This is a genomic window from Asticcacaulis sp. P2_C5, from assembly GCF_056404555.1.
This window is the reverse complement of the sequence record NZ_JBFUDU010000003.1, coordinates 403,387-461,057: the sequence shown is the minus strand read 5'-3', so window position 1 is coordinate 461,057 and position 57,671 is coordinate 403,387. Positions and strand designations below refer to the sequence as shown.

48 protein-coding genes and 1 tRNA gene (2 of these 49 only partly in view) are annotated in these 57,671 nt (G+C 60.6%); 27 read left to right on the top strand and 22 right to left on the bottom strand.

From position 1 onward, the window contains the following. Both AC1DXO_RS07975 and AC1DXO_RS07970 read left to right on the top strand, forming a co-directional pair. Positions 1 to 957 carry the 3' portion of a putative bifunctional diguanylate cyclase/phosphodiesterase gene (locus AC1DXO_RS07975; RefSeq protein ID WP_476977588.1) on the top strand. 1,140 nt of this gene lie to the left of the window's left edge, so 957 of the gene's 2,097 nt are visible here — the last part of the coding sequence; its start codon lies off the left edge, out of view; it ends in the stop codon at positions 955 to 957. 198 nt (positions 958 to 1,155) lie between these two features. After that, positions 1,156 to 3,867, top strand: a complete 2,712-nt coding sequence (locus AC1DXO_RS07970) for a glycoside hydrolase family 3 C-terminal domain-containing protein (RefSeq protein WP_476977587.1) — start codon at positions 1,156 to 1,158, stop codon at positions 3,865 to 3,867. A 265-nt stretch (positions 3,868 to 4,132) separates the two neighbouring features. Here the strand turns inward: AC1DXO_RS07970 and proS are convergent, their stop codons facing one another. The 3 genes from proS to AC1DXO_RS07955 all read right to left on the bottom strand — a co-directional run bounded on the left by proS (position 4,133) and on the right by AC1DXO_RS07955 (position 9,222). Then, positions 4,133 to 5,677, bottom strand: coding sequence for a proline--tRNA ligase (gene proS / locus AC1DXO_RS07965; protein ID WP_476977586.1), 1,545 nt, complete (start codon positions 5,675 to 5,677; stop codon positions 4,133 to 4,135). 120 nt (positions 5,678 to 5,797) lie between these two features. Then, positions 5,798 to 7,081, bottom strand: a complete 1,284-nt coding sequence (locus tag AC1DXO_RS07960; protein ID WP_476977585.1) for a hypothetical protein — start codon at positions 7,079 to 7,081, stop codon at positions 5,798 to 5,800. Between the two features lie 104 nt (positions 7,082 to 7,185). Beyond that, positions 7,186 to 9,222 carry an AsmA family protein gene (locus AC1DXO_RS07955; protein WP_476977584.1) on the bottom strand — a complete coding sequence of 679 codons (2,037 nt, stop codon included), beginning with the start codon at positions 9,220 to 9,222 and terminating at the stop codon, positions 7,186 to 7,188. A 286-nt stretch (positions 9,223 to 9,508) separates the two neighbouring features. Here AC1DXO_RS07955 and AC1DXO_RS07950 point away from each other — a divergent pair, with 286 nt between their 5' ends. The 6 genes from AC1DXO_RS07950 to AC1DXO_RS07925 all read left to right on the top strand — a co-directional run bounded on the left by AC1DXO_RS07950 (position 9,509) and on the right by AC1DXO_RS07925 (position 17,732). Then, positions 9,509 to 10,264, top strand: coding sequence for an ImuA family protein (locus tag AC1DXO_RS07950; protein WP_476977583.1), 756 nt, complete (start codon positions 9,509 to 9,511; stop codon positions 10,262 to 10,264). Then, positions 10,179 to 11,708 carry a DUF6504 family protein gene (locus AC1DXO_RS07945; protein WP_476977582.1) on the top strand — a complete coding sequence of 510 codons (1,530 nt, stop codon included), beginning with the start codon at positions 10,179 to 10,181 and terminating at the stop codon, positions 11,706 to 11,708. The genes AC1DXO_RS07950 and AC1DXO_RS07945 overlap by 86 nt, the downstream gene beginning before the upstream one ends. Further along, entirely contained in the window at positions 11,705 to 14,938 is a 3,234-nt protein-coding gene (locus AC1DXO_RS07940; protein WP_476977581.1) for an error-prone DNA polymerase, read from the top strand. The genes AC1DXO_RS07945 and AC1DXO_RS07940 overlap by 4 nt, the downstream gene beginning before the upstream one ends. Positions 14,939 to 15,182: 244 nt before the next feature. Then, positions 15,183 to 15,590 carry a helix-turn-helix domain-containing protein gene (locus AC1DXO_RS07935; RefSeq protein ID WP_476977580.1) on the top strand — a complete coding sequence of 136 codons (408 nt, stop codon included), beginning with the start codon at positions 15,183 to 15,185 and terminating at the stop codon, positions 15,588 to 15,590. A gap of 104 nt (positions 15,591 to 15,694) precedes the next feature. Continuing rightward, positions 15,695 to 15,895 (top strand): hypothetical protein, encoded by a 201-nt coding sequence (locus AC1DXO_RS07930; RefSeq protein ID WP_476977579.1) that lies wholly within the window; start codon positions 15,695 to 15,697, stop codon positions 15,893 to 15,895. A 142-nt stretch (positions 15,896 to 16,037) separates the two neighbouring features. Next, entirely contained in the window at positions 16,038 to 17,732 is a 1,695-nt protein-coding gene (locus AC1DXO_RS07925; RefSeq protein WP_476977578.1) for a hypothetical protein, read from the top strand. A 58-nt stretch (positions 17,733 to 17,790) separates the two neighbouring features. On the opposite strand, the gene AC1DXO_RS07920 is transcribed toward AC1DXO_RS07925, so the two are convergent. From AC1DXO_RS07920 to AC1DXO_RS07895, 6 genes are all read right to left on the bottom strand, one after another. After that, positions 17,791 to 18,837 (bottom strand): GSCFA domain-containing protein, encoded by a 1,047-nt coding sequence (locus tag AC1DXO_RS07920; RefSeq protein WP_476977577.1) that lies wholly within the window; start codon positions 18,835 to 18,837, stop codon positions 17,791 to 17,793. Then, positions 18,837 to 19,556 carry a hypothetical protein gene (locus tag AC1DXO_RS07915; RefSeq protein ID WP_476977576.1) on the bottom strand — a complete coding sequence of 240 codons (720 nt, stop codon included), beginning with the start codon at positions 19,554 to 19,556 and terminating at the stop codon, positions 18,837 to 18,839. Before AC1DXO_RS07915 ends, AC1DXO_RS07920 begins: the two co-directional genes overlap by 1 nt. A 170-nt stretch (positions 19,557 to 19,726) precedes the next feature. Then, positions 19,727 to 20,404, bottom strand: a complete 678-nt coding sequence (locus tag AC1DXO_RS07910) for a hypothetical protein (RefSeq protein WP_476977575.1) — start codon at positions 20,402 to 20,404, stop codon at positions 19,727 to 19,729. 13 nt (positions 20,405 to 20,417) lie between these two features. Then, positions 20,418 to 21,164 carry a hypothetical protein gene (locus tag AC1DXO_RS07905; protein WP_476977574.1) on the bottom strand — a complete coding sequence of 249 codons (747 nt, stop codon included), beginning with the start codon at positions 21,162 to 21,164 and terminating at the stop codon, positions 20,418 to 20,420. Positions 21,165 to 21,331: 167 nt separating this feature from the next. After that, positions 21,332 to 21,607: a DUF1294 domain-containing protein gene (locus AC1DXO_RS07900; protein WP_476977573.1), complete on the bottom strand. Its 276-nt coding sequence runs from the start codon at positions 21,605 to 21,607 to the stop codon at positions 21,332 to 21,334. 111 nt (positions 21,608 to 21,718) lie between these two features. Beyond that, positions 21,719 to 24,163 carry a glycoside hydrolase family 95 protein gene (locus tag AC1DXO_RS07895; protein WP_476977572.1) on the bottom strand — a complete coding sequence of 815 codons (2,445 nt, stop codon included), beginning with the start codon at positions 24,161 to 24,163 and terminating at the stop codon, positions 21,719 to 21,721. 223 nt (positions 24,164 to 24,386) lie between these two features. Between AC1DXO_RS07895 and AC1DXO_RS07890 the strand changes: the two genes are divergently transcribed. The 4 genes from AC1DXO_RS07890 to AC1DXO_RS07875 all read left to right on the top strand — a co-directional run bounded on the left by AC1DXO_RS07890 (position 24,387) and on the right by AC1DXO_RS07875 (position 29,643). Beyond that, positions 24,387 to 24,884: a TlpA disulfide reductase family protein gene (locus AC1DXO_RS07890; RefSeq protein ID WP_476977571.1), complete on the top strand. Its 498-nt coding sequence runs from the start codon at positions 24,387 to 24,389 to the stop codon at positions 24,882 to 24,884. Between the two features lie 216 nt (positions 24,885 to 25,100). Then, entirely contained in the window at positions 25,101 to 26,432 is a 1,332-nt protein-coding gene (locus AC1DXO_RS07885; RefSeq protein ID WP_476977570.1) for a hypothetical protein, read from the top strand. Between the two features lie 15 nt (positions 26,433 to 26,447). After that, the gene (locus tag AC1DXO_RS07880) at positions 26,448 to 27,560 is read left to right on the top strand and encodes a D-Ala-D-Ala carboxypeptidase family metallohydrolase (RefSeq protein ID WP_476977569.1); all 1,113 of its coding nucleotides are present in this window, start codon (positions 26,448 to 26,450) and stop codon (positions 27,558 to 27,560) included. Positions 27,561 to 27,654: 94 nt separating this feature from the next. Further along, complete coding sequence (locus AC1DXO_RS07875) at positions 27,655 to 29,643, top strand: ATP-binding protein (protein ID WP_476977568.1); 1,989 nt, start codon at positions 27,655 to 27,657, stop codon at positions 29,641 to 29,643. Between the two features lie 463 nt (positions 29,644 to 30,106). Here AC1DXO_RS07875 and AC1DXO_RS07870 read toward each other — a convergent pair whose 3' ends face one another. Continuing rightward, complete coding sequence (locus AC1DXO_RS07870; RefSeq protein WP_476977567.1) at positions 30,107 to 30,379, bottom strand: hypothetical protein; 273 nt, start codon at positions 30,377 to 30,379, stop codon at positions 30,107 to 30,109. Positions 30,380 to 30,452: 73 nt separating this feature from the next. Next, positions 30,453 to 31,229, bottom strand: coding sequence for a response regulator (locus tag AC1DXO_RS07865; protein WP_476977566.1), 777 nt, complete (start codon positions 31,227 to 31,229; stop codon positions 30,453 to 30,455). A 203-nt stretch (positions 31,230 to 31,432) separates the two neighbouring features. Here AC1DXO_RS07865 and AC1DXO_RS07860 point away from each other — a divergent pair, with 203 nt between their 5' ends. Then, positions 31,433 to 32,014, top strand: coding sequence for a class I SAM-dependent methyltransferase (locus AC1DXO_RS07860; RefSeq protein ID WP_476977565.1), 582 nt, complete (start codon positions 31,433 to 31,435; stop codon positions 32,012 to 32,014). Between the two features lie 56 nt (positions 32,015 to 32,070). Here the strand turns inward: AC1DXO_RS07860 and AC1DXO_RS07855 are convergent, their stop codons facing one another. The 7 genes from AC1DXO_RS07855 to kdpF all read right to left on the bottom strand — a co-directional run bounded on the left by AC1DXO_RS07855 (position 32,071) and on the right by kdpF (position 41,256). Then, positions 32,071 to 33,102 (bottom strand): hypothetical protein, encoded by a 1,032-nt coding sequence (locus AC1DXO_RS07855; RefSeq protein WP_476977564.1) that lies wholly within the window; start codon positions 33,100 to 33,102, stop codon positions 32,071 to 32,073. Between the two features lie 206 nt (positions 33,103 to 33,308). Further along, a complete protein-coding gene (locus tag AC1DXO_RS07850; protein ID WP_476977563.1) occupies positions 33,309 to 33,998 on the bottom strand; it encodes a response regulator in 690 nt (229 codons plus the stop codon). Then, positions 33,995 to 36,703, bottom strand: a complete 2,709-nt coding sequence (locus AC1DXO_RS07845; protein WP_476977562.1) for a DUF4118 domain-containing protein — start codon at positions 36,701 to 36,703, stop codon at positions 33,995 to 33,997. The genes AC1DXO_RS07850 and AC1DXO_RS07845 overlap by 4 nt, the downstream gene beginning before the upstream one ends. Beyond that, a complete protein-coding gene (kdpC, locus tag AC1DXO_RS07840; protein WP_476977561.1) occupies positions 36,700 to 37,287 on the bottom strand; it encodes a potassium-transporting ATPase subunit KdpC in 588 nt (195 codons plus the stop codon). Before kdpC ends, AC1DXO_RS07845 begins: the two co-directional genes overlap by 4 nt. 11 nt (positions 37,288 to 37,298) lie before the next feature. Continuing rightward, positions 37,299 to 39,392 (bottom strand): potassium-transporting ATPase subunit KdpB, encoded by a 2,094-nt coding sequence (kdpB, locus tag AC1DXO_RS07835; RefSeq protein WP_476977560.1) that lies wholly within the window; start codon positions 39,390 to 39,392, stop codon positions 37,299 to 37,301. A 7-nt stretch (positions 39,393 to 39,399) separates the two neighbouring features. Next, a complete protein-coding gene (gene kdpA, locus AC1DXO_RS07830) occupies positions 39,400 to 41,148 on the bottom strand; it encodes a potassium-transporting ATPase subunit KdpA (protein ID WP_476977559.1) in 1,749 nt (582 codons plus the stop codon). A gap of 15 nt (positions 41,149 to 41,163) precedes the next feature. Beyond that, positions 41,164 to 41,256, bottom strand: a complete 93-nt coding sequence (gene kdpF, locus AC1DXO_RS07825) for a K(+)-transporting ATPase subunit F (RefSeq protein WP_476977558.1) — start codon at positions 41,254 to 41,256, stop codon at positions 41,164 to 41,166. 394 nt (positions 41,257 to 41,650) lie between these two features. Here kdpF and AC1DXO_RS07820 point away from each other — a divergent pair, with 394 nt between their 5' ends. From AC1DXO_RS07820 to AC1DXO_RS07810, 3 genes are read left to right on the top strand one after another with little or no spacing between them, the layout of a single operon-like run. Continuing rightward, positions 41,651 to 42,871, top strand: a complete 1,221-nt coding sequence (locus AC1DXO_RS07820; protein ID WP_476977557.1) for a potassium-transporting ATPase subunit KdpA — start codon at positions 41,651 to 41,653, stop codon at positions 42,869 to 42,871. Next, positions 42,868 to 43,311 (top strand): potassium-transporting ATPase subunit C, encoded by a 444-nt coding sequence (locus AC1DXO_RS07815; RefSeq protein WP_476977556.1) that lies wholly within the window; start codon positions 42,868 to 42,870, stop codon positions 43,309 to 43,311. The genes AC1DXO_RS07820 and AC1DXO_RS07815 overlap by 4 nt, the downstream gene beginning before the upstream one ends. Continuing rightward, the gene (locus tag AC1DXO_RS07810) at positions 43,308 to 45,314 is read left to right on the top strand and encodes a potassium transporter Kup (RefSeq protein WP_476977555.1); all 2,007 of its coding nucleotides are present in this window, start codon (positions 43,308 to 43,310) and stop codon (positions 45,312 to 45,314) included. The genes AC1DXO_RS07815 and AC1DXO_RS07810 overlap by 4 nt, the downstream gene beginning before the upstream one ends. Positions 45,315 to 45,585: 271 nt before the next feature. Here the strand turns inward: AC1DXO_RS07810 and AC1DXO_RS07805 are convergent, their stop codons facing one another. Further along, positions 45,586 to 46,338, bottom strand: a complete 753-nt coding sequence (locus tag AC1DXO_RS07805; protein ID WP_476977554.1) for a hypothetical protein — start codon at positions 46,336 to 46,338, stop codon at positions 45,586 to 45,588. A gap of 542 nt (positions 46,339 to 46,880) precedes the next feature. Between AC1DXO_RS07805 and AC1DXO_RS07800 the strand changes: the two genes are divergently transcribed. Together AC1DXO_RS07800 and AC1DXO_RS07795 are read left to right on the top strand one after the other, a co-directional pair. Further along, on the top strand, positions 46,881 to 47,162 hold the full coding sequence (locus AC1DXO_RS07800; protein WP_476977553.1) for a hypothetical protein: 282 nt from the start codon (positions 46,881 to 46,883) through the stop codon (positions 47,160 to 47,162). 204 nt (positions 47,163 to 47,366) lie between these two features. After that, positions 47,367 to 47,900 (top strand): hypothetical protein, encoded by a 534-nt coding sequence (locus AC1DXO_RS07795; protein WP_476977552.1) that lies wholly within the window; start codon positions 47,367 to 47,369, stop codon positions 47,898 to 47,900. Between the two features lie 375 nt (positions 47,901 to 48,275). On the opposite strand, the gene AC1DXO_RS07790 is transcribed toward AC1DXO_RS07795, so the two are convergent. Continuing rightward, positions 48,276 to 48,352: transfer RNA gene (locus AC1DXO_RS07790), tRNA-Arg, on the bottom strand. A 159-nt stretch (positions 48,353 to 48,511) separates the two neighbouring features. Between AC1DXO_RS07790 and AC1DXO_RS07785 the strand changes: the two genes are divergently transcribed. The 5 genes from AC1DXO_RS07785 (at position 48,512) to AC1DXO_RS07765 (ending at position 52,251) form a co-directional block, all read left to right on the top strand. Further along, on the top strand, positions 48,512 to 50,266 hold the full coding sequence (locus AC1DXO_RS07785) for a gamma-glutamyltransferase family protein (protein WP_476977551.1): 1,755 nt from the start codon (positions 48,512 to 48,514) through the stop codon (positions 50,264 to 50,266). Continuing rightward, positions 50,263 to 50,967, top strand: a complete 705-nt coding sequence (locus AC1DXO_RS07780) for an NAD-dependent deacylase (protein WP_476977550.1) — start codon at positions 50,263 to 50,265, stop codon at positions 50,965 to 50,967. Before AC1DXO_RS07785 ends, AC1DXO_RS07780 begins: the two co-directional genes overlap by 4 nt. 219 nt (positions 50,968 to 51,186) lie before the next feature. After that, entirely contained in the window at positions 51,187 to 51,480 is a 294-nt protein-coding gene (locus AC1DXO_RS07775; RefSeq protein WP_476977549.1) for a helix-turn-helix domain-containing protein, read from the top strand. Positions 51,481 to 51,613: 133 nt separating this feature from the next. Then, entirely contained in the window at positions 51,614 to 51,901 is a 288-nt protein-coding gene (locus AC1DXO_RS07770) for a ribbon-helix-helix domain-containing protein (protein WP_476977548.1), read from the top strand. Beyond that, positions 51,901 to 52,251, top strand: a complete 351-nt coding sequence (locus tag AC1DXO_RS07765) for a type II toxin-antitoxin system RelE/ParE family toxin (protein ID WP_476977547.1) — start codon at positions 51,901 to 51,903, stop codon at positions 52,249 to 52,251. Before AC1DXO_RS07770 ends, AC1DXO_RS07765 begins: the two co-directional genes overlap by 1 nt. 46 nt (positions 52,252 to 52,297) lie before the next feature. On the opposite strand, the gene AC1DXO_RS07760 is transcribed toward AC1DXO_RS07765, so the two are convergent. After that, on the bottom strand, positions 52,298 to 53,842 hold the full coding sequence (locus tag AC1DXO_RS07760) for a tetratricopeptide repeat protein (protein WP_476977546.1): 1,545 nt from the start codon (positions 53,840 to 53,842) through the stop codon (positions 52,298 to 52,300). Between the two features lie 173 nt (positions 53,843 to 54,015). Between AC1DXO_RS07760 and AC1DXO_RS07755 the strand changes: the two genes are divergently transcribed. The 4 genes from AC1DXO_RS07755 to AC1DXO_RS07740 all read left to right on the top strand — a co-directional run bounded on the left by AC1DXO_RS07755 (position 54,016) and on the right by AC1DXO_RS07740 (position 57,333). After that, the gene (locus tag AC1DXO_RS07755; protein WP_476977545.1) at positions 54,016 to 54,426 is read left to right on the top strand and encodes a CopG family transcriptional regulator; all 411 of its coding nucleotides are present in this window, start codon (positions 54,016 to 54,018) and stop codon (positions 54,424 to 54,426) included. Positions 54,427 to 54,442: 16 nt separating this feature from the next. Continuing rightward, entirely contained in the window at positions 54,443 to 55,600 is a 1,158-nt protein-coding gene (locus AC1DXO_RS07750) for an extracellular catalytic domain type 1 short-chain-length polyhydroxyalkanoate depolymerase (RefSeq protein WP_476977544.1), read from the top strand. Between the two features lie 226 nt (positions 55,601 to 55,826). Next, entirely contained in the window at positions 55,827 to 56,372 is a 546-nt protein-coding gene (locus tag AC1DXO_RS07745) for a hemerythrin domain-containing protein (RefSeq protein ID WP_476977543.1), read from the top strand. Positions 56,373 to 56,385: 13 nt separating this feature from the next. Further along, positions 56,386 to 57,333 (top strand): magnesium transporter CorA family protein, encoded by a 948-nt coding sequence (locus AC1DXO_RS07740; protein ID WP_476977542.1) that lies wholly within the window; start codon positions 56,386 to 56,388, stop codon positions 57,331 to 57,333. Positions 57,334 to 57,336: 3 nt separating this feature from the next. On the opposite strand, the gene AC1DXO_RS07735 is transcribed toward AC1DXO_RS07740, so the two are convergent. After that, positions 57,337 to 57,671, bottom strand: partial view of a DUF1349 domain-containing protein gene (locus AC1DXO_RS07735; protein ID WP_476977541.1) — the 3' portion only. 289 nt of this gene lie beyond the right edge of the window; 335 of the gene's 624 nt are visible here — the last part of the coding sequence; its start codon lies off the right edge, out of view; the stop codon is at positions 57,337 to 57,339.

Genomic DNA, 57,671 nt, shown 5'->3' with positions numbered 1-57,671 from the left:
GACGGCCACATCGTGTCGATCGGCTGCAGCGCCGGTCTTGCGTTGCGCTCCCGGCACGGCAGCAGCGCCGATGCCCTGATGAAACGCGCGGACCTGGCCTTGTACGCCGCCAAGGCCACCGGCAAGGGCGATTACACCTGGTTTGAATTCGCCATGGAGGAAAAGGCGGATCGCCAGCGGATTCTGCGCCAGGAGCTCAGCACGGCGCTGGAGAAAAACGAACTCCATATCGACTACCAGCCGATCGTCAGTACAAGATCCGGCCAGATTGTCTGCTTCGAAGCCCTGCTCCGCTGGCGCCACCCGACGCGCGGCCTGATTTCTCCGGCCGATTTCATTCCGGTCGCGGAATCGTCGGGCCTGATCGAACCGATCGGGCGCTGGGTCCTGCAACAAGCGTGCAGTGACGCCGCCAAATGGCCGGCTGGTATCGGCGTGGCGGTCAACCTGTCGCCGCAGCAGTTTACCGGCTTCACCCTGGCGGCCGATGTCATCCGGGCTCTTGATGACTCAAGGCTTGCGCCAAATCGGCTGGAGTTAGAAATTACGGAATCGGTATTTCTGAATGACAGTCTGGAGAATGTGCGAATTCTCCATCAACTGAAGCAACTGGGCATCCGCATCGCGCTGGACGATTTCGGCACGGGCTATTCGAGCCTGGCCTATCTGCGCCGTTTTCCTTTCGACAAGCTCAAGATCGATCGTTCGTTCATTACCGACCTGACCTCGTCGCCGGAAAATCTGGCCATTGTGCGCGCGGTCATCGGCCTGGGTAAAAGCTTCCACGCCGTTGTCACCGCCGAAGGCGTCGAAACCGGGGCGGAATATGCCTGCCTGGCCGACGAGGGCTGCGATCAGGCGCAAGGCTATCTGTTGGGACGCCCCATGGCGGTAGAGGCCGTACATAATCTCCTGCATGCCCATGACACCTCGCGCCGTCAGGGAGCAAGCCTCTGAACACAGGCGCGTGGTGGCCTGACCAATCTGCCCGGCATTGTCTGATCTCTCTTGACGAAAAAGCGGTTTCGCTGATACCGCTGACATGACAGCGCTGCCAGACGCGCATCATTAGTGACGCCTCATGTTTATCCAAAAACGGGACCGCCCGTGCGGTGGCGCCACTTTTGGGCATGAGGCTTGGCCTGAGGAAATGCCATGAACCATCTCCCCGTCCGTTCTGGCCGTTGGCTGATGTCCGCGGCCCCTTTTGCCCTGATTGCCTCTCTGGTCGCCTCTGTCGCCATGCCCGCCCTGGCGCAAACATCGGACGCCTGCAAGGACGCACCCTGCGCTTTTCTCGATAAGAGCCTGACGCCGGAACAGCGCGCCCGTGACCTGGTCGGCCGCATGACCCTGGAAGAAAAAGCCGGCCAGATGCAGGACAATGCGCCGGCCATTCCGCGGTTGGGCCTGAAGCGCTACGGCTGGTGGAACGAGGTCCTGCACGGCCTGGCCCGCGCCGGTCACGCAACGGTTTATCCGCAAGCGATCGGACTGGCGGCGACATGGGACCCCGACCTGATGCACAGTATCGGCGACGCCATCTCGGTCGAAGGCCGTGCCAATCACAATGCGGCGCTGAAGCGAGATCCGACCGGCACCGACCGCTATTTCGGCGTCAACTACTGGTCGCCCAATATCAACATCTTCCGCGATCCGCGCTGGGGGCGCGGCCAGGAGACCTATGGCGAAGATCCGTACCTGACCGGCCGCATGGCGGTGGGCTTCATCACCGGCATCCAGGGTGATGATACCCACTATTACAAGGGCGTGGCCACCGCCAAGCACTATGTCGTCCATTCCGGGCCGGAATCGACGCGCCACTTCGTCAATATCGATCCCTCGCCGTTCGATGTCGAAGACACCTATACGCCGGCCTTCCGCGCCGCCATGGTCGACGCGAAGGCCTATTCCCTGATGTGCGCCTATAATGCGGTCAATCGCGCGCCCATGTGCGCCAGCCCGATGATGCAGCAGCAACTGCGCCAGGACTGGGGCTTCAACGGCTTTATCGTCTCGGATTGCGATGCCGTCGCCGACATCTATACCGGCCACAAGACAGAGCTCGACGCCGCCGCGGCTTCGGCCGTATCGGTCAGGGCCGGCACGGACCTCGATTGCGGCAAGGCCTATCAGGCCATTCCCGACGCGGTGAAACGCGGCCTGCTCAGCGAGGCCGAGGTCGACCGGTCGATGGAGCGGCTGATGGCAGCGCGCATCCGCATGGGACTGATCGACGGCGGCATCTATGACCAGATCCCGGAAAGCGCCATCCATTCGCCGGAGCACAAGGCCCTGGCGCTGCGGGCGGCGGAAGAATCGATCGTGCTGCTGAACAACAGCAAGTCGGTCTTGCCCCTGAACGGCCATGAGCGGATTGCGGTGATCGGGCCCAATGCCGCCCTGCTACAAAGCATCGAAGGCAACTATACCGGATCGCCGATCGACCCGTCCCTGCCGCTGGATGGACTGCGCGCGGTCTATGGCGACCGGCTCAGCTATGCCGCCGGCTCGGCTTTGGTCAACGGCATGCGCTCGCCGATCCCGACGACCTTTCTGCGCGTGACGGCCGACAGCAGCGAGGCCGGATTGAAGGGGGAGTATTATGACAATACGACCTTTGACGGCGCGCCGAAGATGACGCGCACCGACCCTCTGATCAATTTCGACTTCTACCGTTCGGCGCCCGAAGGCTTCAAGCCATTGGGCTTCAGCGTCCGCTGGACCGGCGTCATAACGCCGCCGGTGGCCGGCACCTATCAGATCGGCTTCCGCATGGCGCCGCGGTCCGGTCAGCCGGCGCTCAATATCAAGGTGTGGATCGACGACCAACTGGTGGTGACGCCGGAACTGGTCGGTTTCACGGCCACGCCGGCGCCGTGTCCGACTGACGCCTGCCCACCGCCTGGGCATCTGGTCGATTACAGCTTCAGCGACACCAAACCTCACAAGGTGCGCATAGATTACGTCCGCACGACCGATGATCGCGCCTCGTCGTTCGACTGGGTGGCGCCGGCTCAGGTCCTGATCGACGGCGCCGTGACAGCGGCGAAGGACAGCGATGTAGTGGTCGCCTTTGTCGGCCTGTCGCCCGACCTGGAAGGCGAGGAGATGAAGGTCGATGCTCCGGGTTTTTCGGGTGGCGATCGCACGGCCCTGGTCCTGCCTGAGGCCCAGCGCCGGATGCTGGAGGCGGTGAAGGCGACCGGCAAGAAGCTGGTCGTGGTCTATTTGACCGGCGGCGAGATCTCCGATCCGTGGGTCGAGGCCAATGCCGACGCCCTGGTCCAGGCCTGGTATCCCGGCGAGCGCGGCGGCGAGGCCATTGCCAATATCCTGACGGGCAAGACCGATCCCTCCGGCCGCCTGCCCTATACGATCTACCGCGATATCGCCCAGTTACCGGCCTTCGAAGATTACGGCATGAAAGGCCGAGCCTACCGCTACTTTAAGGGCGATGTGCTGCATCCGTTCGGCCAGGGGCTGAGCTATACGACCTTTGCCTATGACAAGCCGGTTCTGTCGGCCAAACGCATCAAGGCCGGGAACGGCGTCAAAGTCGCGGTAACTGTGCGCAATACAGGCGGACGCGACGGCGATGAAGTGGTGCAGCTGTATGTCAGGAAGCCCGGAGATACGGCCAATCCGGTCCTGGCCGGCTTCCGGCGCATCCATCTGAAGATGGGCGCATCGCAGACCGTGGAGATCGCGCTCGACGCCCGCGCCCTGTCGCAGGTCGATGTGAGCGGCAAACGCAAGGTCGTGGCCGGCGACTATATGGCATATCTCGGCGGCGGCCAGCCGGGCCATGCCGATACCGTGGCAGCCAAGCTTTCAGTCACCGGTGAGGCTGCGGTGGCGAAGTAAAGCAAGAAGCCCCACCACCACATCTCGTCAATAGCTTCGCTACGCTACGCATTTCCTCGTGCGGCCCCCCTCCCCAAATTTCTGCGAAATTCAGGGATGTATAAAAAAATTACTTATACATCCCTGAAAATTCAAAGAATTTTTGGGGAGGGGGACCGCCCAAGACAAGCGCAGGGTGGCGTGCCACCCGAAGCCTTGGCGAAGGGTGTGCCTGCCGGCGAGGCTGGTGGGGTGTCTTGCTTTCTTAAAGCCGTGCGTTCACCAGTTAGTAAGCCCTACCGACCAGGATTTCCTCGACCGCAGCGGCACCGGTGAAGATACAGCTACCGGTCGGCGCCGCCTGCCCCATCGGCACATTGCGCAGGGTCAGTTTCAATGTCTTCAGACGCTGGCCGACCTCTTCCAGCGCGTCGCCGGAAGGCTTGGCCCAGCCGACCTTGACCCAGCCCTTGAACTCGGCCGCCTCGTCGTCATCCTTGGCGGCACCGAAATAGGCGGCCAGGTCGTCGAAGCTCGTAATGTCCGAACGGATATTGTCGTCGAGGCGTGCCTTGGCCTCGGCAAACAGATTGGCCTGGATTTCCTCCAGCAGACCGCTGGCCGCGGCGACGAAAGCGTCGAACGCCAGGGCCTGGGACTGGACCTTGTCGCCATCGCGCAGGCGGTCGCGGCGCATGAAGGTGACATTGCCGTTCTCGACGTCGCGCGGTCCGATTTCGCAGATGACCGGGGCGCCGCGACGGACCCAGTTCCAGCGCTTTTCGGCCGACTTGATCGGCTTCTTGTCGACCAGGACGCGGATGGGCGCCCCGACAGCCGTCTGCGCCATCAGCGCCTTTGACAAGCGGTCGGCAAAGTCGAGCACGGCCGCGTCCTCGGGCTTGTCGCGCAACATCGGCACAATGACGATCTGGCGCGGCGCAATGGCGGGCGGCAGGCGCAGGCCGTCGTCATCGCCGTGGGTCATGATGACGCCGCCAATCATCCGCGTCGAAACACCCCAGCTGGTGGTATGGCAATAGGTCAGTGCCCCTTGCGCATCCTGGTAGCGGATGTTCTGCGCCTTGGCGAAGTGCTCACCCAGATAGTGCGAGGTGCCGGCCTGCAGCGCCTTGCCGTCCTGCATCATGGCCTCGATCGAATAGGTGGCGACCGCGCCGGGGAAGCGTTCGTTTTCCGGCTTTTCGCCGGCAATCACCGGCATGGCCAGGGTTTCCTCGGCGAAGCTGCGATAGACCTCCAGCATGGTCAGGGTCTCGTCGCGTGCCTCGGCCTCGTCGGCATGGGCCGTGTGACCTTCCTGCCAGAGGAATTCCGTCGTGCGCAGGAACAGGCGCGTGCGCATTTCCCAGCGCACCACATTGGCCCACTGGTTGATCAGCACGGGCAGGTCTCGATAGCTGTTGATCCAGCGCTGGAAGGCGTCGCCGATGATGGTTTCCGACGTCGGACGAACGATCAAAGGCTCTTCCAGCTTGGCGTCGGGATCGGGAACCAACTTGCCGTCGATATTCTTCAGGCGGTGATGGGTCACCACTGCCATTTCCTTGGCGAAGCCTTCGACGTGCTCGGCCTCCTTGGCGAGGAAGCTCAAGGGGATGAACAGCGGGAAATAGCAGTTTTCGTGGCCGGTGGCCTTGATGCGGCGATCCAGCTCGGCCTGGATCAGTTCCCAGATGCCGTAGCCCCACGGCCGGATGATCATGCAGCCGCGCACCGGGCTGATCTCGGCCAGGTCCGCGTCACGGACCACGGCCTGGTACCATTCCGAAAAATTGGCGGAGCGGGTGACATTAAGGGCGCGTTGCATTGGGGAAGACCTCTGGTGAATCTTCCCCCTGATAGAGATTTGACCTGTGCATGTCCAGTGCGCAGGAAAAACACCTTCCCGTGTATTTTTTCAGATCAAACGCCGTAGTACAGCTAATGCCTAATTGCGGTTATAGCCGCGTATGCCCGGGATCGCCAGCGGTGGCATCCTGTCGTCCGGCGTAACCTTGGGTATCGGATGCGTGATCTGGCTGACGGCACGCGCGCTGCCGACCGGAAGAAGGGTCACTACCTGACCCGATGGCGCCAGGCGTATGGACCAGATATCCTCAACGACGACGATGGGAAATCCGGTCTCGTTCCAGCCCTCCTTGACCTTGAAAGGCTTGCCCAGGCCGTTGGGTTCGGCCCCGGAATAGACAAAGAAGACGGGAGGGTTGACGAACAAGGTCCTCGTTCCGTCGGCCCCGACCAGATAGATCGGCAGTTGGTCGATCTTGGGCGTTTTGGGAACAGGCAGATCGAGACTGGCCACCGAACTGCTCAGCCGGACATTGACGGTCGCGCCCGAGCCCGGATCATTGACAATGAGCGGATAGGGATTGCCCGGCTTGGTGCTGAAGCCGTCGAAAGCCACCTTGTGCGGTCCCGCCTCATAGATGTCGAAGGCAATCAGATTGCCGTGGCTATACAGAGGCACGAGGGTCGACCATTGGAAACTGACGCCATAGATGGCGCCGCCCTTCATGCCGGTGACCAGGCTGTCGGTAATCGTCGGCGCCGTCGCAGCCGTCGGCACCTCGTCGGTCAGGATCATGTTGACGCCCGAAACATCATTCGGGATGTCGGCGACGCCGATATAGATCGGCCCCTGATCGCCATTATACGGATAGTTCATGCCCTGGATCTGCGACGCCTGGGTCTCGTACTGCCACAGCAATTCGCTCTGCGCTTTGCTAAGGCCCGGGAACTGAGCGGCCAGCATCTGACCGTCACGCCCTGCCACCTTCAGCCCGATCGGTGCATCCGCAAAAGCCGCGTGCAGGACCATGGTGGAGCTGGTGATCAGGCAACCATAGCCCTGGATCGCGCCGGTCAGGGCCTGTGATGTGATAAGATTGGGTTTGCCGTCCTTGTCAAAGCTGCCGTCATGGACCATGCCGTTGGCATCGGCCAGGGTGTCGACATAGGCCTTGAGGGGGGCGGTCAGCGCAGGATCACCCTGCCCCAGCAGCGGCATGTTCCGCACTTTGCAGGTGTTGGCCAGCAGGTCGCACGTCAGATTCCCGCTGATCTTTTGCGTGACCGGCTTGAAACCGGATTTTACGATGGGCGTATTCGTGACGGGCTTCAGGACCGGCGAGGTGCCGCTTACGGCAGGCATGGCGGATAAGGCAAGAGCGATCGCCAAAGTCGCGGCGGAGGCCAGGAAGGTCGTGCGCATTTTCATCCCCGTAATCTTGTTATCCGGGAATTATGCGCGCACGGGCTGCGGCTGGCCATAGGTTCATGAAAAATTACTGGAATTTTTCAGCTCAGGCGCTGTCCCTACTTGCGCCCGCCCGCCGTCGACGCGCCTTCGGCCCGGGCCTGCGACATCAGGTCGGCGCAGTTGGCGTTTTTCGCCGTGTCCAGATTGATAAAGGGCACGATGGTCTGGAACACGGCCGCCAGGCCGCCCTGAACGATGGCCGTTTTCGGATCTACACCGAAGGTCGGCGCCGTCAGATGTCCGCCGATGATGATCGGCGCCTGGATACGGATCAGACGGAATTTCTTGGGCTTGCCCTTGAAGACCAGTTTCATGCTCTCATCCTTCAGGTTGATGGAGCCCTTGCCATTGACCAGCACGACACCGGTATCGAAGACGATGGTTTGTGCCTGCATGACGCCGTCTTTTATGGCGAAGGTGGCCACCGCGCAACGCACCTCCGTCTCATGCTTGTCCTTGGTCAGCAGTTGGAACAGACCCTTGGTCGCGTCGATCCCCATCAGTTCGGCGAAGCTCTGGCGCATAGTGCCCCCGGGCATGACCACGGCCAATTCGCCATTGGCTGTGCCTGCCGCCTTGTGCACAGTATTGCCGCCGCCCGTCGCCCGGATCCGGGCGTTCAGCACGCCTTCGACCGGGGACGAGCCGCTGATCTTCGGGGCGAAATCCTGGACGCGCAGCCCGGTCAGGCGAAAATCGATGGTGTTGCGCTGGTTGTCGGTTCGCGCGTCGATCTGCGCCGTGCCCGTCAACTGTCCCTGCGGGAAGGTCAAGGCGATAGGATCTAATGTCAACAGGCCGTGGTCGAGAACGACGCCCAGGCTGACCTGGCGTAGCGGCACGCTGTTGGTGTTCACCGACAGGGCGCGATAATGCACCTTCGCGTCCATGCCCCGCACCCGCGCCACATCGAGCGGCGCATCCGGCATCAGACGACGGGCGCCACGCGTGGCCTGAGGATTGGCCGCCAGTTTGGGCGCCACTGGCGCATTGGCGTCGGTCGCCCCGAACAGCGATCCCAGGTCGCGGAAATTTAGCACGCGCGAGCTCAGGTCACCCGTCATATAGGGCCGGCCATTGCGGTTGGTATCGACCTTGAGCGCGCCCTCCAGGTCGCTGGCGCCGACACGACCGCGGATGCCCTTGATATCGTAGAGGCGCTCATTGCGCGTCACCTGGGCTGACAGACGATAGGCTGAGGTATTGGGGAAGGACAGACCCGTCAAATAGTAGAGGTCGGCCAGGTCGCTGCCGCTCACCGAAACATCGCCTGCCAACTGACCGAGGTTGAACGGGTGAAGTACCCGGCCCTTTGCCGTGATACGCGTATTGCCGGCGCGTACGGTCATGTCGAACGGATAGGGCACCGAAGACCTGACGTTCAGCAGCGGTCCGCCGGTGGCCTTCAGTTCGAAGATCTTGCCATTGAGTTGCCCATCGCCCGTCAGGGCAAAGGCCTGGCCGCCCTCTTGGGCCTTTTCATGGGCATTGACGATCCCCTTGAAAGTCATGTTGCGTTGCAGGCTGGTCAGGGTCAGGTGGCCATCCTGGATGATGAAGTTACGGATCAGGGGCAGCTTCGTCGGCTTGCCTTTTTCGACGCCATCGCTGAAATCCCAATTGGCCCGGCCTTCCTTGTCCTGGAACAGAAAAACAGTCGGCTTGTCGACAACCAGTTGCGGCAGGACAATGTGACCGTAGAACAGCGGCAGCAGTTCTGTGGATACGCTGATGCCGCCGATATCGGCCAGGGTTTGTTTGGGGGCCCAGTTGGGCTCGCCGATCTTCAGCCCGCCCACCGTGGCCGACGGGGTAAAGCTCAACAGATGGGCGCGCAGGTGACCGTCGATACGCACCGGACGGTGAATGCGGCTGGAGATAATGCGTGACAAGGTCGGACGGAACCAGTCCCAGTTGGTTTGGCCCAAAAACAGGATCAGCGCGACCACCAGCGCTATTACGCCGCCGATAATCCACAGGACATAGCGCGGCAGACCCATCAGTCGGGCCCACAGCCCGCGGGCCATATGGCGCAGCCATGTCCAGGTTGCCAGGGCAAGGGCGTGGGCTTTGGCGAGAATCTGGGCGAGCATTTGGCTCGCACGATCCTTCGCGGACGACGGCACAGGCTTTTGTCCGGGCACAGGTTTTGCGACCGCCGGATCAGGCCTGTGAGGATGCGCGCCCTTTATTCCGCCGCTTTTCATAGTACCGGCCTTTGCATGCAACAGGAGCCAGAGCCTAGGCAGGGCGGCATTAGAAATCGATACAGGAGGGGCGGCCTGCATATTGCTTCCCGGCCTGTCTTGACTCTTGATACGTTTAAGAACAAAACATGAACATTAATCCGAAGAAATCGGAACCGTTACCCGGTGCATCATGTCCACGTCCGTTTCATCCGTTGTCGAGTCGTTGCGCCAGGGCCTTAACCGGCTCGAGACTGGCCATGTTTGCCATGGCGCCCTGCCCTTCGGTCTGGACCTGATAGATTGTCGTCTGCCCGGTGGCGGCCTGGCGCTGGGTGCGCTGCATGAGATCGCCGGCCTCGAGGCCGACACCGTCAGCGGCGCGGCGGCCGCCCTGTTCGCCGCCGGCATTGCCGCACGCACCCAAGGTGCGGTCCTGTGGTGTCTCACACGTCCCGACCTGTTCGCGCCGGCCCTGGTCCAGGCCGGGCTTGATGCCGATCGCGTCATTTTTTTCGAGGCCGGGGACGAAAAATCCCTGATGGCCGCGTTCGAGGAAGGCCTGCGCCATGGCGGTGTCGGCGCCGTGATCGGCGAAATCAGCCAGCTTAACCTGACCCAGTCACGCCGCCTGCAACTGGCGGCCGAGACCACCGGCACGCTGGGCCTGGCGGTCCGACGCTGGCGCCGGCCCGAAGACGCCAAAACCTTCGGCCTGCCCAATGCCGCCGCCACGCGCTGGCGAGTCGGCCAGATGCCGTCTTCCGTCCTGCCGGTGCGCGGTGTCGGACGGGCGTGCTGGCGGCTGGAGCTTGTCCGCTGCCGTGGCGGAAACGCGGCGCAATTCGATGTGGAGGCTTGCGATGACCAGGGTCGTCTCGCTCTGCCTGCCCAACTGGTCTATCGACCGGTTGCGCAGGTCGATGGGCAGCGCCGCGCCGTCTTCTGACGCGCCGTTCGTCCTGAAAGGCTCCGATGGCCGCCGCCGCCGCGTCGTCACGGCCGCCAATGACGCCGCCCGATCCCAGGGGGTCATGGTTGGCATGCCGCTGACCAAGGCCCAGGCCCTGGTCGAGGACCTGATCATCTGCGACAGCGACCCTGTGACCGACGCAGACGGTCTCGACAGGCTGGCTGTATGGGCTCTGAAACGTTATGCGCCTGTCGCGGCCGCCGATCCACCGGACGGCCTGATCCTCGATACCAGCGGCGCCGACCATCTGCTGGGCGGAGAGCCTGCCATGTTGCGCGATATGGTCGCGCAATTGGTGGCCATGGGCGTGACAGCCCTGGTCGCTGTCGCTGACACCTGGGGCGCCGCCCACGCCGCCGCCAGATATGGCGGACGCCGCGGCCATATCGTCCCGCCCGGCCAATCCGCCAAAGCCTTGCTTGACCTGCCCGTGGCGGCGCTAAGATTGCCGGATGACATGGTACGCAGCCTGTGGAGTCTCGGCTTCGAGCGTATCGCGCAACTGGTGGCGCAGCCGCGCGCCCCCCTCACCCTGCGCTACGGCCCCGAACTGGGGCGCCGTCTCGACCAGGCTTTTGGCCGTTTGCCGGAACCGATCCCCTCCATCCACGTGCCCGAAATTCCGCAGGTGAAGCGCGTCTTCGCAGAGCCGATCGGCGCTCCGGAAACCCTGGCGCGCTATACGACACAGCTGATCCACAAGCTATGCGACCTGTTGGAGGTGCGAAGCCAGGGCGCGACACAGCTCGACCTGTTGTTTATCCGGGTCGACAACCATGTCGAAGCCGTGCGCGTACGCCTGGCCCAGCCGTCACGCGATGCCAAGCGTCTGGCCCGGCTGCTGTGCGACAAGATCGAAACCGTCAATCCCGGCTTCGGGATCGAAGTCATGCGACTGGCGGCGACCGGCTGTGAGCCGCTGGTCCTGAAGCAGATCGAAACCCTGGACGGCACGGGGACACAAGGCGATATTGCCGGCCTGATGGACATACTGGCCAATCGTTTCGGCGCCGAGCGGCTCTACCGCCTGGCGCCCATGGCCAGCGATGTGCCGGAACGCTCGGTGCGCAAGGTACCGCCCCTGTCATGCGAACCTGTAACAAGCCCGAATATGGTGGCCGGTCCGCGTCCCGCCCGGCTGTTTGCAAGGCCGGAAGCCATCACTACCATGGCCGAACTACCCGACCATGCGCCCGGCGTCTTCTGGTGGCGCGGCCACCGCCGCCGTGTCCTGCGGGCCGATGGCCCCGAACGCATCCGCGGCGAATGGTGGGTCCAGTCGCACGAAGCCTTCAAGGTGCGCGACTATTTCCAGGTCGAAACCGAGACTGGCGAACGCTTCTGGATCTATCGCAGCGGCGATGGCGAACACAAACATACCGGTCCCCAGTCGTGGTTCCTGCACGGCATCTTCGCATGACCAGTTATGTCGAACTGCCCACCTATATCGAACTACAATGCGCCTCCTACTTTTCCTTTTTGCGCGGGGTCAGCGCACCGGCTGAGCTGTTCGCCCAGGCGAAATCACTGGGCATGGACAGCCTGGCCATCACCGATCGCGGCAGCCTGGCCGGCATGGTCCAGGCCCATATGGCGGCCAAGGCGCACGGTATGCGCCTGATCGTCGGCAGCCGGCTGGACCTGACCGACGGCACGGCCCTGTTGGTCTACCCCACCGACCGCCCGGCCTATTCGCGCCTGTGCCGACTTCTGTCGGTCGGCAAACGCCGCGCCGGCAAGGGCAAGTGCAGCCTGACCTGGGAGGATATCGAACTGTATGGCGAAGGCCAGGTCTTCACCCTGCTGCCTGACCAGGTCGATGAGATCTGTGCCCGCAATCTGCGCCGGTTGTCCGGCTTGTTTGGCGACTTTACCTATCTGGCCCTCACCCTGCGCCGGCGGCCCGGCGACGCTCTGCGCCTTTACAACCTGGACCGGCTGGCGCGCGATGCCGGTGTGGCGACGGTGGCCACCAATGATGTCCTGTTTCACGATCCCCTGCGCGAGCTCCTGCAGGACGTGGTCACCTGTATCCGGCACAATTGCACGATCGACGAACTGGGCCAGCGCCGCGAACGCCACGCCGATCGCTATCTCAAATCGCCGGACGAAATGGCCCGGCTGTTCAGGGACTATCCCGATGCGGTCACACGTACGCGTGAGATCGCCGATCGCTGTCGCTTTTCCCTCGATGAACTACAATATCAGTACCCGGACGAACGCAACCATCCCGGCATTCCCGCCCAGGAAACCCTGGAAAGCTTTGTCCGCAGCGGCGCCAAGGTACGCTACCCGGCGGGCGTGCCGGACAAGGTGGCGGCACAGTTGCAGGTCGAACTGCGGCTGATCGAAAAGCTGAACTACGCGGCCTATTTTCTGACCGTGCATGATATCGTCGCCTTTGCCCGCTCGCAGGGCATATTGTGCCAGGGGCGCGGCTCGGCCGCCAACAGCGCCGTCTGCTACGTACTGGGCATTACCGCCGTCAATCCGGTAGATCATAACCTGCTGTTTGCGCGCTTTATCTCCGAAAACCGTAACGAACCGCCCGATATCGACGTCGATTTCGAGCACGAACGCCGCGAAATCGTCATGCAATGGGTGTTCGAAACCTATGGCCGCAACCACGCCGCCCTGTGCGCCACGGTCATTCGTTATCGTGCCAAGGGCGCGCTGCGCGACGTCGGCAAGGCGCTCGGCCTGCCGGAAGACCTGATCAAGACCCTGTCGCAGCAGATTCGTGGCTGGTCGACCGACGTCAATACGGACCATATGCAGGGCCTGAATCTGGACCTGACCCAGACACGTATCCGTCAGGCCATCGTCCTGGCCCAGCAACTGACCAATGTCCCCCGTCACCTGTCGCAGCATCCCGGCGGCTTTGTGCTGACGCGCGACCGACTCGATGAACTGGTGCCGATCGAACCCGCCGCCATGAAGGACCGCCAGGTCATCGAATGGGACAAGGACGATATCGAGGCGCTGAAATTCATGAAGGTCGACTGCCTGGCGCTCGGCATGCTGACCTGCATGAAGCGCGTGTTCAATTTCCTCAAAGCGCACAAACAACTCGATATCGAGTTGGCCGACATACCGGCGGATGACACGCCGACCTACGATATGATCTGCAAGGCCGACACGATTGGTGTGTTTCAGATCGAAAGCCGGGCGCAGATGTCGATGTTGCCGCGCCTCAAACCGCGCGTCTTTTACGACCTGGTCATCGAGGTCGCCATTGTCCGCCCCGGTCCTATCCAGGGCGACATGGTTCATCCATTTTTGCGCCGGCGCAATGGACTTGAAAAGCCTGACTTTCCCAACCCCGCGCTGGAGGAAATCCTCGGCCGAACCCACGGCGTCCCCCTGTTCCAGGAACATGCCATGCGCGTGGCCAGCGTCTGCGCCGGCTTCAGCGACGATGAAGCCGACCATGTCCGGCGCAGCCTCGCCACCTTCAAGCACACCGGTGGCGTGGCGGCCTTCAAGGACAAGATGCTGGAGGGCATGAAGAAGAACGGCTATGACGACGCGTTTTCCAACCGCATGGTCAACCAGCTCCAGGGGTTTGGTTCCTACGGTTTTCCGGAAAGCCATGCCATTTCGTTTGCCGGACTGGCCTATGCCTCGTCATGGATGAAGTGCCATCATCCCGAGGTCTTCTGCGCCGCCCTGCTCAATTCCCAGCCCATGGGCTTTTACGCGCCGGCGCAACTGGTACGCGACGCCCGCGAACACGGCGTCGAAGTCCGCCCGGTTTGTATCAATGCCTCGCACTGGGACTGTACGCTTGAGCCGTGTCCGAATGGCCGCCTGGCTGTTCGCCTGGGCCTGCGCCTGGTCAGGGGCCTGGCTAACAAGGACGCGGCGCGTCTGGTGGCGGTCCGCGACGAGCCCTATGCCTCGATCGGCGACCTGTGGCGACGCAGCGAACTGTCCGTATCCACCCTTGTCACCCTGGCCGAGGCCGATGCTTTTTTCCCGCACCTGGGCGTTAGCCGTCGCGACGCCCTGTGGACCTGCAAGGGACTGCGTGACACGCCTCTGCCCCTGTTCGATGCCGCGCGTACGGACGACGTCCACGAACCGGCCGTCACCCTGGCGCGCATGCCAACCGGCGGCGAGGTCGTCGCCGACTATGGCCATGTCGGCCTCAGCCTGCGCCGCCATCCCGTATCGTTCGTACGGGAAACCCTGACGGGACGCGGTGTCGTCACCTGCCGCGAAACCAATGCCCAAAATGACAAGAGCCATGTCATCGTCGCCGGCATGGTCCTGGTGCGCCAGAAACCCGGCACGGCCAAGGGGGTGATGTTCATGACCATCGAGGACGAAACCGGCATCGTCAACGCCGTCATCTGGAACAAGCTGTACGAGGCGCAACGCCGCCTGATCCTGTCGGCACGCATGGTCGCCATTTCCGGCCAGGTCCAGAAGGAGGGCGAGGTCGTCCATGTCGTGGCGCGGCGACTGAGCGACCTGACGCCGGAACTGGACAGTGTCGGCCACTGCGACGAAGCCTTTCCCGTCCCCAACAGTCGCGGCGATGAATTCCGTGGCGGTGAACCGGGCGCCGACCGCCGCACCCTGTCACGCGGTGCTTTAAAGGGCGAAGTGGACATACTGCGCATCAAGTCGCGAGATTTTCATTAACCGGCAGAGCGGAAATTCAAGGTCAGAACGCCAAATAACGCTACCTGAAATATAGTTACTCAACTTAAGCGGCTTTTAACTGGTCAATTATGCCCCGATCAAGCTAAGGCTCACAACAACGTCACAACCATTAAGTATCGATATATATTTTACCACTTACGTTCCCTTTCTTTTACCATGATTGAGTTTTAGTTTGCGTAGCAAAGCCGCGACTCGCGATGCGCCTGAAGGACTAGGATTATAGATGGAAGATGCCGGGAACGCTCCCCACCCGATCGATTTGCATGTCGGCGGTCGCGTCCGCATGCGCCGAAAGTTCTTAGGAATGAGCCAGGAAGACCTGGCAAAGTCGATCGGCCTCACCTTCCAGCAGGTCCAGAAATATGAGCGCGGCACCAACCGAATCAGTTCGTCCAAGCTGTGGGACATCGGCCTGTCCCTGAAGGCGCCGGTTGAATATTTCTTCGAAGGCTACGGCGAAAACGAAGCCGTCGAGGGTATTTCCGACTCCGACTCGGAAAGCTATGTCCACGGGTTTTTGATGACCACCGAGGGCATCGAACTGGCCGAGGCTTTCCCGCGTATCAAGGCCCCCCGCCTGCGCCGCAAGCTCCTCGATCTGGTCCGCACCCTGGCCGAAGAAAGCCTGTAACATTTGCCCGCAGGCGGGTCATACGCGCACTACCGTCGCCATATTCCTTATTGATCTCTTATACGGCGCAGCGTCTGCTTATTGAAAAATAAGGAGGAATCGCGATGGATCTCGATCACGAATTTCTGGTACCGGAATTGGAATCCGCAGATACTTCGGACTACATCCGCATGGCGCGCGAAGTCGCGGACGATGCCGACCGCCTGACGCGTATCGACCCGAACAACGTCGCCTTGCCGTTGCTGGCCAAGCTGGCCAAGGTCCTGGAAGCGCGCCTGCATCACGATCTTGATCTCAGCGAATAGTAGCCTGCGCCCACGCAAGCCACACGCCAATACAGCATAAATTACCCTGCCGCGCTCCTTTGGCGCGATTGACATCTTGCCTGCTGGTAGCACCAAAGCTACACATGCAACCCATGATTAATCGCCTTCCAGGAGTCTGCTCATGACCATCGCCGCCGACATTCTCTGGTTCAAGACCCAATTCGCCGCCCGCATGAAGCCGGCCCTGGCCGGCACGCCGCTCGATGTCGATATGCTGTGCGCCATCGCCTATCAGGAGACCGGCAGCCTGTGGAGCGTGATGCGCCATGACGCAAACCTGACCGCCGACCAGATCGCCGCCCTGTGCTGTGGCGACATGCTCGATTTCGACAAGGGTCGCCGCGCCTTCCCCCGCACCTTCGAAGACCTGATCGCCGCTCCCAAAGGCCAGGAGATGTTCGCCATAGCACGCAAGGCACTGCTGGACATGGCAGCCCGCGTTCCGGGCTACGGCTCTGCCAATACGCGTCCCAAAAAATTCGCCCACGGTTACGGCGTCTTTCAGTACGACCTGCAATTCTTCCTGGTCAATCCCGACTACTTCCTCGAAAAACGCTATGAGATTTTCGAGAACAGCCTGGCCCACGCCGTCGACGAACTGAAAAAGGCCCTCAAGACCCTGAAATTGCAAAACGCGGCGACCATCACCGATCTCGACTTCTGCCACGCCGCCATCTGCTACAATACCGGCGGCTTCGTAGCGTCAAAGGGTCTCAAACAGGGCCATGCCGACGGCGGCGTGTTTTACGGCGAGCATATCCGCGACTTCCTGCACATCGCCCGAACCGTCGCGACACCCGGCACGCCGCCGGTCGTCCCGGCGTCGCAGCCCGGCACCACGACACCCCCACCGGCCGGCAAGATCACCGCGACCGGTCCGGCCTTTGTCGTCGACACCACCACAACCACACTGCGTTTGCGCAGCGAAGCGAAGGTCAGCGTGCCCGGCACCGCCAATGTCATCGCCGAGTTGCCCGACGGCCAAACGGTCCAGTCGGTCACCGGTACCCCGGTCAATGGCTTTATCGAGCTCGAAGTCATGCTTGGTGGCAAGTTGTTCCACGGCTTTGCCGGTGCCCAGTTCCTCAAACCCGCGCCTGTCAAGCCTCCGGCACCCGCCCCCGCGCCACCGGTCCACATTCCGGCCGCCGTTCTCGCCAATCCTGCCGGCACGCTTACCAAACGCACCGCCCGCGCCGGCGCCCTGCCGCTCAACGAACCCGCCATGCCCGGCCGCACCGCCACTGATCCAGCGGGCCTGCGCGCGGATCTCGGCAAGATCATCGACTATCTCGCCTGTGACGACGTCCGCCACACGCGCTATCAGCCGCGCGACGGCCTGACCTTCTGCAACATCTACGCCCACGACTACTGCACCCTGGCCGGTGCCTACCTGCCGCACGTCTGGTGGACCGGTCCGGCCCTGCTCAAGATCGCCGCCGGCCAAACCCTGGAACCGAAGATCGCCGCTACCGTCGATGAGGTCCGCGCCAACGACCTGTTCCGCTGGCTGCGCGATTTCGGCCAGGACTTCGGCTGGCGCCGCGCTTCGGGCCTGACCGAGCTTCAGGGTCACGCCGACATGGGCGGCATCGCCCTGATCGTCGCCCGGCGCAAGGAGGACGGCAAGTCGGGCCATATCGTCTGCGTCGTGCCGGAAACCCAGGACGAGATGTGCAAACGCGACGCCAATGGTTTTGTCACCATGCCCCTGCAAAGCCAGGCCGGCGCGGTGAACTTCCGCTACAGCCGCAGCACGCTGAACTGGTGGCTCGATCCTAAATTCGCCGAAGCCGCCTTGTGGATTCATGCTTAGCCACAGCAAAGGGCCTCCGGCGGCAAGGGTGCAAGCACCCTTGACCCGTTACACAAGGCTATTTCCGTGACACGGCCGCCGCCGCTTCCTCGCATTCGTAGTCAATAAGAGCCTCGACCGCATCCGACACCTCAGCCTGCGCTTGCGGCGCCTCGCCGGACATCTTGCGTCCGCACCAGGTCAGAAAGACGCCCATCACGGTCCGGATCGCCTCCTCGCTAGGCTCACGCCGGTCAGCTTCGAAAAAGCTGTGCGGCGCCTGGGGACCGGTTACGATTTCATAGGCCGGGAAATACCGCGCCTCCGGCAACCGCCGGATCACCTCCTCCGCCGCCACCCGCAACACGGATTTCGAATAGGTGTTGGACAACAGCACGTGCTTCCGCATCGCCGTGGCCACCAGCGGCACGGGCGACACCGACAGTATAATGCGCAGTCGCGGATTGACCTCGCGCATCAAGGCCAGGGCATCCATCAGATCCGCCGTGACCTGCCCCATGGAAAAATTGGCAAAGGCGTGGAGGTCAGGCTCGAACGTACCGGCCACCGTTCCCGGGCAGGCCGGAAAAACCGCGCCATCCTGCCGCGATACCCAGGCTTCGGTCAGGCCCAATGTAAAGATAAAAACGTCCGCCTGCTCGACGGCCGCCACAACGCAATCCAGATGCTGCCGCGTCAGCAGATCGAACTCGAAATCGGACGATGCCGCAAAGGCCAGGCCGGGGCGATACGGATCGATCACCCGACCGCCGACATGCCACCGGTCCTCGGCAGGTTGAAACCGCCCTAACGCCCGTTCCATCAGCTGTTTCAGATGCCGTGTGGTATAGATGTTGCCATATGCTGCCGAGAATTTGTGATAACTCAACGCCTCCTTGTGCGTCATGGCAAACAGAGGGTGCGGCCTCTCCGTCCAGACATAGGTGATACCGGCGCCCTCCAGCCACGGCACGATATTGGCGGCGAAACAGCTGCCGGCCGACATCACCTTATCCCCCTCGCCCAGCAGCGGCGGGCCATCGATCAGGTCTTCCGCCATGAAGCCCTGCGACACCGCCTGCTTCCACAGGCTGCCGGGCGGCGCATTCTTGTACGGATGATCCATCAGACGGCCGTTTCCTTGAGATGCGTCACCAGACTATGCAGCAGTTTTTCGCCATAGGCGCGGTTGCCATGGCTGATATCGCCGGAGCCAAAAACCGGCAACAGGGCGCCGTCTTCGTCCTGCACGCCGTCGGGATGGCGCATATAGGTAGCGCCGCAATCCACCGCCATCTGTGCATAGCGCATCTGCAGGATGCGCCACAACTTGTAGCGCGAACGTAAGGACGTCAGACAGTCGAGCGAAATCGCCTCGACCCCGGCCCGGCGCGCGGTCTCAATATATCGCCTGGATTTGTTCGCGATGCGCAGCAGTTCGGTGCTGTTGGCCTTGGGCGGCGGTGTCGCCATGACGACCAGTTTCCGGGCGCCCGCCGTATGCAATTGATGCAAGACGCCCGGCAGTGTCGATAAGCTCGTGTCGAACCATTTGACGACAACCGAGTAAGGCACCAGAGTAGCGCCGTGTGCGGGCGCCTCCGTATCGCCGGGCACCATGACGTCAAAGTCGCCACCGACCGCGAACAGCGCGCCGATAATATGCTGATTACCTCTCCAGCACAGGGCGGCTGCCTTTCCGGCCGCCAGTCCGGCGAATTCCCGCCAATAGCTGCCATCCGCTCTCGCCTGGCGTGTCGCGAGACGCAACCTTGTGAGCACGACATGGCCGTCATCGAACAGATGGTCGTGCTGCGGGCCCTCGCGCTCATTGCCATCACCCATGCACAATATGTGGGAGTCGCCGCCGACTATACCTCGTATCCGCTCCATACTGCCAAAAAACCACAGGTGACATCCTCATGCAAGGTAGTCCCTGCCAAGGGCCGGCGGCGGCAAGGGTGCAAGCCCCCTTGACCCGAAACGACGAAAAACTAACGCGCCTCGGATATTGCCTACTTTTCGTCAGGCAAGCCGACCTTCCCGGTAGCGGCCTGGACGGTCACGTTTACATAGCCTTCGTGCGAGAAGGTGCGCTCGTGTTTGCCTTCGGTACCATGTTCCTGGGAATAGCTGTAGCCATAGCTATAGGGCGTGGCCGCTGCGTAGCCCTGGGTGCTGACAAGCCGTGTCTCGAAGGTGCTGACGCTCTGACCGACCAGCGCGGGATTTGACCGCACCAGGATGAATCGTTCCTGCGGCATGGGCCGAAACTGCACACCCAGGGTGTTGCCCAGGATGGCGAAGCGATCATCGGCAAACGTCCGCGTGACCTTTCCATCCACATCCAGAAGACTGACGGACGGAGCAAATGTCCGTATGGGTTCCTGAACGCCGCCGACGGTGATGGTGTGGTTTTCGCCATGGGCCGGAATGGCATAGACGACATAATTGCCCGACGACGCGCCGGTGGTCAGACAGGGTTTGCTCGAGTCGATCAGCGTCGAAACGACGTAATAGGCCTGTTTCTTGACCGGAGTCAGGGACACCGCATCCTTGGTCGAAACTTCGGTCGCGCAGGTCTTGCCGGACAGGTCGACCACCGCCAGAGGCGGTGGAACGACCGGCACTGTCGCGCACGCCTGCAAAACCAGAAGCGGTGCCGCAAACATGAAGGATTTGAGCAGCTTCATAACGATTCGCTCCCTACCTCAACAACTGCGCCGTTGCATGGGCCGACGCCACAATGGCATTGCGCAGACCTTCGGCCGCCTTGACCGGATCAGCGGCGATCGCATCGACACTTTCAAAACCGTAGGCAGGATCACCAGGAATATTGACCGTCACAGTGCCCGGCAGAACCGCATTATATTCCACGTAGTTGTCGAGCAGGACTTTTGTCGGGTCCTTGGCATCGTACATCTTCACCGAGATGACCACGTACGGGCGCCACATCTTGGTGCCACCCACCTGCTGGTAGCCATAACCGTTTCCGTTGACGTCCAGTACTGCAGTAGTCGCAGCGGCATCGGCTTGCGCGGTAGCCACAAACTTGCGGCTCTCATCGCGCGCCGTCTTGAGGCTGGAGATGTCATAGCTCTGGGAACGCAGATCCGCCTCGAAGGCCTCGTCGAAAATCGCTTCGCCGTCGAAATTCTGGGTTGCCAGGGCGGCATTGATCTTCTTGTTCTGGGCATCGGCAATACCCGCCTCGATACTGGCGGCGGCTACACCGACAATAAGGCCGGCCAGGCCAGCGCCGCTGGCAGCACTCGCCATATTCTGCCCGTTTGTCGCCAGTTTACGAACCCGCGGGGCCGGCGGCATAGCATCTTCGACGACCTGGATAGTCGAAATACCCGATGTTGCATGATCAAAAGGTACAGGGCGGTAGGGCGTGACACAACCGCTAACCATGGTCGCAAGCAAAAGCGACGCGAAAATACGTTTCATTTGAGAATCCCCCAAGTGTAAAGCGACAGTCCCCAGATGGAATTTTCAGCGGGGCGCTTTCGGCAGCAATCTGCCAGATTTTATTGCTTTTGCAATCCCCTCGTACCAAATCCGAAATATTCACGCCACGCGCGAAGCACTCACAACCGGCAGCATACGACAGCGATTCAGAGTAACACCACCGCCAGGCAGACAACGACCACCTGCACGAAAACGACGAAGATCACCTTGCGGATGAACGCAAGCTTGCTGGTTTTGTGGCGAAACGCCTGCGCGGCCATGATTCCGCCAGGCCATCCGCCTAATGCGCACAGCTTCAGGAGCATCGCTTCGGACACGCGCCGTTCACGCCGTTTGGCGCGCACCTTATCCAGCACCCACACGCGATAGGTGACCAGATTGATGGTGACCAGGTAGATGGCAAGTATGATCCAAATCAGCATTCCGCCATGTCAGCGCAAACGCCTGAAGATTTGCTCAACAGGCGAGACAAGGTCTCAACGGCTTGCCCTTTTCATCACGGCCGGCCTGGCAGGAACCTTTCCCCGCGGCCACTACAATGTTGTCGCGGTCCACATCCCCTTGCCGTCCAGCGTCACCTCGCGCAGCACGACGCCATAACGCAGCTTCACCACCGCGCCCGGCGGCCCCTTCAATGTGACCCTGGCCACCCGGCCACCGGTCCAGTTCAGATCCACTGTAAGTCCGCCGCGCGCCCGCAGGCCTGTCACCTCGCCCGACGGCCAGGCCGACGGCAGGGCGGGCAACAGACGCACCTCTCCACCCCAAGACTGAACCAGCATTTCCATGATCCCGGCCGCGCCGCCAAAATTACCGTCGATCTGGAACGGCGGATGGGCGTCGAACATGTTGGGATAGGTGCGCTCGGGCCCGATCAGCCCGGTCAGGATAGAGTGCGCGTGCTCACCCTCGCCCATGCGCGCCCACAAGGCCAGCCGCCACGCCGTGCCCCAGCCGGTGGCCAGATCGCCGCGCTTGCGCAAGGTCACCTTGGCGGCCTCGATCAGGTCGGGCGTATCGCGCACATTGACCTGTTCGCTGGGATAGACGGCATAGAGATGCGAAACATGGCGATGCTGCGGATCGGGCGCGCGTTCGTCCCAATCTTCCAGCCATTCCTGAAACTGGCCCTGTGCCCCGATCCGGTCCGCCGGCAGTCGCGCCCGCATTGCGGACAGCCTTGCCGCAAACTCTGGCTCGCCCTTGCCCAGAAGGTCATGCGCCGCGAGGGTCGAGCCAAACAGGTCGCGGATAATCTGCCGATCCATGGCCGGTCCGGCACAGGTGGCGATTTGCGGCAGATGTTCATGCTCAGGTGAGATCGACGGCGAGGTTACCAACCCCCTGCCCTTCGGATCCTCGACCAGGGTATCGACAAAAAATTGCGAGGCCCCGCGCAGCAAGGGATAGATGCGCGCCAGATAGTCCGGATCGGGATTGTAGTCGTAGTGATCCCACAGCGTCTTGCAAAGCCACGCCCCACCGGTCGGCCACATGCCCCACCATGAGCCTTCGATCGGTGCGGTCGCCCGCCACAGGTCGACATTGTGGTGCGCCACCCAGCCGCCAGCCCTGTACATGACTTGCGCCGTTTTCGCGCCCGTGACGGCAATGTCCTCGACCATACGCAACAAGGGCTCGGTACAGTCGCCGAGATTCCCCGGCTCGGCCGGCCAGTAGTTCATCTCGGTATTGATATTGATCGTGTATTTGCTGCCCCACGGCGGGTTGTTGCCCTCGTTCCAGATCCCTTGCAGGTTGGCCGGCTGTGAACCGGCCCGCGATGAACAGATCATCAAATAGCGGGCATATTGCAGGTACAGCGCCGCCAGGGCCGGATCATCGTTCTGCAGCGATCCGGCGATGCGAACATCGGTCGCCTTCAGCGCCGCGGAGGTCCGCCCCAGCTTGACGGTCAGGCGGCGGAACAGCGCCTGATGTGCCGCGATATGGTCGGCCCTCAGGCTCGCATAGCTGCGTTTAGCCGCCGCTTCCGATACGGTACGTACCTTGCCAACAGGGTCACCGGTAACGTCCGCGTAGTTGACGTAGGACGTAGCCGCAGCGACCAGCAGGGTAACGGTCTTTGCGCCGCGCACGCTCAATATGTCGCCGTCGACCGAGACCTTGCCATCGGTCAGGGCCTTGACGCGTAAGGCATAGGTCAGGCCCGCCGGAATGCCCGCCGACTCGATGTTGTGTCCGGTGATCAGCAAGGCGTTGGCGCCGTCCGCCGCAAAGACCAGGCTGTCAGGCCGCAGGACATTCTTGGCCGGCTCCAGCATGTCCCACGGCGCACCCGTCGCTTCCAAGGCCGTCATCTTGCCTTCATAGACAGGCGTGCCGTACTCGGCATCGGCCGGATGGCGATAGCCAAGGTCGAAGTCGAGTGTCGCCTTCGCGCCCTTGGCGGTCAGTCGCACCACAACGACCTGATCGACCGAGCTGACGAAAACCTCACGCGTAAACTGGCCCTTCGCCGTGGTGAAGCGCGTGGTTGCAACCGCCGTATCGAGATCGAGACAGCGCTGATAGGCCGTCGGCGCCTCGGCATCAAGGAAATCGAGAAACAGGTCGCCCGCTGCGCCATAAGGCATTTCGGTCTTCGGGTGCGACAGCATCTCGGCATTGACCAGGTCGGACGCTTCCTGAAACTTTTCGTCGTCGATCAGCCGGCGCACCTTGTCGAGATTCTCCGCGCAGCCGGGATTGTTGGGATCGTAGGGCGAACCGGCCCATAGCGTGTCCTCGTTGAGTTGCAAGCGCTCCTGTGCCACACGGCCGAACACCATGGCGCCCAGCCGGCCATTGCCGACCGGCAGGGCCTCTACCCAGCGCCCGGCGCCCCTGGCGTACCACAGGGCCAGGTCGGAGGGGCGCTCACCCTTTGCAAAAGCCGGCAAGCTTCCCGCGGCACCCGCGATGACTCCGGCCGCCAACATAGCGCGGCGTGTCTGGCCGCTGGCATGATCCGTCATGTTCAATCCCTCAACCTGTTTCGGCGGCCCTGTTCGCCGCGTCTTTTGTCACACAAAACTACAGAAATGTGCTTCGCCGTAAAGCCATATATCATGAGCAAAAATATTTCTATTAGTAAAATGAAATGCCGAAAAACCCGCTGAAAAGCCCATTGTCCACCGATCGAGGCGTTGCTGTACCGACAAGGATGGCTATAGTGATCCGCGCGCCCGGAGCGAAACCATGGACCTGCCGAAAAGACTATTGATCCTGTCAGGCCTTGCTGCCTTGGCGACAAGCACCGACGCCGGTGTAGCGCCCGGTAAGCCGGCGCCGGACTTTCGTATTCAGACCTTGGGCGGCAAGACCCTGACCCTCGCCTCGCTGAAGGGCAAGGTCGTCATCCTGAATGTCTGGGCAACGTGGTGCGCCCCATGCCGCGCCGAAATGCCGGCCTTTGATGCCTACTACAAGGCGCATAAGGCAAAGGGTCTCGAGATCATTGCCATCAGCCAGGACACTGTGAAACTGGATGCCAAGGTGACCGACCTCGCCAAGGGGCTCAGCTTTGCGACGGCGTTCGGCCGCAATGCCGACATCAAGGGCTACGGCAATATCGGCCAGGTCCCGGCGACCTTTATCATCGACCGCCGCGGCCGCCTGGCCTTCGACGGCAGTCGCGACGCGACGGTATTCACCCCCGACCTGCTGGCGCGCACGGTCACGCCGCTTCTCAGATAAAAAACCTTATTAAATCCGTCGCTCACGCCATCGTTGCGTGGTGCCAATTGGCGGTCATCAAAGACTTCAAAGCCACACCTGTCGTGCAACTTTCCCCAGCGGCGATTGCCCCCCTTGCGGTTGGGTTAATATTTGTTAAGGTCCCATAAAGGCGCGCAGGTAAAAGCCGGCGTTCAGGGCAAAATCGCACGAAACGCGTCTTATTGGGGGCCTGACTTGGGCAGCTTGTTACCAGAATCGCTTGACGTGGCGGCGGGGCTCGTCTTCGTCTACCTGTTCATGAGCGTCCTGGCCACCGTGGCGCGTGAGACATTCGAAGGCTTCCTGAAGCGCCGTTCGCGCAATCTTGAAAAAGGCCTGGTCGAACTGCTGTGCGATCATCCGCCGGAAGTTCCGGCCGGCAAGGGCAAGATCAGCGGCTTCGAAATGCTCAAGGCCTTCTACGACCACCCCCTGGTCATGTCGCTGTATCGCGGCCGCTACACGGTTCCCCCCAAGCGCAACTTCTGGCAGGGGCGCAACCTGCCCTCTTACATCCCCAGCGGTCACTTCGCCTTCGTCGTCCTCGATCTCCTGTCCGAACAGGGCGGGACCGGCACAGACGCCGGGGTCGACCTCAATGCCGTGATGAAGGGTTCGCAGAACCTGGGCAATCCGCGCCTGGCCAAGATGGTCCAGTTCGCCGTCAGCAATTCGGGTGGCGATGTCGAGAAGGCGCGCCAGTTCATGGAAAACTGGTTCAACGCCACCATGGACCGCGTGTCGGGCTGGTATCGGCTGGAGACCCAGACCCTGCTGTTCTGGGTCAGCCTGGTGGCCTGTGTCGTGCTCAACGTCAATACGGTCGTCATCGCCGACAGCCTGTATCGCAGCCCGACCCTGCGCAAGGGCGTCGAGGCCGCCGCCGAGACCTATTACAAGAACCACGCCTCCGGTCAGCAGGAGACGGGCGACCTGATCACCAAGGACAATAACCCGCTCAACGAACTGGGCCTGCCCATGGGCTGGACCCAGCAGACGCGCGACACCATGGCGCGTCTGTTCGCCAAGGCGGAACCCCAGGAGATGGCCGCTGACCTGCCCATGCCGGTCGCGCCTGCCAGCAAAACCCCGCCGACGATCATCGACACGGTTGTCATGTCGGTGAAGGGCGGCTGGCGTTCTGTGGTCAATTTTTACAACGGCACCCCGCAACTGGGCGAATATACCCTGTTCAACCTGCTGCCCTTCCTCTCCCTGATCATGGGCTATGTCATGACGGCCTTTGCCGTGACCTTGGGAGCGCCCTTCTGGTTCGACATCCTCAGCAAGCTGATGACGGTCCGTTCGACCTTCAAACCCAAGGGCGGCGCCAATGGCAGCGACGGCGGAACCGTCGCCAGCCTCAGCGCGCTGGTCGGTGCCCTGGCTCCGCCGGTTGCAGCCACGCAAACGACGCCGCTGATCGGCTACACGCCCGACTTCACGCCGTCGGCCGCTGCCATGAAGCCGGTCGAGGACGGCAGCGACGATATTATCGACCCCTCCCTGCGTCCGCGCGACGCCTGATCCGGGGGGGAAGCCATGGCCATCATTACGCCCGAAACCCTGACGGCCCTTGCCCCCGGGACGAAGCGCGCCGCCGACTACGCGCCGGCGCTCGATGCCGTTCTGGCTGGCGCCGGTATCACCACGCCGGCGCGCATCGCCCATTTCATGGCGCAACTGGCCCATGAAAGCGGCGGCTTCCGCGCCCTGGTTGAAAACCTGAACTACTCCGCCGCCGGCCTGTTGAAGACCTTTCCCAAACGCATCACCAGCCAGGCCCAGGCCGACGCCCTGGTGCGCGGCGGCAAGGAAGCCATTGCCAACCATATCTATGGCGGCCGGCTGGGCAATGTGAACCCCGGCGACGGCTACAAATATATCGGCCGCGGCTTCGTCATGGTAACCGGCCGCAATAATTACACACTTTATGCCGGCCTGATCGGCCAGCCCCTGGTCGACCATCCCGAACTGCTGGAACAGCCCCTGTTCGCCGCCCAGGCCTCAGCCGCCTTCTGGAAAGCCAACAATATCAACGCGGCCGCCGATCTCGACGACGTCGAAAAGGTGACCCGCCTGATCAATGGCGGAACGATCGGCCTGGCGGAACGCCGCACGCTTACGGACAAGGCGAAAACCGTATGGACCGCCACGATCATGGCGGCCGGCCAAGCTGCCGCCGCCGCGGCAACGGCGGCGACCACAACGATCGCTGCCGGGGCGCTCAGCCGCTATTTCACACTCGACGAGCTAACCTTTTCGGACAATGCCGTCCGCTTCCAGATCGACAATACACCGTCGGCGGAGATCGTCACGCACCTGACCGAGACGGCCAAACAGATGGACAAGGTCCGCGACCTGCTGGGCCATCCCATCACCGTCAATAGCGGCTATCGCAGCGAAAAGCTGAACGCTGCCATCCATGGCGCCAAAAACAGTGCCCATACCACCGGTTATGCGGTCGATTTCGTCTGTCGCGGCTTCGGTACGCCCCTGCAGATCTGCCAGAAGATCATTGAGAGCGGGCTAAAGTTCGACCAGTTGATCCAGGAAGGCACCTGGGTCCATATCTCGTTTGCTCCCGCCTTGCGCCAGGACGTCCGTACCGCCATCTTCGGCGGCGGCTCGACCTCATACCGTTCGGGTTTGTAACCAGGACAATCGCCACTTCCGCATTGCGTTTACTGGCTTAATTTGCCAAACCATGCCCTGAGGCTGACGCCTCGCGCAAAGGACGCATCCGGGCATGCATTCACCGACTCGGCTAATCGTGATGATAGCTGCCGGCGTCCTGCTGCCGGTGATCATTTTCAGCGCCGTTTTCATGGCGTTTGACGCCCAGTCCAAGCGCCATCTCGTCGAGGCGACCGCCATGGACAAGGCGCGGCGCGTCACCAATGTCATCGATATCGACCTGTCGCGCTCCATCGCCTCGCTGCGCGTCCTGTCGACCAGTCATCTTATGCGGCCGGGCAACTGGCTGGCTGCCAGAGCCCGCGCGGAAGAAGTCCGCGATCTGAACACCGACTGGGACGCGGTCAGTCTGGTCGATACGCGGAACGGCAATCTGCTGTTTTCCACGACAGGCGCGGCCGCTCCGATATCCGTCGACCTGCTGCGTAAGATGGTCCCCGGCGACGACGTCGCGATTGACGGTATCGACCGCCGAACCGGCCACTGCACCTGCATCCTGATGGCCAAGCGTCTCAAGGCGCCACAGCAGGATCTGGCCCTGATTGTCGAGTTGGACCCGTCCGGATTCCAACAGATTCTGCTGTCCGAAACACCGGGAAAAAACATCGTGACCGCCGTGGTCGATCGCCAGGGCCGCTTCATCGCCCGCTCGCTCGACCATGAGGCGCGCGTGGGAACACCGGCAACGCATTTCGTGCGCGACGCCGTGGCCAGAGGTCCCACCGGCTTCTATTCCGGCACCACCTATGAAGGCATCAAGAACTACTCAGCTTTCGTAACGTCGCCGCTCACCGGCTGGTCGACCCATATCGCCGTCTCGTCCTCGCTGGTCACCGGACCGGCGCAATTCTGGTGGTTGTCGCTGCTGGTCGCCGGGGTTGCCGCGATCCTGTTTTCCTGCGGCCTGATCTGGTACGGCGTGCGCGCCTTCGCCGCCCAGCGCAAGGCAGAAGACCGTCTGCGCGCCGCCGAACGGATGGAAGCCCTAGGTCAACTAACCGGCGGTATTGCTCATGATTTCAATAACATGTTGGCGGTCACTATCGGCAACCTGCAATTGGCGCAACTGCGCCTCGCCAAGGGCGGCGACATCACCAGATTTCTCGACACAGCCATGGACGGCGCCCGGCGGGCGACCGAATTGACCCAGCGCATGCTGTCCTTTTCCCGCCAACAACCCGTAGCGCCGGAAACCAGCGACCCCGGCACGCTGGTTATCGGCGTCATCGATCTGCTGGAACGCACCATTGGCGCGCACATCACCTTGAAAGCGCGCGTTTGCGACCGGCCGTGGCACGTCCACGTCGATCGCGGCCAGTTCGAAAATGCCCTGGTCAACCTGGCTGCCAATGCGCGCGACGCCATGCCCGATGGCGGCGCCATAACCTTCGAGGTCGCCAACCAGGCGGACACCGTCACCGTCACGGTTTCCGACAGCGGCTGCGGCATGACGCCCGAGGTCGCCCGCCGCGCATTGGAACCCTTCTATACGACCAAGGACACCGGCCGCGGCACAGGCCTGGGCCTGTCGCAGGTCTATGGCTTCGTTCGTCAGTCGGGCGGCGATATGACGATCGACTCCAGTCCCGGCAAGGGCACCAAGGTCCGCCTGATCCTGCCCCGCGCCACACCGGCCGGCGGTGAAGCCGCGACCACTGCGCCGAGCACGGCGTCACACAGCCAGGTCCGATCGCTCGACGTCCTGCTGGTCGAGGATGACGAACGCGTCCGCCGCATGACCGAAGCCTCGCTGATCGAACTGGGCCACAGGGTCCGTACGGCGCATAATGCTGCACAGGCATTGCTCGAACTGGACCAGTCCCTGCCCGACCTGATGGTCAGCGATATCGTCATGCCTGGCATGAACGGACGGCGCCTGGCGGACAAGGTGTCGGCCGAACATCCCGGCGTCGCCATCCTCCTGGTCTCGGCGTTTGAGCCCCAGGCGCCCGAGGATGTCGCCTATCCGCGCCTCAACAAGCCCTTTACGCTGCAGTCGCTGGAGACCGCGATCGCCCGAGTCATGGCGGCGCGGGCCTGACCTCATACCGGTAGCGGTAATGCCTGACCTTTCTTCGCCCGCCTCGTTTACGGGGCGCCCCGCCTCCCCATAAATGGGCTAGGGTATGCACATATGTGCTTGGTTTGGGTGATCGAACGACTGAAGGCCCCCACCACCCCCCTTCGCCAAAGCTGCGCTACGCTTCGCAATGTCTCGGGCGGTCCCCCGCCCCGCTCACGGGGCGGTATAAGTATTTGTTTTTCTTATACTCCCCCGTTGGCGGGGGAGGTGGTGCGGCGCTCGCGCTTCTTCGGCGCGTAAGCCGTGACGGTGGGGGGCCTTAGCTACAGCTTAAACAGGCACCAAATTTCAGCGTCGCAAACTCTGACATCTCACGCGAAAATCTTATTGAGTTTATTTGCCTTTTTGAGATGTGTGAATCGCCTAGCATAAATGGGGTGGGCAAAACACGTCAGAATCATCCCAGGTTGGTATTCGATGGCTATCCGATGGCCAGCAGACCCACTTCCGTCAGCAGGTTACGCCCCATACAAAACAGGAAATAGCCACTGACCCCGGCAAAGAGCAGACCACAGAACTTGTAACCAAGGGTCATGAGCCAACTTCTCTGGTTTTTGGCGGCCCACGTCATGCCGACTTCATCCTGTGCCTTGGCCACGGCCTTCTGATAGGGGCGAGTAAAGAACATCAACCAGACGCCAAGGCCAAAAAACAACAAAAGCAACGCCAGGGCGCCGATCTTTTCCAGGCTCATTCGATTCCTCCCCCTTACTGCCTCATACAAGGGCAGCCTCGTCCACAATAGGCTATCTGTCAACGGTTGCCAGTCAGCTCTTGCGCATCGCCGGGACCGCACCGTCCAGTACCTGACGCATGACATGGATGAGATCGTCAGCGACAAACGGCTTGGATATCTGGGCATCGGCACCGAAGCGCTGCGTGGCGTTGAGCGCCTCACGGTCACTGATTTTACTTTCGATACCGGCCGACATGGCGATGATCCTGACCTCCGGCCACGTCGCTTTGATGGTCTTCATGCCCTTCAGCCCGCCCATGCCCGGCATGAAGACGTCGCACAATACCAGGTCGACATGGGCAATATCGACATTGGAAAAAGCCTCTTCCATGGAAACGGCTTCCGAGAGGCGATAGCCGGTCGATGCCAGGGCCTGATAGGCAAAACGTCGAACGACCTGACTGTCATCGATCACAAGGATATGCCGGCGGCGAACGCCCCCGCCCAGAGACTCGAAAATATCCTTGATAAGGTGTTCGGTGAACGGCTTGCGCAGAACGTAGTCGGCCCCCGCCAGACGGGCGTGGCGCAACGTGTCGTCGATCGAATCCTTGCTCGAACCGGCGGTCATCAACAGAATCGGCGCCGAACGCGCCAGGCTGCGAAACTGCTTGATATGCAGCAGGCTGTTATGCTGACCGACAAAGACATCGAGGATGAGCGCCTGGATATCGATCAGCTTCAACACCTCCAGCGCCTCGCGCACGGTGTCGCAATGCACCGTGGTCCAGCCCTGGGCTTCGACCATCCGCGCAATGACCATCGCCTGCGTCTTGCTGTCTTCGAGGATAAGCGCTGTTTTTACCATGGTCACGCAAACGATTGGAGCTGTGGCGACACTGCCTGCAAGATACTGAATCGCCCGTTAAGACAGGCCGCAAACCCAGTAAATTTACGGAAAATGGCTTCATTATTCGCAAATCGCACCATGGTCCTTCATTCGCGGAGCGCCGCGCCTGGAGATCATTCGCGACCTTTCCAACCGCCGGCAAGTCGTGCCACTATGGCGTCATGAGCCTCATGACCTTTATCGACACCTGCCTGGCCGCCCTGAACATTCCGTCAAAGCGGTCGCTGATCCATCAGTTCCCCGACCGACGGCTGCTGGCCGAGACCTACCTGCCGGCGTTCGCCCAAACGGGCGGACGAATTCTGTTCGTCGGCTGCCGCCGCTACACGGCCGGTTACTATGCCGTTCTGGAACGCAACGGCGCCGAGGTCTGGACGACCGATATCGAGACCAAGGTGGCGCGCTTCGGTCGCAAGGGCCGCCACCGCACGGGCGATATCTGCCTGGCGGATACACTGTTTGCCGGCATGACCTTCGATGCTGTCCTGTTCAACGGCATACTCGGCTACGGCGTCGACTCGGAAGGCCAGCAAAAACAGGCGCTTGAAGCCCTTAGCCTGATACTGAAACCGGGCGGACGGCTGTTGGTCGGGTGGAATACCGACAAGATCGAGGATCCGGTCGAAACGGGTGTGATAGCGCCGTGGTTTACGCCCACGCCCTTTGCCGGCCAGCCCTCTCGCGTCCGGTTTGACGACGCCACCCACGTCTATGACAGCCTGGAGCGAAATGACTTTAGGTAGAATTGTCATTTCGCTCCAATGCAAAATCGCCGCCTTCCGCGGCGGTTTCTCCAGAGCTATTCCGGCGTGAAGGTAATGGTCGTGCGCAAGCGATGAACCTGCGCTTTCACCGAGGTGCCGGCGACAATACCGCCGGCCAAGGCGAAGCCGAAACTCTCCGCCATGATATCTATGTCACCCGCTCTGGAGTCCTCAACGGTAAAACGGCCCCCCGTCAGGGTTTGGTTTTCCGACGCCGCCCAAAGGAATGGGGCTATTGCGTCGCAGTGAACTTCGAGTTCAAGGTCATGTTCGTTCAGGAAGTCCTGCGTGACCGACGGCGTAAGCGGACGCACCAAGGTATACACGTCCGCCCCGGCGACGCCGAGTATGCCCACCGCGGACGCCTCGCAATCCAGGTCGTAGGTAAGGTCGATGCGTACACGCTGCCCGCTCGGCAGGCTACGACGATGGTCCATCCGGGCAGTTCCATCGCACTGACCTGCCTCCACCGCCCAGGCGCCGAACCGCAAATAGCCGCCGGACTTATAGGCGTCATTGCCGGCGACCACGTGGCAGGTAAACTCCTTGACAAACGAAAAGTCGTCGCCTGAAACCGCCACCACCGTCGGCGTGCCCGCCGCGGAGCCAGACTCGCCGTCCTTCTTGGCCGTGGCCTTCGGCTTCTTCTTGGTGAAGGTGATGCCGAGGTCGTCCTTGAGCGTGAAGACGTAGCCCGGCACGGCGGCTTGAAGATCCGCCGTCATCCTGGTGAGATCGACGCCCCCCTTTGCCAGAACGGCGACGTAGGCGGCGTGATAGCGCTTCTGGTAGGCAGCGATCAGGCTGGCCCTCTTAGCTGAGTCCGCCGTGTCTGAAATCTCCTTCAGACTGGCCTGCATCTGCTTTCGCAAATCGGGACTTGCCTTGAAGGCGGCGTCGATCTTCGCGGTGTAAGCATCGAAGACCGGCTGCAGCTTTTCTCGCGCCGGCTGCTCGATCGTCGGCCGAAGAACGTTCGCCGCCTGGCAGCCGGCGGCGCCAAGAGCCGCGGCCAGCGCGAAGCCACCGGCGAGCAGGAGCTTGCGATACGTCATCTTGGAGATCATGCGGCATACCTTCTGATGAGAGCGGACGCATCCCCTCTCGGGCTGGAACGCCTCAAGCCTAGTCCGTACGGGAGCACCTGGGCTATCCCGCAATTTAGGGATGTACTGCCCCCGGCCTTGGCCAAAAAACGTTTGTTGGCCGCCCGAGCTTATGCGAGGAGCCATCCGGGCCGCCCGGGCGCCCCCGTTTTCGGATTGCGCTTTGGTCAGGGCTTAAGTCGATAGCCGATGCCGGGCTCGGTTACGATAAAGCGCGGATTGAGTGCGTCGTCATTGAGCTTTTCGCGCAGATGCTGGGTGTGAATACGCAGATAGGTCTGGTTTTCCGGCGCATGTTTACCCCAGACCTCGTTCAATAGACTGGCATGGGTCAGGACCTTACCTGAATTGCGCGCCAAAACGATCAGAAGCTTGTATTCAATCGGAGTCAGACGGACATCTTCGCCGTCGAGCCGTACACGACGTGACGCTGTGTCGATGACCAGATTGTCGTAGTCGTAGACGAAGGGGGCATCGCCCTGCGGCCGGTTGGCATGACGCAGCGCCACCTTGATTCGGGCGATCAGTTCGCCCGCCGCGAAAGGTTTCGTCAGATAATCGTCGGCGCCGTGGTCGAGGGCTTCGATCTTGTCATGCTCCTGCCCGCGCGCCGAGAGGACGATGATCGGAATGCGGCTCCATGCGCGCATCTGGCGGATGATCTCCATGCCATCCATGTCCGGCAGGCCAAGGTCGAGTAAAACCACGTCGGGACTTTGCGACGCTACCTTCTGCAAGCCTTCCCGCCCGGTCTCGGCCTCGATCACCACCATGCCATTGGCGCCCAGGACGTTACGCAGAAATCTGCGGATATCGGCTTCATCTTCAATGGTGAGGATACGTACGGTGTCGGTCATACGGCGTCGGGCCCAGCTACAGGAAGCGTAAAGATAAAGGAGGCGCCATTTGACTGCGGCCTGCCGTCGGCGCTCGTGAACGTCCGGTTGTTCTTGGCATAGATCATACCGCCGTGGGCCGAAACAATACCCCGGCAGATGGCCAGCCCCAGTCCGGTGCCACCGGAGCGATCGGAGCTCAGCTTCTGTTCCGTCTGGAACTGTTCGAAAATGCGCGCCTCGTCACCATCCTTCAGGCCGCTGCCGTTGTCGGACACGCGCACGCGCAACCTGTCGGCCTCCTTTTCGACGTAGATAACGACCTCACCGTCTTTCGCTGTATGCTGGAAAGCGTTTTCGATCAGGTTGACGAACACCTGCTCGATCAGGCCGCCATCGATCATGACCATGGGCAGGGTGCCGGAAATCTGCGTGCGAAGGGTACGGCTCTCCTTGGTAGCCTGGACCTGCGCCAGGGCGGCGCCGAGGATTTCCTGGATCATATAGGGTTGGAAATTGAGCTTCATATGGCCCGAAGTGATGGCTGCCATATTGAGCAGATCGCTGACGAACTTCTGCAGCCGGGTCAGGTGGCTCCACAAAGCCGTCAGTTCATCCATCGCCTTGCGGGGAAGTTCCTTGCGCATGCGCAGCAGCGTGGACACCTGTCCATTCATGACCGTCAACGGCGTGCGCAGATCGTGTGACAGTGACGACAGCAGGACATTGCGCAGCTTTTCATTTTCAGACTCGACCTTGGACTGGGACGCCTCGTCAGATCGCCGCGCCCGTTGCAGCGCCCCGGCAACCAGGCTGGCGAAGGCCTCGAACTGCAGGATTTCCGCTCCGGTAAAGGCGCGCTTGCTGTCAGAGGGCGCCAGACCCAGTACGCCCAGGGTATCGTTTTCCGCCTGTAATGGCAGATAGAGGCCGGACGCCGACGGCATGGTGTCGGTGTCGCGCCCGGCCATCTGGCCGTTGGCCGCGACCCAGTTGACCGCGCCCATTTCCTTCATGTCGTTCTGGACGGTCCCGTCAGGATAGATCTGCAGGCCTGATGGCACAATAACGAACAGGCTGACGGCGAGGTTGAAGGGGCCGCTCAAATGCTCAACGGCGACGTCACACATCTTTTCGACCGTGCGCACCGCGGAAAGACCGCGTGTCAGGCCGTAAAGTATCTGGGTCTCGCGTTCGCGGTCGCTGACCTGTCGGGCGTGGCTCGACAGACGCGCGGTCAGGGAGCCCACGACAAGCGAGGTCACCAGCATGAAAGCGAAGGTGACATAGTAGTAGGTGTCGTAGAAATTGAAGGTGTAATAGGGGTCGGTGAAGAAGAAGTTGAACGCCGGAATGCTAAGCACCGAAGCCAGAATCGACGGGCCAAGTCCGAGCCGGGCCGCAACAATGACCACGCCGGTAAGATAGATCATGGCGAGGTTGGTCGCCGGCGTATGGTCGCGGAAGGGGAATGCGATCGCCGTGCACAGCGCGACGGCTCCAGCGGCCAGGGCATAGTCCAAAGGCTTGGCTAAAAAGGGTTTTACCGCATCGGGCGCGACCGTCGTGTCCTTTGTCGTGCCGCTTTCGCCGTGGATAGCGGCGATTTCCAGCCCCTCACCGCCTTCGATGAGTTCCTGGGCAAAGGCCGTGCGGAACCTCTGCCACCATTTCGGCTTCCGGTGTCCGACCACGATCCGGGTGAAGCCGTTCTGGCGGGCATATTGCAGGATGTCACGCACCGGATTCGAACCGGAAAGGCGGACGATCTGGGCGCCGAGATTTTCCGCCAGGCGCAGATAGTGTTCTACCCGTGTCCGCCCTTTTTCGTCGAGCCGCTCGTGGCGATCGCTTTGCAGATAGACGGCGTGCCAGGACGACCGCCCGCGCGCCGCCATGCGCTTGGTATGGCGGATCAGGCGCAGGGATAGAGGATCCGGCCCCAGCAGCACCATGATCTTCAGGCCAAGCTGGGCTTCGTTTTGCCCGAGGGCGGCATGCAACTCGTCGCTTTGCGCATCGACCCTTTCAGCCGTTCGGCGCAGCGCCATCTCGCGCAGCGCCAGCAGGTTACTCTTCTTGAAAAAGTTCTCGGCGGCGCGGGTATTGGCGCCCTCGGCGACATAGACCTTGCCCTCGGCCAGACGCTTTAGCAATTCGTCGGAGGGAATATCGACCAGGGCAATCTCGTCGGCGCCTTCGAAGACGGTATCGGGTACGGTTTCGCGCACCCAAACCCCGGTCAGTTTGGCCACCTGGTCGTTGAAACTCTCGAGATGCTGGACATTCAGCGTCGTGTAGACGTCGATGCCGTTGTCGAGCAGTTCCTCGACGTCCTGCCAACGCTTGGGGTGGCGTGAACCGGGCGCATTCGAATGGGCGTATTCGTCCATGAGTATCAGGGACGGACGGCGGACCAGGGCACCGTCGAGGTCGAATTCCCTGACCTTGACGCCCCGGTGATCGATCTCCAGCAAAGGCAAAACCGGCAGCCCTTCGACAAGGGCTGCCGTTTCCTGCCGGCCGTGATGCTCTATGACGCCGATCAGTACGTCTCGCCCCTCCTTCTGCCGGGCATGCGCCTCGGTCAGCATGGCGAAGGTCTTGCCGACCCCGGCGGACGAACCGAAGAAAACCTTCAGTTGTCCGCGCGGATTGTCGCTGTGCTCGTTTAGAACGAGTTGCAGCAACCGGTCGGGATCGGGTCGGCCGTCAGGATCGTTCACTTCATCTTTCCATCGAGGCGAAGATTGACCTCGAGCACATTTACACGCGGTTCGCCCAGAATGCCAAGGTCGCGTCCATGCGTCGATTTGGCGATAGCGGCTTCGACCAGGACTTCGTCGATATTTCGCGCCGCGGCGACACGATTGACCTGATAGGCCGCTGCCGCCGGACTGATCTCGGGATCAAGCCCGGAACCGGAAGCCGTCACCAGATCGACAGGGATTTTGGTCGCTGTACCCGGGGCGGCGGCCCGCAGGGCATCGATACGGCCCTTGACGGCGTCGAGCAGAGCCGGGTTATTGGCGCCCAGGTTCGAACCGGACGACGCGCCGGCATTGTAGGGTGCCGTCCCCGTGGCTGACAGACGGCCCCACAGATATTGCGGCTGGTCGAAGTTCTGCCCGATCAGGGTCGAACCGATGACCTGGCCGCCGCTGTCGCGGATCAGGCTGCCTTCCGCCTGTTTGTGAAAGCCGAACTGAAGGATGGCTGTGGTAAGCGCGGGGTAGACGCCGCCCAGCAGGACCGTCAGGACGAGCGTACTGACCAGGGCGGGGCGAAGGGTGGAGACGATGGATTTCATGGTTCTGCTCCTTACGCAAGACCGACGGCGGCCAGACCCATATCGATCAGCTTGATGCCGATAAAGGGGGCGATAATGCCGCCGAGGCCGTAGACGAACATGTTACGCGACAACATCTTGGCCGCCGGTTCGGCGCGGTACTTGACGCCTTTCAGGGCCAGCGGGATGAGGCCGATGATGATCAGGGCATTGAAGATAACCGCGGCCAGTATGGCGCTTTGCGGCGACTTCAATCCCATGACGTTCAAGGCGCCCAAGACCGGATAGGTGCTGGCAAAGGCCGCCGGAATAATGGCGAAATACTTGGCCAGGTCGTTGGCGATCGAGAAGGTCGTCAAGGCGCCACGCGTCATCAGCAATTGCTTGCCGATCTCGACGATTTCGATCAGCTTGGTGGGATCGCTGTCGAGATCGACCATGTTGCCGGCTTCCTTGGCCGCCTGGGTGCCCGAATTCATCGCCACGGCCACGTCGGATTGCGCCAGGGCCGGTGCGTCGTTGGTGCCGTCGCCGACCATGGCGACAAGCTCGCCGCCCTCCTGCATCTTGCGAATATATTTCAGCTTGTCCTCAGGTGTCGCCTGCGCCAGGAAATCGTCGACCCCGGCTTCGCTGGCAATCGCCGCCGCCGTCAGTGGATTGTCGCCGGTGATCATGACGCTCTTGATGCCCATCTTGCGTAGTTCCGCCAGGCGTTGCTTGATGTCCGGCTTGACGATGTCCTTCAGATAGACAACGCCCAGCACCTGGCTGTTTTCGCAGACGGTCAGCGGCGTGCCGCCCTTGCGGGCAATCTCATCGATCTGTGCCTTCACCTCGGCCGGAACCGAACCGCCCTTCAGGGCAACCAGCTTGGCGATCGCATCGCCGGCGCCCTTCAGGATGTGACGTTCGTTGATGACGATGCCGGAGACCCTTTGCTCGGCGCTGAAGGGGATGAATTCCGCCTTCAGATTGGAGATGTCTTTCTCCGGCAGGCCGAACATCTTGCGCGCCAGGACGACGATCGAGCGGCCTTCCGGTGTTTCGTCGGCGAGTGACGACAGTTCGGCGGCTTCCGCCAACTGATGCTGGCTGACACCCGGCGCCGGAAAGAATTCGGTCGCCTGGCGATTGCCGAAGGTGATGGTACCGGTCTTGTCGAGCAGCAGGACATTGACATCGCCGGCCGCTTCGACGGCGCGGCCCGAGGTCGCGATGACATTGGCGCGGATCAGGCGCTGCATGCCGGAAATACCGATGGCTGACAGCAGACCGCCGATGGTCGTCGGGATCAGGCAGACCAGCAGGGCAATCAGCACCGTGATAGTGATGACCGTGCCGGAACCGGCCCGCCCGACGCTGAACAGGGAGTACGGCAGGAGCGTGGCGCAGACCAGCAGGAAGATGATGGTCAGGGCGGCCAGCAGGATCGACAGGGCAATCTCGTTCGGCGTCTTCTGGCGCTTGGCCGATTCGACCAGGCTGATCATCCGATCGAGGAAGCTTTCGCCCGGATCGGAGGTGACGCGCACGACGAGCCAGTCGCTAAGCACCCGCGTGCCGCCGGTCACCGCGTCGCGGTCACCGCCAGATTCGCGGATAACAGGCGCGGACTCACCGGTGACGGCGCTCTCGTCGACCGAGGCGACCCCCTCTATGACCTGACCGTCGGCCGGGACAAAGTCTCCCGCTTCGACGACGATGATGTCGCCCTTGCGCAGCGAATTGGCGGGTATGCTGAGAAATTTCGTCCGGTCACTGACCTTGTTCAACTTCTTGGCTGGCACGTCGCGGCGCGCCTTTTTCAGGCTGTCGGCCTGGGCCTTACCCTTGCCTTCGGCGATCGCCTCGGCGAAGTTGGCGAACAGCAGGGTGAACCACAGCCAGAAGGTGACCAGGCCGACAAACCAGGCCGGTTGGCCGCCGCCGATCAGGGCCTTGGGATCGACCAGCATGACAGCGAAGATGAGTGTGGTAATCACCGAGCCGACGAAGACCAGGAACATCACCGGGTTGCGCAGCTGATACAGGGGATTGAGGCGCAGGAAGGTTTGCTTGAAGACGGACCCGAGGTCCGCGCCTTCCAGCAGGCCGCCGGCGCTTGATTTAGCTTGAGCAGACATGTGCGTCCTACTCCTTGATCATGTTGAAGTGTTCGACAACCGGTCCAAGCGCCAGGGTGGGCGCATAGGTCAGGACACCGACAATGATGACGATGCCGACGAGAACGGCGACAAACAGGGCGTTATGGGTCGGCAGGGTTCCTGCTGAAGCCGGAACCGTCTTTTTGGCGGCCAGGGAGCCTGCGATCGCCAGTACCGGGATGATGATCCAGAAGCGGCAGAACAGCATGCAGATGCCAAGCGCCGTGTTGTAGAAGGGCGTGTTCGCGGAAAGGCCGGCAAAGGCAGAACCGTTGTTGTTCGAAGCCGAGGTGAAGGCATAGAGCACCTCACTGAAGCCCTGCGCCCCAGGATTATAGATCCCCGCCTGGCCGTCCTTGGTCATGACGGCAATGGCAGTGCCGATCAGGACGAAGAAACAGGGGGCGAGCATGGCGATCGATGCCATCTTGATCTCGAAAGCCTGGACCTTCTTGCCGAGATATTCCGGCGTGCGGCCGACCATAAGACCGGCGATAAAGACCGTGAGAATAACGAAGATCAGCATGCCGTACAGGCCGGAACCGACGCCGCCATAGATGACTTCGCCGAACTTCATCAGCAGCAGCGGCACCAGGCCGCCCAGGGGCGTGAAGCTGTCGTGCATGGCATTGACCGAGCCATTGGACGCGGCCGTCGTTGCCGAAGCCCACAGGGCGGAGTTGGTGATGCCGAAGCGCGTTTCCTTGCCTTCCATATTGCCGCCCGACTGGATGTGGCTGGCGACCTGGTCGATGCCGAGGTGCGCGAAGTGCGGGTTACCGCCCTGTTCCATGGCGACACAGAACAGCAACAGTGGCACAAAGATGATCGTCATGGCGGCATAGACCGCCCAGCCCTGGCGCTTGTCGCCGACCATGACGCCGAAGGTGTAGCAGGACGCAGCCGGGATCAGCAGGATCGCCAGGACTTCGAGGAAGTTGGTGAACGGCGTGGGGTTTTCAAACGGATGGGCCGAGTTGACATTGAAGAAGCCGCCACCGTTGGTGCCGAGCATCTTGATGGCTTCCTGGGAGGCGACGGGTCCCAGCGCGATCGTCTGGTCAAGCCCTTGCAGGCCATGCGCCGTGACATAGGCGCTGAAGGTCTGGACGACGCCTTGCGTCCCGAGGACGACGGCGAGAACCAGGGCCAGCGGCAGCAGGACGTAGAGATTGGCGCGCACCATATCGACCCAGAAATTACCTATGCCTGACGCCGATTTGCGTGACAGCCCGCGAATCAGCGCGACCATGACGGCCAGGCCAACCGCCGGCGTGACGAAATTCTGCACCGTCAGGCCGACCATCTGGCTGAAATAGCTCATGGTCGTCTCGCCGACATAGGATTGCCAGTTGGTGTTGGTGACAAAACTGGCCGCCGTATTGAACGACAGGTCGGGCGTCAGGCCGGGCAGCTTCTGCGGATTGAGCGGCAGCAGGTTCTGGAAGGCCAGCATAAGATAGAGCAGGACAAAACCGATCAGCGAAAACACCAGGGTGGCCATGGCGTAGTCTTTCCAGCTCATGTCGTCTTTCTCGGCATCGACGCCGCACAGGCCGTAGATTTGTTTTTCGAGCCAGCCCAGGACCGGCGACATGAAGGTGCGCTCACCCTGGAAGACCCTGGCCATATAGCCACCCAGCGGCACGACGCAGGCGGTCAGCACGACCATATAGAGGGCAAGCTGCAACCAGCTACTTCCTGTGATGGTCGGGGCCGTGATGATGGAGGACATAGTACCCTCTTTCTTTTATGGAAACATTTCGGGTTTGACGAGCGCGGCCAGCAGGTAGCCGAGCAGGGCGAGCACGACGACGCCGGCGCCGATATAGAGTTCGGTCATTGACCGCTCTCCCTCAGGCGCTCGCACAGCGCAACAAAAACGGCGGACAGGGCGAAGAACGCCACACCGCCTGCGCAATAGATAATAACCATAGTTTCGCCTCCTATCTCCCAGGATGGAAGGCGGCAGGCTTAGAACAAAGATCGTATGCTGAGTGTATAGATTACAGTTGGGCCCATATAGATTTCGTATAGCTTCCGGAACGCGGCCGGCATGGTCCGAAGACGTTTTCCTATACAAAAAATATACGGGCAAACCGCAAATCTATACACCGCCTATACGCAATTCGCTTTATGGAGCTGACGGATTATGTTCCGGGCGGTGACCAAGCCTGTCCGTCTGTCGCAAGGCTTGTAAAATGTTTCCCCCGTACGGCAGCTACGGCTTAGTCCAAATGCTGGTTCAATGGGTCTTGCTGAGCCTGTGTATTGTGCCGTTAGGCCGCCATATGGCGCGCCTGTATCAGGACAAGCCGACCGTCCTCACACCCTTCCTTTTGCCGCTCGAACGGAGAATTTGTGCCCTGGCCGGAGTGGACGCGCAAAAAGGCATGGATTGGAAGACCTATGCCCTGGCGGCCCTCACCTTCTCGGCCATGGGCTTCATCCTCCTGTACGTGCTCCTGGTCACTCAGGCGGCGCACCCGCTGAACCCGGGACATTTGCCCGGCCTGTCGCCGGCCGCGGCCTTTAATGTCACCGCCGGTTTCATCACCAACACACATATGCTGCTGGGCGCCAGTCCCGGAGCGATGACCACGCTCAGCCAGGCCGCGGGCCTGACCGTGCAAAACTTCCTGTCCGCCGCCGTCGGCATGTCCGCCTTCGCGGCGATCGCACGGGGCATCACGCAGCGCGACCGCTCGACCCTCGGCAATTTCTGGCTCGATGTCGTCCGCTCGTGTCTCTATGTCCTGCTGCCGCTTTCCATGGCCTATGCCGGCGCCGTCGCGACATCGGGAATCGCCGAGGTCGTGCAGGCACATCTTTGGGCAAACCCTTCGGGTAACGGCGTCCTTCCTGATGCAGGATCTGTCAATCTCCTGGTGACCCACACCGGCGCCCTGCTCAATGCCAATGCCGTCCAATTTGACGACACCGCAAGCCTGACCCTGCGCGTACTCTCGTTTATGTCGCTGGTGCTGATACCGGCCGCGCTCAGCTACGCCTACGGCATCATCGCAAAGGACTGGCGCCAGGGAGCTTTCGTGCTGGCCATTGTGGCGGTCCTGACCCTGCCCGCCCTGGTCAGCCGCATCACAGATCCGCTGGCCATCTTTACCACAGCCTTCGCGGGCGGATATGCGGTCGTGTTGTATGGCTTGATTGCCGCCCTGGTCATCACCCCGCTGTTTCAAAGCCTGTCCAGGTCGGCAGTCGGCGCCCGTCGCCTGATCCGTTTCGATATCGTCATGGCGGCTGTCGCACTGCTTACACCCTGCCTGGTCGCGGGCGCCTGCGTCGGCTTGATGCGGTATGTCGATCGTCACGCGTTCGACGCGGCCGGCACGACGATTCTGTACTCCGCGCTCAGCCTGGTCCTGCTGTTCGGCCGTTTCTGGGTCATGATTCCGGCGCTGGCGATCGCCGGCTCCCTGTCGTCGAGGCCGTCATGAGCGGCATGGCACGTCAGCATGTCTATCGCGAAATCATGGCCTGCCTGCGCCCGGGTATGGTCATGCTGGCGATTTTCACCGTCATTTTCGGCGTCGGTTATTCCCTGTCGATGGCTGCGCTGATCGACAATGGTTTCGCCGCGCAAACCGAAGGCAGCCTGCTTCGTGATGCTTCAGGCCGGGTCATCGCGTCTACGGTGACCGCCACAACGGTTGGAAAACCGGAATATTTTCAGGGCGGGACAAGGCTTGATCCGACGATCAGCCTCGATGCCGCCCTCGCCCAGGTCTCCCGCATCGCGGCGCAACGCCACATGAGTGCGTTTCGGCTGCGCGAGCTTATCGACCGATCGACCCGCAACTCGACCTACAACACCACCAGGGGTCTTTACGTCAACCTGCTGGAACTGAACCTCCGCCTCGACGGGAAACTTGAATGACCGCAGATACGCCCATGCCACCTGTTAACGACGCAAGCCCAAAATCCGAGAGTCCAGAGTCCGCGAGCCCAGAGTCCGCGAGTCTTGGGGCGCCGGCGGCTGTCTCTGTCGAAGCCGAGGCCATAACCAGTCACGGCCATGGCAATGCCGGTTTCTGGGGATTGGCGGTCGGCGCCATCGGTGTGGTGTTCGGAGATATCGGCACCTCGCCCCTGTACGCCATGAAGGAGGCTCTGCTTCACACCCGCGCCGGGACAAGCCCGCATCTGGCGACCTTTGGCGTCATATCCCTCGTTTTCTGGGCCCTGCTCCTGCTCGTGACGGTGAAGTATGTCATCTTCCTCATGCGCGCCGACAATCATGGCGAAGGTGGCACTCTGGCGCTTATGGCCCTGGCGCAGAAGGCGATCGGCAGGTCTTCGCCCATGATCTTTTTCCTCGGAATTTGCGGCGCGGCGCTGTTTTACGGCGACAGCCTGATCACGCCGGCCCTTTCGGTCATGAGCGCCATAGAGGGGTTCAAGGGGGCGCCCGGCGTCGGTCACAGCCTGGACAAGCTCGTTCTGCCGGTGTCAATCGTCATCCTGATCGGTCTGTTTATGGTCCAGGCCAAGGGCACCGACAAGGTGGCGCGGTTCTTCGGGCCGGTGATGCTGGTCTGGTTCGCCGTCATTGCCGGCCTCGGGCTCTATTATGTGGTCCAGAAACCCGCTATTCTCCAGGCGCTGAGCCCGCACTATGGCATCCAGTTCCTCCTCGCCAACGGATTTACCGGTTTCGTCATACTGGGTTCGGTCTTCCTGGTCGTTACCGGAGCCGAAGCCCTCTATGCCGATATGGGCCATTTCGGCAAACGGCCGATCAACATGGCCTGGCTCTGCGCCGTCTTTCCGTGCCTCATGCTCAACTATCTCGGACAGGGCGCCCTGACCCTGATCGACCCGTCGGCCGCGGCCAACCCGTTCTGGCACATGGTGCCCGATGCGCTTTACTGGCCGGTCCTGATCCTGGCGGCCATGGCTACCGTGATCGCGTCGCAGGCGGTGATCTCAGGCGCGTTTTCAATGACCCAGTCGGCGGTGCAACTAGGCCTCCTGCCCCGCATAGATATCCAGCGCACCAGCGAGACCCAGGCGGGACAGATCTTCGTGCCGCAGGTCAATACGATGCTGATGGTCGGCGTCCTGGTTCTGATCGTGCTCTTCCGCAGTTCCGACAACCTGACCTCGGCCTACGGCATCGCTGTCACGGGGACCATGTTCATCAGCAGCATCATGGCCTATGTCGTCATCCGCAAGACGTGGAACTGGTCGCGGCTCCAGACCCTGGCACTACTTGTGCCCCTGGGATTGATCGAGGCCATCTTCATGGCCTCCAACCTGACCAAGTTCTTCAGCGGCGCATGGATGCCGCTCGCCTTCGGCGGTGTGATGATCCTGATCATGATCACCTGGTCGAAAGGGACGAAGACCCTGACCGAAAAATCGCGTCGCGACAGTGTCAGCCTGCCCGATCTTGTGGAGATGCTGAAAAAACGTCCGCCGCACCGCGTTGCCGGGACGGCCATTTTCCTGACCTCCGACGCCGATATCGCCCCTGTCGCCCTGATGCACAATCTCAAGCACAACAAGGTCCTGCACGAAAAGAACATTATCCTGACTGTCAAGACGGCCAATACACCGCGGGTCAAGGAAGGCGAGCGGGTCTCGATCGAAATCATCAATGACGAGTTCAAGAAGGTCACCTTGAACTATGGCTTTATGGAAAGCCCCAACCTGCCCCGCGCCCTGGGCCTGTGCCGCAAGCTGGGCCTGAAATTCGATATCATGTCGACCAGCTTCTTCCTTGGCCGTCGGAGCGTCATCCCCGCCGCCAATTCAGGCATGCCCTTGTGGCAGGACAAGCTGTTCATCTTCCTGATGAAGAACGCCGCCAATCCGACCGAGTTTTTCCATATCCCGCCGGGTCGTGTGGTCGAGATGGGCACGCAGGTGACGGTTTGAGGCGGGTATCGTCGGATCAGCGAGAGTGCGCGGGTGGACCACCTCTCGGCAATTACGACAATTCATAACCTGTCACCGAAACTACATTCCCGCCGTCGTGGTGGCGGGTAGCGACCAGCCGCAAAGTCGGTTTCTGGAATTCTTCGCTGCGTCGATCCGCAACGCGCAAACCAGGCGCAGCAAAACCTCGGCCATGATGGAATTCATGACCTAGTGCGAGGCTAAAGGTGTGTGCAAGGTTTCCATAACCAACGTCAACATTCTTCGGCTGCTAAATTATGGCGCCAACAGAACTAATAAACTCTCGAAAATAATCAGACTTATCTGGATATACCATAATATGGCCATCTGGCCAAAATACAAAGTCAGCATCAGAAACATATAAAACAGTGTGTATCTTGGGATTCAGCAAGAATATTGGCCTGCTGATACCCACTCTAGCAAATCCAATTAATAACCTATCATATTGAATTGCAAATTTTTGCCTATATTCTTGTCCATATGTTATAAGTTTTTTTGACTCCGGCAACGGCCAAATATCCATATGACTACATGCAACGTTTCTCACGTTGTTTGAACTATATGCGTAAAATAAAATGATTCCTTTTTGAATGTAGCCTTTATTTTTTAGATTTTTACGAATGTTTAAAGGAGTTTTATCATGCTTAACAGGACCTGCGTTTTCGTGGCAACAAGCTACCTTCAAAATCCACCTACATATGTTTTGTGCTTCTTCTTTCGACATTTGAAATTTTTTGGATTCTATCATCGCAAACAATGTAGGCTCTACCAAAAGATCTAAATCATTCATCCATCCGTTATTGCACTTATTACAAACAGACCCTACTACATGGCTCGTTGCAACGAAATCCCGCTCTTCTACTACTACCGCACCTGACATCGCGACAAAGCCAACATTCGTCTTAGAGTGTCCCAAGCGCGATAGCCACGATTTCCGAAAAATATGTTCAACAGAGCTATTTCCCTTACATAAATCTTGATTACAAAACATACACTTAGCCATTTTTGACCTAATTCTTATTTGGACAGTACTTATGAGATTTAACGTCGGGGCCCCGCCAACCTTATCTTAGATCTCCCGCATGGCCAATATCGCATTTTGAACTGTAATGGCCCTTGACTCCGCCACCAGAGTGAGAACAAAATGGGAACATAAAGCCAACCAGAACGGAGATAGACATGTGCTGGAAAGCCGAAACAAACCTAGGGATGGATTTCTAGGGATGGATTTCGGGTGCAGTCCATTACTAATTGTCAAAATAGCAATGGATTATCTTTACTTGCGGGCGTTTCCGCTTTCGGTTTCGGCCCTCCCTTTTGCGAGCTGAGCTTGCAGAAAATAATTTTTGCAATTAGTAAGACGCCCGCAAATCAAGGCGTGCTGTGCCGTGGCAGTTGACCGATAACGACTCTAACCCCTCTGGGTCTTCGTGCAATTAATTGCACGAACGCCAAATTCAGGCACATCACGAGCGTGTCGCTTTTGTTTTTGTCCTCGTCTCGACTCCGGATACATTTTCTGCGTCCCAATTGAGCAGGCAGAAAATGACCGAGATATTAGAAGATTTTGAAATCCGCGTTTTCCGGGAGGATGACGACGGAAGTTTGGTCGACATGCAAAATCAATACCCAACTGATTTTGGTTATCTCGTTCCATCGATAGGTGATGAGATACCGACCCTGACGAAATGGATTGCGAATGGCGACGGCCCGGGCATGAATGGATTTATGGTCGTCAAGCGGCGCATACATATGTTCGCGCAAAACGAAATTGTGTTGATATGTACCTATAAGCAGGCGACGGTTCATGACCGGGATATTTTCTGATCGATCGCGTGTAGATTTCTTAAAGGCTGGTCTTAACATGTCGGATGACCACCTCAGAGGCATAGGCGATACCTTTGACCAAAGAGGCCGTGGCGTCGTCCCTTCTGATTATGTCCAAAAGTACATGGCCATCTGTCATATATTGACAGCGTAATCACCAGCGTTAAAAGTGAGCTTCAACTTTCGGCTGTGGGGAATACAATTATGCTTCCGCTTCAGGCATCGGATAGCTGGCAGGTGTATGTAAACAGCGCTCAAGTTCTTAGCGGATATGCCACCGCGCTGGGAGCCATAATAGCCGCGGTTTCACTTGTGCTAATTTTAATTCAAGTCGTCTGGAGCTCGAGAATTTCTGCGCAGGCAAATGCGCTCGATGCTCATAAAGATTACATTAAATTGTGCATAGAGCGACCTGAATTGAGTAGTTCAACCATGGCTTTGAGGCATATTGGCAAAGCTAATTTCGACAATATACTAGATTCATATGAGCTGGAGTCTGAACGCGTCCTTTGGTTTCTATCCTATGTACTTTATGCGATGGAGCAGGTTCTCCAGTCATCACGATTTATATTTTGGACCGACTCTGCCTGGCTAGCAACCGCAAAAGATCAACTGCGATACCACCTACCGACTTTAAGAGCTGTATGGCCGGAGTGGCGGGCGCATTATGGTGCCGCATTAAGCTCAGTGGTTGATGAGTTAATTCTTGAGGACGACGACATTCCTATAATGGAATGAGCGTTTTTTGTTATTGATCGACGAATTACGGTACAGTCCACACCTTCACTTAGTGCATAATCACGACTTGTCATCGCGAATTACGGTAACGCCTTGGATTGCATAATTACGTCATCACCGTTTGGCGAACACCGTCAGGCAATCATCCTCGCTGCCAACGCACCGACATCGTCCGCAAGAATTCGACAGCACTCCTCGGAGCGATTGACGCGCATCGTTTTGACGATGCTTGCCCCACATTTTTGTTTGATTTTTCGAGGGGCGCCTTCGGCGTCGCGCGCCCGCACCTGTCGCGCCGAACGCATGCGTTCGCATCGATCCAGAGGGCAAATGAAACCAAAAAGGCCTCCCGGACGGGAGGCCTTTTTGGTTTCATGGCGCACTCGGAGCGATTCGAACGCCCGACCCTCAGATTCGTAGTCTGATGCTCTATCCAGCTGAGCTACGAGTGCCTAGGCCATGAACAAGGCGCGGACATTTAGTTGAGCTGAAGCGCAAAGGCAAGGCGAAAATCGCGCATTTTTTATGTTGCAGTGCAGTTTTTTGTGCAGCGAAATCCGCAGGCGATGCCTATATGACTGGAAAAGGTAGTGGTTTTGGCAGGTTGCGGCATGAAAAATGTGTGGTTCGGGGCGGTCCTGATACTGTTTTCGGCGGGTGTTGTGCAGGCGCGGCCGCCAGCCTATGTCGAACCCATTATCGCCGCCGCTGAACCCGAAGCCGTCGAAGCCGGCATGGCTGTCCTGAAGCGCGGTGGTAGTGCCGCCGATGCCGCCGTGGCCGTACAGACCGTGCTGGGCCTTATGGAACCACAGAGCTCAGGCTTGGGCGGCGGCGCCTTCATGCTGTACTACGACGCCAGCACCGGCCAGATCACCGACTATACCGGCCGCGAGACCGCACCGGCCGCGGCCACACCCGATATGTTCATGGGCCCAGATGGCAAGCCGCTTAGCTATGGCGCCGCCGTGACGTCCGGTCGTGCCACGGGTGTGCCGGGCGCCATGTTCCTGCTCGACAAGGCGCAGAAGGACCACGGTAAGCTGGCCTGGAACACCTTGTTCGATCCGGCGATCAAACTGGCGGATACCGGGTTTCGTATCACGCCGCGCCTGGGCAACTATCTGGCGCGTGGTGGTTTTCCGCAGATGAAAACCCCTGACACCCTCGCCTATTTCGGTGACGGCCATGGCGGCTTCCGCAAGACCGGCGATGTCATGACCAATCATCCCTATGGCGACACGCTGCGCGCCTTTGCAGCCGAGCGCAGCGAGGTCTTCCGCTCGGGGCCGATCGCCGAAGCCATTGTGGCCAAGACCCACGAAGCCCCCCTGGCCGGCGCCATGACCCTGGCCGACCTGGCTGGCTACAGGGTCAAGTCGACGACGATCAAGCCTTACACGGTCACGACCGATTATCGCGGCAAGCCTTTGTGCGTGCCCTATCATGTCTATATCGTCTGCGCCCCCAATGTGCCGTCGGGTGGGATCGCCGTACTGCAGGGGCTGCGGATTCTCGAAGCCCAGCCCATGGCGAAATGGGGCGTCCACGATCCGCGCGCCTGGCAGGCGTTGATCGAGGCCGAGCGATTGATGTATGCCGACCGCGATCAGTATGCGGCCGATACGCCGCTGTTCGCCAGCCAGCAGACCGCCTATCTCAACAGCAACTATACCCTGTCGCGTTCGGCCGCGATCAAGATCGGCCGGGTTAATCCAGCGCCTTCAGCCGGGCAGCTCCCGGTGATGACGGCCACGACGACTGCCGACCGTACGCTGGAGCCTGCCGGGACGTCGCACATGGTCATCCGCGACCGCTACGGCAATGTGCTGAGCATGACCACGACGGTCGAGAGCATTTTTGGCACCGGCCGCATGGTCGGTGGCTTTTTTCTCAATAACCAATTGACCGATTTTTCGTACAGCCCGAGGACACCCGATGGCATGGCCGCGGCCAATGCCGTCGCCGGCGGCAAATATCCACGTTCGTCCATGTCACCAATCCTGGTCTTCGATGCCACGGGCAAGACGCTGGTGGTGGCCGTGGGTTCGCCGGGTGGATCGTCGATCCTGGCCTATAACCTGAAGACCCTGGTCGGTGTGCTCGACTGGAACCTGACCATGCAGGACGCCATCAACCTGCCCAATGTCGTGGCGCGCGGCACCTCGATCCGCATCGAGCAACAACGCATGGAGCCCGCCGTGTGGGACGGCCTGGTCGCCATGGGCTATCAGCTGACCGCTGTGTCGGGCGAAGAATCCGGGCTTAATGGCATCATGCGACTGAAGAACGGCCAGATCGTCAAGAGCTTCGACGGCGGCTCCGATCCACGCCGCGAAGGTATCGTGATGAAGGGGAGCCAGTGAAAAATATCGTCATCCTGACCGGCGCCGGAATTTCGGCGGAATCGGGCGTGCCGACCTTTCGCGCCTCCGATGGCCTGTGGTGCGGCCATCCGGTGGAGAAGGTGGCGACCCCTGAAGGGTTCGAAGCCGATCCCGTCCTGGTCCAGGAGTTTTACAACGAGCGGCGCCGGCAACTGCGCGAGGTCGAACCCAATGCGGCGCACCACGCCCTGGCGCGGCTGGCGGCGGAATGGCAGGGTAATGTCCTGCTGGTAACGCAAAATGTCGACGACCTGCACGATCGGGCCCATGCGGCGAGAGGCATGGCTGAGGGCTATGGCCGTGACGGCAACGGCCTTGTCCACATGCACGGCGAGTTATTGAAGGCGCGTCATGTCGTGACAGGTGCGGTACAGCCGTGGTCGACAGACCTGCCGGCGGATGGCGATCTGCGGCCACATATCGTCTGGTTCGGCGAGATACCGCTGCAGATGCGGCGAATTTCCGAGGCCCTGGCGGCGTGCGATCTGTTCCTGTCAATTGGAACGTCGGGCAATGTCTATCCGGCGGCCGGCTTTGTCGAGGAGGCGCGCCGCGCCGGCGCGCATACTGTGGAGCTGAACCTCGAACCCTCACAGGGTCATAGTCGGTTTGCCGAAAAGATACTGGGCCCGGCGACACAGGTTGTGCCGGACTATGTCGAGCGGTTGCTGGCGGGATAAGCAGTGCTGACGCGTGCCATATTTGTAAGTACGGACTAGTCCGAAGTGCGTCATTAACGTATCTCAAATTGAATGCACGGAATACCGACCTCAATGGCGTTTGAATTTGAGATGTTTCGCCCACCCCGCGTGCGGGGAGGGTGGAGAAAAGGCCGGAAGCAAGTTGTCTGCGAGTTTGCAAAGGGCTAAATTGAAACTCTCGGCGAAAGGCAATGCGTGATGACTAAGAATTTTGGTGATGACCTGATCGAGAGCATGAATGACATGCTGGCCTATGTCGACGGCAAGGCGGAAGGTGCCCGGACGCATGTGATCGATGTACCCGATGTCCGCGCCATCAGGGAACAGTTGCGTATGTCGCAGCAAGAATTTTCGCAGAGTTACCACATTCCTCTGGCGACGTTAAAAGGCTGGGAACAAGGCCGGCGGATGCCGGATGCAACAGCTTCGGCCTATCTTTGCGTCATTGCAAAGCTTCCCAATGAAACCAGGAATGCGTTTTCCGCTAGTTGAGGGCTGGGTTGATAGTACCCCCCTTATCCACCCAATGCGCCGATCCGTTCCTAAGCAGCGGCTGCTGGCATCCTGATGGCGACAGAATTGACCCTTTTGGCGACAAGTGTTACCAATTGGTCAGGAGCACATCATGTCCACAGCCCGTATTAATGCCCGCCTCTCAGGCCCTCTCGCCAGTTTCGTCGAACGCATGGTCGGTGATGAGGGCCTGTACGAAACGCCAAGCGAATATATTCGTGACCTGATCCGTCGCGATATGGAGAAACGCGAAGGGATGGCTGATGAAGCCAATCGGCTGGGTGAAGCCATTTTGGAAGGCTATCGCGATTATGCCGCGGGCCGATATATAGACTCGACCGGCGATTTCAAATCCGACATGGCCTTGTTTGCAAAGCGGGAAGCCGAGGGCTGGAAATAGTGCCGGCGAATCATCGTCTGTCACTCCGTGCACTCACGGATTTGCGACAAATATTGGAGCAGTCGACCCAAAAATGGGGTGAAGACAGGGCGGAGCGTTACGTCAGCGACATATATAAGGTCTTCGCGAAGATTGCCGATAAGCCGGAATTAGGAACGAGGCGCAAACCGCGTGCCTATCCCTTTCTGATGGTGCCCGCCGGCAAACATTTCGTCATATATCAGGCTTTTCCGGATGTCGTCCTCATCCTGACCGTCCAACACCAATGCCGCGACATTGAAGGCTTGGTTCGTGCCATGCGCAAGAGTCTGCTGAGCGACATAAACGCCTTTCAGAAGCGGCTGAACTGACCTGGCAGGTGGCTGAAAGCAGCATTAGGCAACGATAGTGCGGGCCCTATCCACCCATAGCGTCGATCCGCTCCTGCGCTCCATCGGCGCCGCGCTTCAGCGCTTCGCGATACCAGGCCATCGCCTTGGCATTGTCCTTTTCGACGCCGATGCCCATCTCGTACAACTGTCCCATCATCACATAGGCGTCGGCAAAGCCTTCATCCACCGCCTTTTGCACCCATTTGACCGCTTCGATAGGATCGGCTGCCATGCCGTTGCCCTGTATCAGCGCCACAGCCAGGGTCAGTTCCGCCGGCCCGTAGCCGAGCTCGGCCGACTTACGGAGCCAAAACTCCTCCTGTACCGGGTCCTTGGCCACCATGTTGCCAGTATAGTAGGCCGTGGAGACCATGAAAGCCGCCGCCCCATCGCCGCCATTGGCCGCATCGATCTTGTCCTGCAACGGATTGGCGGCGGCTTGCATCCCTTCGAGTTCGGTGACCATGCCGGCCATTTCTTCGTCGCCCCGCGCCGCTGCCCGGCGCGCATAACCCAGTGCCTTCTGCTTGTCGACCGGCACGCCCATGCCGTTGTAATAGACGATGGCCAGCTGAGCCAGGGCTTCGATTTCTTCACCCTGGGCCGCCGCTTTTTCCCACCAGGCCATCGCCTGGTCCTGATCGACCGCCGTGCCGGTTCCCGAGAAATAGAAGGTCCCCAGCCGCGCCATGGCCATGGTGCTTCCGGCCTGCGCCGCCCGCGACAGGATGCGGAAAGCCTCAGGCTTGTCGACGTCCAGCCCCCCCTGCCCCGTCGCCAGCATGATGGCGTAGATGGTCATGCCATAGGTATTGCCCTGAGCCGCCGCGGCCTTCATCAGCTGCGCGCCGTAAGCCATGTCCTGCGGCACGCCTTCGCCCAGCAGCACGAACTTGCCCAGGCCAGCCTCACCGGCGGCATCGCCTTGCTCGGCGGCGATACGGTACAGCCGTGCGGCCTCGGCGGCATCATACGCCACACCCTCTCCCGTTTCATAGGCCAGGGCCAGATTGGTCGTGGCCCGGATATCGCCCTTGTCGGAGGCCGCCTTCAGATAGCGCACGGCGCGGGCCGGGTCCTTCGCCACGCCGCGGCCGGTGGCCAGCAGCATGCCGTAGATGGCCTGGCTTTCGGTATCGCCCAGGTCCGCCGCCTTGCCGTACCAATAGGCCGAGGTCTGGTCGCTCTGTGTCGCGCCGAAGCCTGTGGCGTACATCTCGCCGAGGCCGCGCGCCGCCTCTGCATCGCCGCCATTGGCCCGTGCGGTATATTCCGGCACAGGGTCGCCATGCTGATAGACGATATAGGTATAGGTCGCCACGACATCGCGTTTGACAGGCGCGGCAGGTGCACCTGTGCCGCCATAGCTATTTGTCTGGCTTTGCTGGCGGTTATGGATGTCGTCGATCTGCGAGCGGTAGATCGAGTCTTCCTGCTGCTGGATATATTGCTGGTGCTCGCGCTCCTTGTTCTGCGCGGCATAATAGGTGTCGGCGGCCTGGGCCATCGGCGCCAGGGCCAGAAGCGCTATAGCGCTGATACCGGCCAGCAGGCCGCGTGAAAAGGTCATGGTCAAGCCTCCGGCGAAAACCTGACCATAGTCGCGGCAACCCTACACCGCACGTTACAAAGACCGTGAGAAAGCCGCGTCGGAAAAAAATGCACAAAAGCCGGTCTTCGCCCTTGAACGCATTAGTAAACCATCCATATACCATCCAGACAGATGGTGTATGGATGGTTTTGATGGATACGATAGACAAACCCAAAACGCCCGACAGCGAGAAGATCACGATCAATCTCGGCTTTGTCGATCTGGGCCATATCGACCTTTTGGTCGCAGAAGCCTTCTACGCCAACCGCACGGACTTTATCCGCACGGCCATTCGCAACCAGCTGGCGCAACATGGTGACGCGGTAAAACAATCGATCGCACGGCGCGAACTCGATCTGGGCCTTCGCCATTTTACCCGCCGTGACCTCGAAGCCGTGCAGGCGCGCGGAGAAAGCCTGCATATCCACGTGTTGGGGCTGGCCTCGATTGCCGCCGACGTCACGCCCGAACTGGCGCGCGCCACCATCGCTTCCCTTCACATCCTGGGTGCGCTGCAGGCGTCACCCGACATCAAGGCCGCGCTTCGCGACCGTATGCGTTAAGTATCTGGAGTATCCTATGAAACTGCCCTTCAACATTACCGAGGCGACGCGACTGACCAAGCTCGGAAAGCTGAACGAGGCCGTAGCCGCGCTGCGCGGCAGGCCCGCACCCGAAGCCAGCGAGACTCCGCCGGACGCGGAGTCGTTTATCGAGATGGTGCAGAACAAGGCGTCAGGCGCATGGGCTGCGGCTTTTGAGGCTAGCGCGGAAAGCTCGACGACAAAGGAAAATCGGCCTGCCAAGCCCAGGTTCAACGGTCTGGCAGAGCTGGTCAGCCGCCACGTCGCGGCAGGTAAAGCCGGCATTTTCGGCGCTGGTCAACAGGTCTCTTTGCCGGAAGGCGCAACCTTCGACGAACTAAGCTATTCCGACCCGGCGGGCAGCCGCAGTTACCGGCTGTATGTGCCGGCCAGTCTCAAGGGGCAAGCAGCGCCGCTGATTATCATGCTGCACGGCTGCACCCAGTCGCCCGAGGATTTTGCCGCCGGCACGCGCATGAACGAACTGGCCGAAACTCATGGCTTCCTGGTCGCCTATCCGGCCCAGAGCCAGGCGGCCAATATGAACCGGTGCTGGAACTGGTTCAACACGGCCGATCAGCAGCGTGACCTGGGTGAGCCAGCCATCATCGCCGGCCTCACGCGTCAGATCATGGCCCAACGTGCAATCGACCCGGCGCGCGTCTTTATTGCCGGATTGTCGGCCGGTGGCGCCATGGCGGCGATCATGGGCGCGGCCTACCCTGACCTCTTTGCCGCGGTCGGTGTCCATTCCGGATTGCCCGTTGGCGCGGCGCATGACATGCCGTCCGCCTTTACCGCCATGAGCCAAGGGGCCGCAGGAGGACGGAGGCGCAATCCCGGATCGGTGGCGACGATCGTTTTCCATGGCGATGCCGATACCACGGTGCACAGCAAGAACGGTGAACATCTTATTGCGGGATCACCGACCGGCTTTAAGGTGTCTCGTGCATCCGGCACGTCTGAAAGCGGCGTGCGCTATAGTCGAACGGTACAGAGCAACACTCACGGCGTACCGATCGCCGAACACTGGGTCGTGCATGGAGCAGGTCATGCCTGGTCGGGCGGCAGTAGCGCCGGATCCTACATCGATCCGCGTGGTCCGGATGCCAGCGCGGAAATGGTGCGGTTCTTTCTGGCTCAGCGGCGGTAGGTTTGTCACGCCCAGGGGGCGGACAGTGGCTCGAAAGAAAGGGCCCCTCACCCGGCTCGCAAGCTCGCCGGCCTCTCCCCGTAAAGCGACGGGAAGAGGCGGATTTCAGATCGGCTGTGAGCAATGGCTTCATTATAAATACGCCGGCAATACCGACAGCAACATAACGACAAAGACCCTAACGTGGATGCTGTTTTTAACGCTATCCCAAAAGGGGCATTTTGCCATGAGCACGACCGACGCCATTACCCTGCTGAAAGACGATCACAAGCTGGTCAAGGGCCTGTTCGACCAGTTCGAAAAGTCCGACTCCAAGGCCGAAAAGGCCAAGCTGGTCGCCAAGGCGATCACCGAGCTGAAGATCCATGCCACGATCGAGGAAGAAATCTTCTATCCCATCGTACGCAAAGCCTTCAAAAAGGCCTTGGGCAAGACCGAAGCCACCGACATGATGAACGAGGCCGACGAAGAACACCACGTCGCCAAGCTGTTGATCGCCGAGCTGGAAACCATGAAGGCGTCGGACGATCACTGGGAAGGCAAGTTCACCGTCCTGGCCGAGAACATCGAGCATCACGTCAAGGAAGAAGAGACCGAGATGTTTGTCGAAGCGCGCAAGCTCGACCTCGACTTCAAGGCAATCGGCGCCGACATGCTGGCCCGCAAGGAAGAATTGAAGGCGGCCGGCGTTCCGACCTTTGCCGAAGAAACCCTGATTACCAAGGGCGGCGTCGCCGATTCGCCTGCCGAGGCCGCCAAAGCCCACGCTTGATCTAAAGACAGCCGTGACGATCCGAGCCCTGCTCTATAACGCCGCCGGCCACGACGAAGAGATCGTCGTGGCCGATGCGGCGACAAAGACGCTCGGCAAGGATCAGTTGTTGTGGATCGACGGGCCGATCGAAGAATTGCGGGCGCTCAAACAGCTACCCAGGGACATCAAGACGGCCTTGTCCGAGGATCTGGGCGCCAGCAGCCTCGAAATCATGGGCCCCGTCTACCGATTTACTGTCCCTCTTTTGCCTGAGCGCGCCAATGGCCGGTCACGGCTACTGGGCGTCGTCGTCGGCAAAACCTGGCTCGTGACGCTAAGCGATCCACGGCCAGCCTTTATGGATCGCTTTATTGAGACCGATCGTGGCGAGACATTGAATGGCCGCATGACGCCTTCGGCCCTGGCGGTTGCGTTGCTGTCTGAACTGCTCGACAGCTACCGCACGGAGTTGTCGCAGATCGACAAGGCGATCGACAAGCTGGACGACGAGATCATGACCGCGCGCGAGAAGAAGGCGCCGTTACAGACCCTGGCGGTGCTGCGGCGTCAGGTGTCTACCCTGCGCCTGACCCTGGATGTGACCGGGGACACGGTCCACGCCCTGACGCGGCCGGACTTCTTTACCCATATCAATGCGTCGGATCACAGCTTTTTCGAAGGCCTGGCTCGCGCGCATGAACGGCTCAAGGACGGCGTGGCGCAAGCGCGCGAAACCATTATCGGCAGTTTCGACCTGTACACAACGCGGGTGGCGCAGGAGACCAACCAATTGGTCAGGGCCTTGACCATCGTCACTGTGGTAACAGGGGTCATCGGCGCGACCGCCAGCATATTCGGCATGAATTTCGAAACGCCGTTCATGCATTCCGGAGTCCAGGGTTTCGTTTACGTTACAATTGCCATGTTCGTTTTCACGGCCGGCATCATAGCCGTGGCGATCTGGCGCAAGTGGTTTTGACGTTTATTCCCCTTGCCAGTAGTCCTTCGGCGTGCGGCTTTCGAAACGAATATGATCGAACTGCGCCGTGACGGTTTCCCCCAACGGCGACTGTGCCTCGAAACCAGCCATCAGGGGCGACGGCGACGTGAAAACGAAGTCGCGGGCGATCGTCCAACGGGCGCCGTCCAGCGAAGTATAGAGGCAGAACATGTCGCCAGCACGGGTGATCTTCAGCCAGATCGCGGTCTCGCCGGGCTTGAGAAAGACGTGGTAGGCGTCGTCACCGGTTGTCTTGACGACGGTCGAAGTGACGCCTTCCATGCCCGGTTGCGAGCGCTCCACCAGGAACTTGGCCC

What these genes read in the sequence shown, in the direction of transcription:
- AC1DXO_RS07745 (WP_476977543.1), top strand. Translation starts at nt 55,827, where the DNA reads ATGAGCACGACCGACGCCATTACCCTGCTGAAAGACGATCACAAGCTG.
- kdpB (WP_476977560.1), bottom strand. Translation starts at nt 39,392, where the DNA reads ATGTCTGCTCAAGCTAAATCAAGCGCCGGCGGCCTGCTGGAAGGCGCG.
- AC1DXO_RS07805 (WP_476977554.1), bottom strand. Translation starts at nt 46,338, where the DNA reads ATGGCTAAGTGTATGTTTTGTAATCAAGATTTATGTAAGGGAAATAGC.
- AC1DXO_RS07900 (WP_476977573.1), bottom strand. Translation starts at nt 21,607, where the DNA reads ATGCTGATTTGGATCATACTTGCCATCTACCTGGTCACCATCAATCTG.
- AC1DXO_RS07815 (WP_476977556.1), top strand. Translation starts at nt 42,868, where the DNA reads ATGAGCGGCATGGCACGTCAGCATGTCTATCGCGAAATCATGGCCTGC.
- AC1DXO_RS07915 (WP_476977576.1), bottom strand. Translation starts at nt 19,556, where the DNA reads ATGGGTGATGGCAATGAGCGCGAGGGCCCGCAGCACGACCATCTGTTC.
- AC1DXO_RS07905 (WP_476977574.1), bottom strand. Translation starts at nt 21,164, where the DNA reads ATGAAACGTATTTTCGCGTCGCTTTTGCTTGCGACCATGGTTAGCGGT.
- kdpA (WP_476977559.1), bottom strand. Translation starts at nt 41,148, where the DNA reads ATGTCCTCCATCATCACGGCCCCGACCATCACAGGAAGTAGCTGGTTG.
- AC1DXO_RS07940 (WP_476977581.1), top strand. Translation starts at nt 11,705, where the DNA reads ATGACCAGTTATGTCGAACTGCCCACCTATATCGAACTACAATGCGCC.
- AC1DXO_RS07855 (WP_476977564.1), bottom strand. Translation starts at nt 33,102, where the DNA reads ATGATCTCCAAGATGACGTATCGCAAGCTCCTGCTCGCCGGTGGCTTC.
- AC1DXO_RS07910 (WP_476977575.1), bottom strand. Translation starts at nt 20,404, where the DNA reads ATGAAGCTGCTCAAATCCTTCATGTTTGCGGCACCGCTTCTGGTTTTG.
- AC1DXO_RS07890 (WP_476977571.1), top strand. Translation starts at nt 24,387, where the DNA reads ATGGACCTGCCGAAAAGACTATTGATCCTGTCAGGCCTTGCTGCCTTG.
- AC1DXO_RS07930 (WP_476977579.1), top strand. Translation starts at nt 15,695, where the DNA reads ATGGATCTCGATCACGAATTTCTGGTACCGGAATTGGAATCCGCAGAT.
- AC1DXO_RS07770 (WP_476977548.1), top strand. Translation starts at nt 51,614, where the DNA reads ATGTCCACAGCCCGTATTAATGCCCGCCTCTCAGGCCCTCTCGCCAGT.
- AC1DXO_RS07920 (WP_476977577.1), bottom strand. Translation starts at nt 18,837, where the DNA reads ATGGATCATCCGTACAAGAATGCGCCGCCCGGCAGCCTGTGGAAGCAG.
- AC1DXO_RS07895 (WP_476977572.1), bottom strand. Translation starts at nt 24,163, where the DNA reads ATGACGGATCATGCCAGCGGCCAGACACGCCGCGCTATGTTGGCGGCC.
- AC1DXO_RS07800 (WP_476977553.1), top strand. Translation starts at nt 46,881, where the DNA reads ATGACCGAGATATTAGAAGATTTTGAAATCCGCGTTTTCCGGGAGGAT.
- AC1DXO_RS07810 (WP_476977555.1), top strand. Translation starts at nt 43,308, where the DNA reads ATGACCGCAGATACGCCCATGCCACCTGTTAACGACGCAAGCCCAAAA.
- AC1DXO_RS07880 (WP_476977569.1), top strand. Translation starts at nt 26,448, where the DNA reads ATGGCCATCATTACGCCCGAAACCCTGACGGCCCTTGCCCCCGGGACG.
- AC1DXO_RS07785 (WP_476977551.1), top strand. Translation starts at nt 48,512, where the DNA reads ATGAAAAATGTGTGGTTCGGGGCGGTCCTGATACTGTTTTCGGCGGGT.
- AC1DXO_RS07750 (WP_476977544.1), top strand. Translation starts at nt 54,443, where the DNA reads ATGAAACTGCCCTTCAACATTACCGAGGCGACGCGACTGACCAAGCTC.
- AC1DXO_RS07865 (WP_476977566.1), bottom strand. Translation starts at nt 31,229, where the DNA reads ATGGTAAAAACAGCGCTTATCCTCGAAGACAGCAAGACGCAGGCGATG.
- kdpC (WP_476977561.1), bottom strand. Translation starts at nt 37,287, where the DNA reads ATGAAATCCATCGTCTCCACCCTTCGCCCCGCCCTGGTCAGTACGCTC.
- AC1DXO_RS07960 (WP_476977585.1), bottom strand. Translation starts at nt 7,081, where the DNA reads ATGCGCACGACCTTCCTGGCCTCCGCCGCGACTTTGGCGATCGCTCTT.
- AC1DXO_RS07850 (WP_476977563.1), bottom strand. Translation starts at nt 33,998, where the DNA reads ATGACCGACACCGTACGTATCCTCACCATTGAAGATGAAGCCGATATC.
- AC1DXO_RS07755 (WP_476977545.1), top strand. Translation starts at nt 54,016, where the DNA reads ATGGATACGATAGACAAACCCAAAACGCCCGACAGCGAGAAGATCACG.
- AC1DXO_RS07875 (WP_476977568.1), top strand. Translation starts at nt 27,655, where the DNA reads ATGCATTCACCGACTCGGCTAATCGTGATGATAGCTGCCGGCGTCCTG.
- proS (WP_476977586.1), bottom strand. Translation starts at nt 5,677, where the DNA reads ATGCAACGCGCCCTTAATGTCACCCGCTCCGCCAATTTTTCGGAATGG.
- AC1DXO_RS07860 (WP_476977565.1), top strand. Translation starts at nt 31,433, where the DNA reads ATGAGCCTCATGACCTTTATCGACACCTGCCTGGCCGCCCTGAACATT.
- AC1DXO_RS07950 (WP_476977583.1), top strand. Translation starts at nt 9,509, where the DNA reads ATGTCCACGTCCGTTTCATCCGTTGTCGAGTCGTTGCGCCAGGGCCTT.
- AC1DXO_RS07945 (WP_476977582.1), top strand. Translation starts at nt 10,179, where the DNA reads ATGACCAGGGTCGTCTCGCTCTGCCTGCCCAACTGGTCTATCGACCGG.
- AC1DXO_RS07775 (WP_476977549.1), top strand. Translation starts at nt 51,187, where the DNA reads ATGACTAAGAATTTTGGTGATGACCTGATCGAGAGCATGAATGACATG.
- AC1DXO_RS07820 (WP_476977557.1), top strand. Translation starts at nt 41,651, where the DNA reads ATGCTGGTTCAATGGGTCTTGCTGAGCCTGTGTATTGTGCCGTTAGGC.
- AC1DXO_RS07935 (WP_476977580.1), top strand. Translation starts at nt 15,183, where the DNA reads ATGGAAGATGCCGGGAACGCTCCCCACCCGATCGATTTGCATGTCGGC.
- AC1DXO_RS07870 (WP_476977567.1), bottom strand. Translation starts at nt 30,379, where the DNA reads ATGAGCCTGGAAAAGATCGGCGCCCTGGCGTTGCTTTTGTTGTTTTTT.
- kdpF (WP_476977558.1), bottom strand. Translation starts at nt 41,256, where the DNA reads ATGACCGAACTCTATATCGGCGCCGGCGTCGTCGTGCTCGCCCTGCTC.
- AC1DXO_RS07955 (WP_476977584.1), bottom strand. Translation starts at nt 9,222, where the DNA reads ATGCTCGCCCAGATTCTCGCCAAAGCCCACGCCCTTGCCCTGGCAACC.
- AC1DXO_RS07760 (WP_476977546.1), bottom strand. Translation starts at nt 53,842, where the DNA reads ATGACCTTTTCACGCGGCCTGCTGGCCGGTATCAGCGCTATAGCGCTT.
- AC1DXO_RS07970 (WP_476977587.1), top strand. Translation starts at nt 1,156, where the DNA reads ATGAACCATCTCCCCGTCCGTTCTGGCCGTTGGCTGATGTCCGCGGCC.
- AC1DXO_RS07925 (WP_476977578.1), top strand. Translation starts at nt 16,038, where the DNA reads ATGACCATCGCCGCCGACATTCTCTGGTTCAAGACCCAATTCGCCGCC.
- AC1DXO_RS07795 (WP_476977552.1), top strand. Translation starts at nt 47,367, where the DNA reads ATGCTTCCGCTTCAGGCATCGGATAGCTGGCAGGTGTATGTAAACAGC.